This is a genomic window from Stenotrophomonas sp. YJH_SMC_33 (genome assembly GCF_059372295.1).
Map to the genome: position 1 here is coordinate 113,533 of NZ_JCAFVJ010000003.1, position 55,837 is coordinate 169,369.

At 65.5% G+C, this 55,837-nt stretch carries 57 protein-coding genes and 5 tRNA genes (2 of these 62 running past the window's edge); 52 read left to right on the forward strand and 10 right to left on the reverse strand.

What is annotated here, in order from left to right:
• A protein-coding gene (locus AC5P9W_RS07160) for a LysR family transcriptional regulator (protein ID WP_111102201.1) crosses the window boundary here: on the reverse strand, positions 1–88 show its 5' end (the start). It extends 800 nt beyond the left edge of the window; the window shows 88 of its 888 coding nt (coding positions 1–88); the start codon lies at positions 86–88; the stop codon falls past the left edge of the window.
• A 96-nt stretch (positions 89–184) separates the two neighbouring features.
• On the opposite strand from AC5P9W_RS07160, the gene trpB reads away from it, so the two are divergent.
• From trpB to glmM, 5 genes are all read left to right on the forward strand, one after another.
• Positions 185–1,402, forward strand: a complete 1,218-nt coding sequence (gene trpB / locus AC5P9W_RS07165; RefSeq protein ID WP_014647880.1) for a tryptophan synthase subunit beta — start codon at positions 185–187, stop codon at positions 1,400–1,402.
• On the forward strand, positions 1,399–2,088 hold the full coding sequence (locus tag AC5P9W_RS07170; protein ID WP_021203416.1) for a hypothetical protein: 690 nt from the start codon (positions 1,399–1,401) through the stop codon (positions 2,086–2,088). Before trpB ends, AC5P9W_RS07170 begins: the two co-directional genes overlap by 4 nt.
• Before the next feature lies 1 nt (position 2,089).
• Entirely contained in the window at positions 2,090–2,899 is an 810-nt protein-coding gene (gene trpA, locus AC5P9W_RS07175; RefSeq protein WP_019660594.1) for a tryptophan synthase subunit alpha, read from the forward strand.
• 214 nt (positions 2,900–3,113) lie between these two features.
• A complete protein-coding gene (accD, locus tag AC5P9W_RS07180; RefSeq protein ID WP_019660593.1) occupies positions 3,114–3,989 on the forward strand; it encodes an acetyl-CoA carboxylase, carboxyltransferase subunit beta in 876 nt (291 codons plus the stop codon).
• Complete coding sequence (gene glmM, locus AC5P9W_RS07185) at positions 3,989–5,350, forward strand: phosphoglucosamine mutase (protein WP_111102200.1); 1,362 nt, start codon at positions 3,989–3,991, stop codon at positions 5,348–5,350. Before accD ends, glmM begins: the two co-directional genes overlap by 1 nt.
• Before the next feature lie 79 nt (positions 5,351–5,429).
• On the opposite strand, the gene AC5P9W_RS07190 is transcribed toward glmM, so the two are convergent.
• From AC5P9W_RS07190 to AC5P9W_RS07200, 3 genes are read right to left on the reverse strand one after another with little or no spacing between them, the layout of a single operon-like run.
• Positions 5,430–6,287, reverse strand: a complete 858-nt coding sequence (locus AC5P9W_RS07190; protein ID WP_021203418.1) for a polysaccharide deacetylase family protein — start codon at positions 6,285–6,287, stop codon at positions 5,430–5,432.
• Complete coding sequence (locus tag AC5P9W_RS07195) at positions 6,280–7,425, reverse strand: glycosyltransferase family 4 protein (RefSeq protein WP_058981121.1); 1,146 nt, start codon at positions 7,423–7,425, stop codon at positions 6,280–6,282. The genes AC5P9W_RS07190 and AC5P9W_RS07195 overlap by 8 nt, the downstream gene beginning before the upstream one ends.
• 20 nt (positions 7,426–7,445) lie before the next feature.
• Complete coding sequence (locus AC5P9W_RS07200; RefSeq protein WP_495218995.1) at positions 7,446–9,329, reverse strand: DUF3413 domain-containing protein; 1,884 nt, start codon at positions 9,327–9,329, stop codon at positions 7,446–7,448.
• A 152-nt stretch (positions 9,330–9,481) separates the two neighbouring features.
• On the opposite strand from AC5P9W_RS07200, the gene AC5P9W_RS07205 reads away from it, so the two are divergent.
• The 28 genes from AC5P9W_RS07205 (at position 9,482) to AC5P9W_RS07340 (ending at position 38,882) form a co-directional block, all read left to right on the forward strand.
• Positions 9,482–10,459, forward strand: coding sequence for an isopenicillin N synthase family dioxygenase (locus AC5P9W_RS07205; protein ID WP_050563262.1), 978 nt, complete (start codon positions 9,482–9,484; stop codon positions 10,457–10,459).
• Between the two features lie 682 nt (positions 10,460–11,141).
• Positions 11,142–11,897, forward strand: coding sequence for a triose-phosphate isomerase (gene tpiA / locus AC5P9W_RS07210; RefSeq protein ID WP_021203422.1), 756 nt, complete (start codon positions 11,142–11,144; stop codon positions 11,895–11,897).
• 31 nt (positions 11,898–11,928) lie between these two features.
• Positions 11,929–12,366: a preprotein translocase subunit SecG gene (secG, locus tag AC5P9W_RS07215; protein ID WP_019660586.1), complete on the forward strand. Its 438-nt coding sequence runs from the start codon at positions 11,929–11,931 to the stop codon at positions 12,364–12,366.
• A gap of 51 nt (positions 12,367–12,417) precedes the next feature.
• A tRNA-Leu gene (locus AC5P9W_RS07220) sits at positions 12,418–12,502 on the forward strand.
• Positions 12,503–12,613: 111 nt separating this feature from the next.
• The gene (locus AC5P9W_RS07225) at positions 12,614–12,970 is read left to right on the forward strand and encodes an NADH-quinone oxidoreductase subunit A (RefSeq protein WP_010486426.1); all 357 of its coding nucleotides are present in this window, start codon (positions 12,614–12,616) and stop codon (positions 12,968–12,970) included.
• Complete coding sequence (locus AC5P9W_RS07230) at positions 12,961–13,515, forward strand: NuoB/complex I 20 kDa subunit family protein (RefSeq protein WP_005410463.1); 555 nt, start codon at positions 12,961–12,963, stop codon at positions 13,513–13,515. The genes AC5P9W_RS07225 and AC5P9W_RS07230 overlap by 10 nt, the downstream gene beginning before the upstream one ends.
• Positions 13,516–13,548: 33 nt before the next feature.
• Positions 13,549–14,298, forward strand: a complete 750-nt coding sequence (locus tag AC5P9W_RS07235; RefSeq protein ID WP_005410462.1) for an NADH-quinone oxidoreductase subunit C — start codon at positions 13,549–13,551, stop codon at positions 14,296–14,298.
• Entirely contained in the window at positions 14,295–15,602 is a 1,308-nt protein-coding gene (locus AC5P9W_RS07240) for an NADH-quinone oxidoreductase subunit D (protein ID WP_495218996.1), read from the forward strand. Before AC5P9W_RS07235 ends, AC5P9W_RS07240 begins: the two co-directional genes overlap by 4 nt.
• Before the next feature lie 97 nt (positions 15,603–15,699).
• A complete protein-coding gene (nuoE, locus tag AC5P9W_RS07245) occupies positions 15,700–16,227 on the forward strand; it encodes an NADH-quinone oxidoreductase subunit NuoE (protein WP_014647867.1) in 528 nt (175 codons plus the stop codon).
• Positions 16,228–16,231: 4 nt separating this feature from the next.
• The gene (gene nuoF / locus AC5P9W_RS07250) at positions 16,232–17,572 is read left to right on the forward strand and encodes an NADH-quinone oxidoreductase subunit NuoF (protein WP_005417934.1); all 1,341 of its coding nucleotides are present in this window, start codon (positions 16,232–16,234) and stop codon (positions 17,570–17,572) included.
• The gene (nuoG, locus tag AC5P9W_RS07255) at positions 17,569–19,803 is read left to right on the forward strand and encodes an NADH-quinone oxidoreductase subunit NuoG (RefSeq protein ID WP_206621215.1); all 2,235 of its coding nucleotides are present in this window, start codon (positions 17,569–17,571) and stop codon (positions 19,801–19,803) included. Before nuoF ends, nuoG begins: the two co-directional genes overlap by 4 nt.
• Complete coding sequence (gene nuoH / locus AC5P9W_RS07260) at positions 19,800–20,894, forward strand: NADH-quinone oxidoreductase subunit NuoH (protein WP_058982298.1); 1,095 nt, start codon at positions 19,800–19,802, stop codon at positions 20,892–20,894. Before nuoG ends, nuoH begins: the two co-directional genes overlap by 4 nt.
• A gap of 4 nt (positions 20,895–20,898) precedes the next feature.
• Positions 20,899–21,387, forward strand: coding sequence for an NADH-quinone oxidoreductase subunit NuoI (gene nuoI / locus AC5P9W_RS07265; protein ID WP_005410456.1), 489 nt, complete (start codon positions 20,899–20,901; stop codon positions 21,385–21,387).
• Between the two features lie 9 nt (positions 21,388–21,396).
• Positions 21,397–22,053 carry an NADH-quinone oxidoreductase subunit J gene (locus tag AC5P9W_RS07270; RefSeq protein WP_019660582.1) on the forward strand — a complete coding sequence of 219 codons (657 nt, stop codon included), beginning with the start codon at positions 21,397–21,399 and terminating at the stop codon, positions 22,051–22,053.
• The gene (gene nuoK, locus AC5P9W_RS07275; protein ID WP_005417921.1) at positions 22,050–22,355 is read left to right on the forward strand and encodes an NADH-quinone oxidoreductase subunit NuoK; all 306 of its coding nucleotides are present in this window, start codon (positions 22,050–22,052) and stop codon (positions 22,353–22,355) included. Before AC5P9W_RS07270 ends, nuoK begins: the two co-directional genes overlap by 4 nt.
• Before the next feature lie 7 nt (positions 22,356–22,362).
• Positions 22,363–24,531: an NADH-quinone oxidoreductase subunit L gene (gene nuoL, locus AC5P9W_RS07280; protein ID WP_019660581.1), complete on the forward strand. Its 2,169-nt coding sequence runs from the start codon at positions 22,363–22,365 to the stop codon at positions 24,529–24,531.
• Between the two features lie 23 nt (positions 24,532–24,554).
• Positions 24,555–26,063, forward strand: a complete 1,509-nt coding sequence (locus tag AC5P9W_RS07285) for an NADH-quinone oxidoreductase subunit M (RefSeq protein ID WP_019660580.1) — start codon at positions 24,555–24,557, stop codon at positions 26,061–26,063.
• Between the two features lie 15 nt (positions 26,064–26,078).
• Entirely contained in the window at positions 26,079–27,539 is a 1,461-nt protein-coding gene (gene nuoN, locus AC5P9W_RS07290; protein ID WP_019660579.1) for an NADH-quinone oxidoreductase subunit NuoN, read from the forward strand.
• A gap of 127 nt (positions 27,540–27,666) precedes the next feature.
• Positions 27,667–27,743: transfer RNA gene (locus AC5P9W_RS07295), tRNA-Met, on the forward strand.
• Between the two features lie 82 nt (positions 27,744–27,825).
• A tRNA-Met gene (locus AC5P9W_RS07300) sits at positions 27,826–27,902 on the forward strand.
• A gap of 365 nt (positions 27,903–28,267) precedes the next feature.
• Positions 28,268–28,858: a ribosome maturation factor RimP gene (rimP, locus tag AC5P9W_RS07305; RefSeq protein WP_019660578.1), complete on the forward strand. Its 591-nt coding sequence runs from the start codon at positions 28,268–28,270 to the stop codon at positions 28,856–28,858.
• Positions 28,859–28,862: 4 nt separating this feature from the next.
• A complete protein-coding gene (gene nusA, locus AC5P9W_RS07310; RefSeq protein WP_019660577.1) occupies positions 28,863–30,374 on the forward strand; it encodes a transcription termination factor NusA in 1,512 nt (503 codons plus the stop codon).
• A gap of 92 nt (positions 30,375–30,466) precedes the next feature.
• The gene (gene infB, locus AC5P9W_RS07315; protein ID WP_019660576.1) at positions 30,467–33,109 is read left to right on the forward strand and encodes a translation initiation factor IF-2; all 2,643 of its coding nucleotides are present in this window, start codon (positions 30,467–30,469) and stop codon (positions 33,107–33,109) included.
• 205 nt (positions 33,110–33,314) lie between these two features.
• Positions 33,315–33,698 carry a 30S ribosome-binding factor RbfA gene (gene rbfA / locus AC5P9W_RS07320; RefSeq protein WP_019660575.1) on the forward strand — a complete coding sequence of 128 codons (384 nt, stop codon included), beginning with the start codon at positions 33,315–33,317 and terminating at the stop codon, positions 33,696–33,698.
• 108 nt (positions 33,699–33,806) lie between these two features.
• Positions 33,807–34,715, forward strand: a complete 909-nt coding sequence (gene truB / locus AC5P9W_RS07325) for a tRNA pseudouridine(55) synthase TruB (protein ID WP_495218998.1) — start codon at positions 33,807–33,809, stop codon at positions 34,713–34,715.
• Between the two features lie 174 nt (positions 34,716–34,889).
• On the forward strand, positions 34,890–35,150 hold the full coding sequence (gene rpsO / locus AC5P9W_RS07330; protein ID WP_005417886.1) for a 30S ribosomal protein S15: 261 nt from the start codon (positions 34,890–34,892) through the stop codon (positions 35,148–35,150).
• Between the two features lie 151 nt (positions 35,151–35,301).
• A complete protein-coding gene (gene pnp, locus AC5P9W_RS07335) occupies positions 35,302–37,410 on the forward strand; it encodes a polyribonucleotide nucleotidyltransferase (RefSeq protein ID WP_005417884.1) in 2,109 nt (702 codons plus the stop codon).
• A 281-nt stretch (positions 37,411–37,691) separates the two neighbouring features.
• Complete coding sequence (locus AC5P9W_RS07340) at positions 37,692–38,882, forward strand: glycoside hydrolase family 18 protein (protein WP_495219000.1); 1,191 nt, start codon at positions 37,692–37,694, stop codon at positions 38,880–38,882.
• Positions 38,883–39,008: 126 nt separating this feature from the next.
• Here AC5P9W_RS07340 and AC5P9W_RS07345 read toward each other — a convergent pair whose 3' ends face one another.
• The 3 genes from AC5P9W_RS07345 to AC5P9W_RS07355 are packed head-to-tail and all read right to left on the reverse strand — an operon-like array spanning position 39,009 to position 41,138.
• Positions 39,009–40,568, reverse strand: coding sequence for a PepSY-associated TM helix domain-containing protein (locus tag AC5P9W_RS07345; protein WP_495219001.1), 1,560 nt, complete (start codon positions 40,566–40,568; stop codon positions 39,009–39,011).
• Positions 40,569–40,578: 10 nt separating this feature from the next.
• Positions 40,579–40,842, reverse strand: coding sequence for a hypothetical protein (locus tag AC5P9W_RS07350; protein WP_111097927.1), 264 nt, complete (start codon positions 40,840–40,842; stop codon positions 40,579–40,581).
• The gene (locus AC5P9W_RS07355; RefSeq protein WP_021202190.1) at positions 40,842–41,138 is read right to left on the reverse strand and encodes a hypothetical protein; all 297 of its coding nucleotides are present in this window, start codon (positions 41,136–41,138) and stop codon (positions 40,842–40,844) included. The genes AC5P9W_RS07350 and AC5P9W_RS07355 overlap by 1 nt, the downstream gene beginning before the upstream one ends.
• A gap of 430 nt (positions 41,139–41,568) precedes the next feature.
• On the opposite strand from AC5P9W_RS07355, the gene thrS reads away from it, so the two are divergent.
• From thrS to AC5P9W_RS07430, 15 genes are all read left to right on the forward strand, one after another.
• Positions 41,569–43,470: a threonine--tRNA ligase gene (thrS, locus tag AC5P9W_RS07360; RefSeq protein WP_058979607.1), complete on the forward strand. Its 1,902-nt coding sequence runs from the start codon at positions 41,569–41,571 to the stop codon at positions 43,468–43,470.
• A gap of 48 nt (positions 43,471–43,518) precedes the next feature.
• Complete coding sequence (gene infC / locus AC5P9W_RS07365; RefSeq protein WP_019660568.1) at positions 43,519–44,061, forward strand: translation initiation factor IF-3; 543 nt, start codon at positions 43,519–43,521, stop codon at positions 44,059–44,061.
• Between the two features lie 266 nt (positions 44,062–44,327).
• Positions 44,328–44,525: a 50S ribosomal protein L35 gene (gene rpmI, locus AC5P9W_RS07370; protein ID WP_005410436.1), complete on the forward strand. Its 198-nt coding sequence runs from the start codon at positions 44,328–44,330 to the stop codon at positions 44,523–44,525.
• A gap of 11 nt (positions 44,526–44,536) precedes the next feature.
• The gene (gene rplT / locus AC5P9W_RS07375) at positions 44,537–44,896 is read left to right on the forward strand and encodes a 50S ribosomal protein L20 (protein ID WP_005410435.1); all 360 of its coding nucleotides are present in this window, start codon (positions 44,537–44,539) and stop codon (positions 44,894–44,896) included.
• Positions 44,897–45,089: 193 nt separating this feature from the next.
• Positions 45,090–46,085: a phenylalanine--tRNA ligase subunit alpha gene (gene pheS, locus AC5P9W_RS07380; protein ID WP_021202188.1), complete on the forward strand. Its 996-nt coding sequence runs from the start codon at positions 45,090–45,092 to the stop codon at positions 46,083–46,085.
• Positions 46,086–46,206: 121 nt separating this feature from the next.
• Complete coding sequence (gene pheT / locus AC5P9W_RS07385) at positions 46,207–48,603, forward strand: phenylalanine--tRNA ligase subunit beta (RefSeq protein WP_206621218.1); 2,397 nt, start codon at positions 46,207–46,209, stop codon at positions 48,601–48,603.
• Positions 48,604–48,630: 27 nt separating this feature from the next.
• Positions 48,631–48,930 (forward strand): integration host factor subunit alpha, encoded by a 300-nt coding sequence (locus AC5P9W_RS07390; RefSeq protein ID WP_005410432.1) that lies wholly within the window; start codon positions 48,631–48,633, stop codon positions 48,928–48,930.
• Positions 48,911–49,267 carry a MerR family transcriptional regulator gene (locus AC5P9W_RS07395; protein WP_005410431.1) on the forward strand — a complete coding sequence of 119 codons (357 nt, stop codon included), beginning with the start codon at positions 48,911–48,913 and terminating at the stop codon, positions 49,265–49,267. Before AC5P9W_RS07390 ends, AC5P9W_RS07395 begins: the two co-directional genes overlap by 20 nt.
• A 68-nt stretch (positions 49,268–49,335) precedes the next feature.
• A tRNA-Pro gene (locus AC5P9W_RS07400) sits at positions 49,336–49,412 on the forward strand.
• 606 nt (positions 49,413–50,018) lie between these two features.
• Positions 50,019–50,660 (forward strand): hypothetical protein, encoded by a 642-nt coding sequence (locus AC5P9W_RS07405; protein ID WP_146256788.1) that lies wholly within the window; start codon positions 50,019–50,021, stop codon positions 50,658–50,660.
• A gap of 38 nt (positions 50,661–50,698) precedes the next feature.
• Positions 50,699–50,935 (forward strand): hypothetical protein, encoded by a 237-nt coding sequence (locus AC5P9W_RS07410; RefSeq protein WP_031269379.1) that lies wholly within the window; start codon positions 50,699–50,701, stop codon positions 50,933–50,935.
• 28 nt (positions 50,936–50,963) lie between these two features.
• Positions 50,964–51,263 (forward strand): M35 family metallo-endopeptidase, encoded by a 300-nt coding sequence (locus AC5P9W_RS07415; RefSeq protein ID WP_456115567.1) that lies wholly within the window; start codon positions 50,964–50,966, stop codon positions 51,261–51,263.
• Between the two features lie 229 nt (positions 51,264–51,492).
• Positions 51,493–51,562 (forward strand) — tRNA-OTHER (locus tag AC5P9W_RS07420).
• A 118-nt stretch (positions 51,563–51,680) separates the two neighbouring features.
• Positions 51,681–51,881: a hypothetical protein gene (locus AC5P9W_RS07425; RefSeq protein WP_021202185.1), complete on the forward strand. Its 201-nt coding sequence runs from the start codon at positions 51,681–51,683 to the stop codon at positions 51,879–51,881.
• Positions 51,878–52,219: a low molecular weight protein tyrosine phosphatase family protein gene (locus tag AC5P9W_RS07430; RefSeq protein ID WP_021202184.1), complete on the forward strand. Its 342-nt coding sequence runs from the start codon at positions 51,878–51,880 to the stop codon at positions 52,217–52,219. The genes AC5P9W_RS07425 and AC5P9W_RS07430 overlap by 4 nt, the downstream gene beginning before the upstream one ends.
• Here AC5P9W_RS07430 and AC5P9W_RS07435 read toward each other — a convergent pair.
• Both AC5P9W_RS07435 and AC5P9W_RS07440 read right to left on the reverse strand, forming a co-directional pair.
• Positions 52,198–52,647 (reverse strand): GNAT family N-acetyltransferase, encoded by a 450-nt coding sequence (locus AC5P9W_RS07435; RefSeq protein WP_021202183.1) that lies wholly within the window; start codon positions 52,645–52,647, stop codon positions 52,198–52,200. The two genes, AC5P9W_RS07430 and AC5P9W_RS07435, sit on opposite strands and share 22 nt — an antisense overlap.
• Positions 52,648–52,732: 85 nt before the next feature.
• Positions 52,733–53,242: a DUF3011 domain-containing protein gene (locus AC5P9W_RS07440; protein WP_021202182.1), complete on the reverse strand. Its 510-nt coding sequence runs from the start codon at positions 53,240–53,242 to the stop codon at positions 52,733–52,735.
• A 243-nt stretch (positions 53,243–53,485) separates the two neighbouring features.
• Between AC5P9W_RS07440 and AC5P9W_RS07445 the strand changes: the two genes are divergently transcribed.
• Positions 53,486–53,881, forward strand: coding sequence for a hypothetical protein (locus tag AC5P9W_RS07445; RefSeq protein WP_019660558.1), 396 nt, complete (start codon positions 53,486–53,488; stop codon positions 53,879–53,881).
• 24 nt (positions 53,882–53,905) lie between these two features.
• On the opposite strand, the gene AC5P9W_RS07450 is transcribed toward AC5P9W_RS07445, so the two are convergent.
• Positions 53,906–54,598 (reverse strand): aspartate/glutamate racemase family protein, encoded by a 693-nt coding sequence (locus AC5P9W_RS07450; RefSeq protein ID WP_026347077.1) that lies wholly within the window; start codon positions 54,596–54,598, stop codon positions 53,906–53,908.
• Between the two features lie 41 nt (positions 54,599–54,639).
• Between AC5P9W_RS07450 and AC5P9W_RS07455 the strand changes: the two genes are divergently transcribed.
• The 3 genes in view from AC5P9W_RS07455 to AC5P9W_RS07465 are tightly spaced (at most 37 nt apart) and all read left to right on the forward strand, a layout consistent with a single transcriptional unit that may run on beyond the window.
• Positions 54,640–54,996, forward strand: a complete 357-nt coding sequence (locus AC5P9W_RS07455) for an ArsR/SmtB family transcription factor (protein ID WP_227852699.1) — start codon at positions 54,640–54,642, stop codon at positions 54,994–54,996.
• Positions 54,996–55,346, forward strand: coding sequence for an SRPBCC family protein (locus AC5P9W_RS07460; protein ID WP_346483738.1), 351 nt, complete (start codon positions 54,996–54,998; stop codon positions 55,344–55,346). Before AC5P9W_RS07455 ends, AC5P9W_RS07460 begins: the two co-directional genes overlap by 1 nt.
• Positions 55,347–55,383: 37 nt before the next feature.
• A protein-coding gene (locus tag AC5P9W_RS07465) for an ATP-dependent Clp protease proteolytic subunit (RefSeq protein WP_021202179.1) crosses the window boundary here: on the forward strand, positions 55,384–55,837 show its 5' portion. It continues 155 nt past the right edge of the window; the window shows 454 of its 609 coding nt (coding positions 1–454); its start codon is at positions 55,384–55,386; its stop codon lies off the right edge, out of view.

Sequence of the window (55,837 nt, forward strand, 5' to 3'; positions counted from 1 at the left end):
CCTGTGCGGCGCGCCCGACGCCGCCAAGGCGGGCAGTGGCTTCGAACGCGCGCAGCGCATTGAGGGGAGGCAGCAGGGAGCGGCTCACGTGAGATTTCCTGACGATATGTGCCAGATAATATCCATTTTCCGGTCATGACCCGTGCGCTAGAGTATCCACCTGTCTGAACCACCGGTCGTATCCATGTCTGCCTCCCCCATTGCCGACTACCACGCCTTCCCGGATGCCCAGGGCCACTTCGGCCGCTACGGCGGCAGCTTCGTCGCCGAAACCCTGGTCGGCCCGCTGCAGGAACTGGCCCAGGCCTATGACCAGGCCCGCCAGGACCCCGCGTTCCAGGCGGCCTATGACCGCGACCTGGCGCACTACGTGGGCCGGCCGAGCCCGATCTATCACGCCCAGCGCCTGAGCGATCACGTCGGCGGCGCGCAGATCCTGCTCAAGCGCGAGGACCTGAACCACACCGGTGCGCACAAGATCAACAACACCATCGGCCAGGCACTGCTGGCCGCACGCATGGGCAAGAAGCGCATCATCGCTGAGACCGGTGCCGGCCAGCATGGCGTGGCCAGTGCCACCGTTGCCGCGCGTCTGGGCCTGGAATGCGTGGTCTACATGGGCGCCACCGACATCGAGCGGCAGAAGATCAACGTCTACCGCATGAAGCTGCTCGGTGCGACGGTGGTGCCGGTCACCTCCGGCTCGGCCACCCTGAAGGACGCGCTCAACGAAGCGATGCGCGACTGGGTGACCAACGTGCAGGACACCTTCTACATCATCGGCACCGTGGCTGGACCGGACCCGTACCCGCGCATGGTGCGCGACTTCAATGCCATCGTCGGCCGCGAAGCGCGTGAGCAGATGCTGGCCGAGTACGGCCGCCTGCCCGATGCGATCACCGCCTGCGTCGGCGGCGGCAGCAACGCCATCGGCCTGTTCCACGCCTTCCTCAACGATCGCCAGGTCGAGATCGTCGGCGCCGAAGCCGCCGGTGATGGCATCAGTACCGGTCGCCATGCCGCCTCCATCGCGGCAGGCCGCCCCGGCGTGCTGCACGGCAACCGCACGTACGTGCTGTGCGACGATGACGGCCAGATCATCGAGACCCATTCGGTGTCGGCCGGCCTGGACTATCCGGGCGTCGGCCCGGAGCACGCGTTCCTGGCCGATACCGGCCGCGCGCGCTACCTCGGCATCACCGACGAGGAAGCGCTGCAGGCCTTCCATCTGCTGGCGCATACCGAGGGCATCCTGCCCGCGCTGGAATCCAGCCATGCGCTGGCACAGGCAATCAAGCTGGCGCGTGAGCGTCCGCGTGACCAGATCGTGCTGTGCAACCTGTCCGGCCGCGGCGACAAGGACGTGCACACCATCGCCGCGCGCGAAGGGCTTGTGCTGTGAATCACGTGCTGCGCCACGGCGGGGCGCTGGTGCTGGTGATCGGCATGGGCGGCTGCACGCCGCCCGATCCACCGGTGCTTGCCCCGGCCCCGGCCGCCCCCGCGGCGATCGCCCCGGCACGCGAACCGGCCAGCAACGACGATGAGGCCGCACATCGCCCGATCGAGGGCCCGGCGATGTTCACGGCAGGCGATGGCGGCGAGGACCAGGCGGCCCGGGCGGTGGTGTCGGTGGCCCTGGACCATGCCGGTGAGGTGCTGATCGGCCAGCCCTTCAGCGAACTGCAGGGCGAGGCGCAGTGGCACTCGGCCGGGCTGGGCGAGTCGACCGCTGGGCGTTGCGAGTACTACGAGCGCGGCACGCTGCCCGAGGGCGTGGCGATGATGGTGCAGGACGGCGACGTGGTGCGCTTCGACCTGGCCCCCATCGACGATTCCGGCCAGGTGGTGCTGCAGCCTGGGCCGTTCGGCCTTCATCTGGGCATGCCACGCGCGCAGGCCTTCCAGCAGTTGCCCAAGGGCGTTTCCACGCAACCCTATGGTGATGATGCGGAGGCCGGCGAGAGCCTGCTCTGGCAGGACCCCGGTTCCGACCTGGCGATCCGTGTGGAGATCGTCGACGGCACCATCTCCCGAATGTACTGGGGCGCCAGCGGCGCCGTTGACCTGATCGAAGGATGTACCTGACATGTCCGTATCCCGACTCGATGCCTGCTTCCAGCGCCTGCGCGAACAGCAGCGCAAGGCGCTGATTCCCTTCATCACCGCAGGTGATCCCTCGCTGGAAGCCACCGTGCCGGTCATGCACGCGCTGGTCGATGCTGGTGCCGACGTGATTGAACTGGGCGTGCCGTTCTCCGATCCGATGGCCGATGGCCCGACCATCCAGCGTAGTTCCGAACGCGCGCTGGCGCGGGGAGCCGGCAGCCGCTATGTGCTGCAGGCGGTGGCGCAGTTCCGGGAGCGTGATGCGCACACCCCGGTGGTGCTGATGGGCTACCTGAACCCGGTGGAGATCCACGGCTACGCTGCCTTCGCCGGGGCGGCCGTGCAGGCTGGCGTGGACGGGGTGCTGCTGGTCGACCTTCCGCCGGAAGAAGCCGTTGAAGCGCAGCAGGCCTTCGATGCAGCGGGCCTGGCGCTGGTCCTGCTGGCGTCGCCGACCACCAGCCAGGCGCGTGCCGACAAGCTGCTGGCCCTGGCTCGTGGCTACCTTTATTACGTCAGCTTTGCCGGCGTGACCGGCGCCTCCGAGCGCCTGGACAGCGACGCCGCCAGCGCCCGCCTGCAGGCGTTGCGCGCGCGCGCCTCGGTGCCGGTGGTGGCGGGCTTCGGCATCAAGGACGCCGGCAGTGCCGCAGCCATGGCCCGCCAGGCGGATGGCGTGGTGGTCGGAAGTGCGCTGGTGGCGGCGCTGGCCGAAGCGGGCTCGGCTGAAGACGCGGCCCAGCGTGCGCGGGCGTTCCTCGCCCCGCTGCGGCAGGCGCTGGACGCGTAGCGGTAATGCTGGCCGCTGGCCGGCATCGTCCGTACCCACCCGCGTGCAGGGCCGCCGGCCAGCGGCCGGCACCGCGCAGCACCTAAACGTACGTCCCAGCATGGTTTTTCCGGCTGCCCCGTAGCTGGCAAGGGGGTGCACGGCCGGGGAAAGCGGAGCTAGACTGTCCGCCTTTGCGGCCCATGGGCCGCCCTGAACGGAAGTGTCCTCCCGCATGAGTTGGCTCAGCAAGTTGATGCCGTCCGGCATCCGCACCGACAACACCCCCAGCAAGAAGCGCAGTGTCCCCGAGGGCCTGTGGGAAAAGTGCAGCAACTGCGGCAGCGCGTTGTACCGTCCGGAACTGGAAGAGAACCTGGAGGTCTGCCCGAAGTGCGGCCACCACATGGCGATCCGCGCGCGTGCGCGCCTGGCGGCCCTGTTCGATGCCGACAGCACCACCGAGATCGGTGCGCGCCTGGGACCGACCGACCTGCTCAAGTTCAAGGATCAGAAGAAGTACAGCGAGCGCATCAAGATCGCGCAGAAGAACACCGGCGAATACGACGCGCTGATCGCCATGCGCGGCCTGCTCAAGGGCCGTGCGCTGGTCGCCTCGTCGTTCGACTTCGCCTTCATGGGGGGCTCGATGGGCTCGGTGGTGGGCGAGCGTTTCGCGCTCGCCGCAGAAACCGCGGTCGAGATCGGTGCGCCTTACGTGTGCTTCTCGCAGAGTGGCGGCGCGCGCATGCAGGAAGGCCTGTTCTCGCTGATGCAGATGGCCAAGACCTCCGCTGCGCTGGGCAAGCTGCGTGAAGCCGGGCTGCCGTACATCTCGGTGCTGACCCATCCGACCACCGGCGGCGTTTCGGCGTCGTTCGCGATGCTGGGCGACATCAACATCGCCGAACCGCAGGCACTGATCGGCTTCGCCGGCCCGCGCGTGATCGAGCAGACCGTGCGCGAGAAGCTGCCGGAAGGTTTCCAGCGTTCGGAGTTCCTGCTGGAGCACGGTGCCATCGACCAGATCTGCGATCGCCGCGAACTGCGCGACCGCCTGTCCGATCTGCTCGCCATGCTGGGTCGGCAGCCCGCGCCGCAGGTAGCCTGATGGGTGCCCGCAAGTACTTCGGCACGGACGGCATCCGTGGCCGGGTCGGGCAGGGCGTGATCTCGGCCGACTTCGTGCTGCGCCTGGGCAATGCGCTGGGCCGTGTCCTGCTCGCCCAGCGTGGCCAGGACGGACGCCGGCCGATCGTGGTGATCGGCAAGGACACCCGCATTTCCGGCTACATGTTCGAGGCGGCGCTGGAGGCCGGCCTGGTCGCCGCCGGTGCCGACGTGCAGCTGCTGGGTCCGATGCCGACCCCGGCGGTGGCGTTCCTGACCCGCACGCTGGGCGTGGACGCCGGCATCGTCATCAGCGCCTCGCACAACCCGCATTACGACAACGGCATCAAGTTCTTCTCGGCCCAGGGCGAGAAGCTCGACGATGCCACCGAGCTGGCCCTGGAGGCGGCGCTGGACGTTCCGTTCACCACCGCCGAATCGGAAAAGCTGGGCAAGGCATTCCGTGCACGCGAAGCGGTCGGCCGCTACATCGAATTCTGCAAGGCCAGCGTGCCGCGCACATTCGATCTGCGTGGCCTGCGCCTGGTGCTGGATTGCGCGCATGGTGCCACCTACCAGATCGCGCCGCTGCTGTTCCGCGAACTGGGTGCCGAGGTGATCGGCATCGGCGCCGAGCCCAATGGCATCAACATCAACGCCGGCGTGGGCTCCACCCATATCGACAACCTTGCGGCCAAGGTCCGCGAGACCGGCGCCGATCTCGGTATCGCCTTCGATGGTGATGGCGACCGCGTGCTGATGGCCGACGACCAGGGCAACCCGGTCGATGGCGATGACCTGCTGTACATCCTGGCCCGTGCCTGGAAGGCCGAAGGCCGCCTGCGCGGCCCGGTGGTCGGCACGCTGATGAGCAACTATGGCATCGAGAAGGCCCTCGCCGACCTGCAGATTCCATTCGTTCGCAGCAATGTCGGCGATCGCTACGTGCACCAGGCGCTGATCGAAGGCGGTGGTGTGCTCGGCGGTGAAGCCTCCGGCCACCTGCTGTGCCTGGACCGCGCCACCACGGGGGACGGCATCGTCAGCGCCCTGCAGGTGCTGGTCGCGCTGCGCAACAGTGGGCAGACCCTGCGCCAGGCGCTGAAGGGCCTTGTGCGGGTACCGCAGAAGACCGTGAACGTGCGTCTGGGCAATGTCCCGGCCAAGACTGCGGTGCAGTCTGAAAGCGTGCAGTCCGCGCTGGCTGTGGCGCAGCAGGCTGTCGCCGGCCGTGGCCGCGCGTTCCTGCGCCCGTCCGGTACCGAGCCGGTGGTGCGGGTCACGGTCGAGGCCGATGACGCCACGCTGATGCAGGACACGCTGGACCGCCTGTCCGCAGCGGTGCGTGAAGCCGCTGCCTGAAGCGCGTGCACATACGCACCAACGAAAAACGCCCCGCAAAGCCGGGGCGTTTTTCATTCAACCGGCAGGGGCGTGGTGCTTATGGCCCCGGCACCATCTTCTTCTGGCGCGCTTTGAAGCCATTGAACAGTGGCGCGATCAGCGGGTTGTAGCTCTGCGCGATGCGCTTGCGCAGCCAGCTGGCCGGGCGGTTGCGGATCGCGAAGCGGTAGATCCGCTCCGGATCACCGCCGACCACGTTGCGGCCGAACGGGTGGGTGGTGTGCAGGTAGCGGAAGCCCTGCTCGCGTGCCACCTCGATGTGGTCCTGGTCGAAATCGCCGTAGGGCCAGCACAGCGTATCGGACACCTCGCCGAGCTTGTCCTGCAGGACGTCGCGCGAGATCGCCAGATCCCGGCTGAGGCCCGCACGGCGCTGCGCACGGTCCAGATCGTCGCGGCGCAGCCAGCGGGTGTGGGTGTGGGTATGGCAATGCACTTCGAAGGTGCCGGCGGCAATGGCCGCGCGTGCTTCGCTCCAGCGCATCATCACGTCGTCGCTGCGGTCCTGCTCGTAGATCGCCGCTTCGCAGCCACGATGGTCCGGCGTCGACGGCAGTGCCGCGCCGGCAATGCCGGCGTGCGGACGTTCCGGGCCTTCGCCCATCCAGCCGGTGACCACGAACACCACCGCGTGCATGCCGTACTTCTGCAGGATCGGGTGCGCATACACCCAGTTGTCGAGATAGCCATCGTCGAAGGTGATGACGATCGACTTGCGCGGCACCGGCTTGCCGGCCAGGAAGCCGGCGTACTGCTCCAGCGTCAGTGAGGTCCAGCCATTGGCTGCCAGCCACGCAATCTGGCTTTCGAAGTTCTCCGGCGACACGGTGATCATGCCCGGCGAAGGGCTGACGTGGTGGTGCATCAGCACCGGAACGGTTCGTGCATCAGCCATGTCCCAGCTCCTTCAGCCACTGGTGGTAGTAGTGTTCGGTCGCTTCACCGTGGCCGTCCGGCGTGAAGCGATGTGCGCCGTGCATCCACTCCCAGCCAGCGCGCCCCATCTGCCGTCGCCGTTCCGGGTCGTCCACCAGCAGGCGCAATGCACCTGTCAGGGCGGCATTGTCACCCAAACGGGTGAGAATCGCATTGCTGCCATCGATCACCATTTCCGGCACGCCGCCCACCCGCGTGGCGACGATCGGTACGCCCACGTAGGCCGCTTCCAGGAATACGGTGCCGGCCGCTTCCTTGTGCGAAGCCAGTGCGAAGATGTCGAAGCCGGCCATCAGCCTGCAGGCTCCATCGCGGTAGCCGAGCAGGTGGACCTGGCGCTGCAGCCCGTGCTCGGCGCACATCGCCTGCAGTCGTTCCGTCACGGCCTGGCCATCACCGACAATCACCAGGTGAAGGTCCGGGTTGGCTTTGCACAGCGGCACCATCGCCTGCAGCAGGTCGGCATGGCCTTTGGGCTCACGCAGCACGGCCACGCAGCCGACCACGATGTCCTGCTCGCCGAAGCCAAGCTCGGCACGCACTTCCGCGCGTACGTCCTGCAGGCACTGCCAAGGATCGGCCTTGCGGATATCACTCCAGCGTGGAGGCACCGCGATCGGCGGCACGATACCAATGCGCTCGGCTGGAATGCCGCGGTCGACCAGCAGTTGCTTGACGAAGCTGCTGACGGTCAGCACCCGGTGTGGAAGCTTGGTATAGGTCAGCAACGAGTTGACCGGGCTCATCAGATGGCGCGAGCGCACCACCAGCGGCGTGCCGCCCAGGCGTGCACCGGCGGCGGCGATCAGCGCATCGCGGCGGCTGGTGGTATTGACCACGTCGAAGCGTTCGCGGCGCACCAGCCGCGATACCGACCACATGCCGCGCAGCAGGCGTGCCAGGCCACCCATGCGCAGCGTATGCACGGTGAATCCGTCCTCGCGTGCCAGTGTGGCCAGGCGTGCATCGGGCTGGCACAGCAATGACACCTCATGGCCACGCGCGCGCATCACCTGCATGTGCCGGAAGATGTAGATCTCCTGCCCGCCCATTCCCTTGGCGGCTTCGGTATGCAGGATGCGCAGAGGACGGTTCATGCAGGATCGGTCCTTGAAGATCAGCGGTTGCGGAAGCGGGTCAGCGCTTCCCATGCAGAGCGGATGGCTGCGGCGTCCGGAGCCTGCTGCGGCAGCGGGCGGTAGTGCCGGTCGAGCGCGGTGGCGTTGCCGAACTTGTCGAATACGTAGATGGCATCGCCATGGCGTACAGCGCGTTGCGACCAGCTCTCCACCACCAGTGCACGTTCGCTGGCGGCGGGCGTGGCCAGCAGGTCCTGGCCGGTACTGAAGTCCGTCAATGCGTTCTCGCAGCCCAGCGCATGGCGCATCAGCGTCGGTACCCAGTCTTCGTGCGAGCTGGTGCGGACGTCGCGGCCAGCGGCCCTGCCTGGCCAATGCAGCACGAACGGGACCTGCAGCTGGTAATCGGAGAAGTTGCCGTTGTGGCCCCAGTAGTTCAGCTTGAGGTCGTTGAACTCTTCGGCATGGTCACCGGTGACCAGCACGATGGTGTCCTCGGCCAGGCCCTGCGCGCGCAGGTCGTCCAGCAGCGAACCGATCAGGCTGTCGGCATAGTGCACGGCAGTGCGGTAGCGGTTGAGTTCCGGCGTCGGGTCGTGGTCCGGGCCGAAGGACAGGAAGTCGATCTCCTTGGCCATCGGCGTGGCTACCGGTGGGTAGCTGGCGGGCAGGTGGTAGCCGGCGTGGGTGGCGTCGAGGAACACGAAGCCGAACCATGGGTGCTGCGCCGCCTGGCTGCTGCGGATGTCATTCCGCAGCGCGGCGACGATGGCTGCGTCGCGCTTGTCGGGGGTCAGGGCGGAAGGGCCCTGGTGCAGCCGGTCGCGCACATCGGCAAATGCCGTGCGATCGAATTCCGGGCTGTACAACGGCGCGCTGCCGTACAGGTGCAGGTCGTAGCCCTGCTGGCCCAGCACCTGGAACAGCTGCGAGCCGCGCTGTTCGTCCAGCATGCTCTGCCAGTAGCCGCCGGGCAGGCCGTAGAGCAGGCCGAACAGGCCGTAGCGGGTGGCATTGCCGGTGCTGAAATGGCGATCGAACACGCGCGCGTCCTGCGCCAGCGCCGACGTGTTGGGCATCAGCTGCGGCGTCAGCACGTCCTGGCGCAGCGATTCCAGCACCACCATCAGCACATTGGGGCGGTGTGGGTTCTGGCAACGCAGGGGCTGGAGCGGATACAGCAGCTGCGCATGGCGCGGGTCGGGCAGGCCCGCCTGCTGTTCGCTTATGACCCCGAGCCTGCGCATGAAGCTCTTGGCGGTGATCGGCTGTGCCCAGGGCAGGTAGTTCCACTGCGCGATGACGGCACGGTCGCCGCGGGCATCGTAATAGGCCGTGGCGGCTTGGCCGCCGGCCATCAGCAGCGCAACGATGGCCCACCCCTGCAGGACCCGGCGGCGGCGCGGCCGGGCGGGCAGCAGCTTCCAGCATGCCCAGGCCAACAGTCCTTCAGCCGTGAAGATGGCGGCCACCAGCAGTCCGGCCTGCAGCCAGGTCTTCCACGACAACGCGACCTGGTCCTGCAGCGCACCGCCGAACACCATGTTCACCACCATGGCATTGAGGTGAAACCGATACAGAGTGAAAACCTTTGCATCAACCAGCAACAGGCACAGCCACAGGCCCTGCAGCAGCAGGGCGCTGAGGCTCAGGGGGCGTGCGCTGCGCGGCCAAAGGCCCATCAGCAGCGGCAGCAGGCCGGCGAGGGCGCCGAATGCCAGCAGGTGACCGGGCAGGGCAACGGCCAGATAGGCCAGGCCCACGCTGCCCCCCGGGTTGTCGGCCAGCGGTACGTTGCCGAGCGTGATCGCCATGGCCAGCAGCGCGTTGCCGGCCACGAACAGCGACCACCAGGCCAGGCGGCGCCAGTGGCGTGCGGGGCCGGAGGGCAGGGCGGTGTCGGCAGAGGGAGCAGGGCGCATGAGGGACTGGGGCGGCGGGTGATGCAGGCGGCGGGATCCCCGGGGTGACAGAATCGTGGGGCCGCGCGCGGGTCGCGCATTGTATCTGTTTGTTTCTTCGTATCGGGTGGCGTCCCCCGGGCGATCTGTCACAATGTTCAGGTGGGCCATGAATGCGCTGGCCCCCCAGACCCAATGACAAGCCAGGAACCGCTGTGAGCCAGATCCCCACCCTCGACATCACCCGTTTCGACAGCGACCGCGAGGCCTTCGTGGCCGAGCTGGGCGCGGCCTACCGCCAATGGGGATTCGCGGGCATCCGCAACCACGGCATTCCGCAGGCCGACATCGATGCGGCCTACGATGCCTTCAAGGCCTTCTTCGCCCTGCCCGAAGAGGTCAAGCGCAAGTACCACGTGGCCGGCAGCGGCGGCGCCCGCGGCTACACCCCGTTTGGGGTGGAGACGGCCAAGGGCTCCAAGCACTTCGACCTGAAGGAGTTCTGGCACATCGGCCGCGAGATCGCCGACGACTCCAAGTACCGCGATGTGATGGCGCCGAACCTGTGGCCGACCGAGGTCGAGGGCTTCCGTGAGCGCGGCTATGGCCTGTACCAGGCACTGGACAACCTGGGGTCGCGCGTCCTGTCGGCGCTGGCCCTGCATATCGGCCTGCCGGCAGACTTCTTCGCCGACAAGACCAACTTCGGCAACTCGATCCTGCGCCCGATCCACTACCCGCCGATCACCACCGACGACATCCCGAACGTGCGTGCTGGTGCCCATGGCGACATCAACTTCATCACCCTGCTGGTCGGTGCCAGTGCCGCAGGCCTGGAAGTGCAGTCGCATGATGGCGAGTGGGTGCCGTTCACGTCAGACGCGGACACCATTGTGGTCAACATCGGCGACATGCTGCAGCGCCTGACCAACCACGTGTATCCGTCGACCATCCACCGCGTGGTCAATCCCCCGGGCGAGCTGGCGCGCCAGCCGCGCTACTCGGTGCCGTTCTTCCTGCACCCGAACCCGGACTTCCTGATCGACGTGCTGCCCTCGTGCATCACCCCGGAGAACCCGAGCCGGTACCCGGAGCCGATCACCGCCCACGGCTTCCTCGAGGAGCGCCTGCGCGAGATCAAGCTGAAGTAAAGAGAAGTGAGGCCGCCGAAAGGCGGCCTTTTTCTTTGCAGGGCTGCACCCTGCACCCGCAGAGGCCAAAGCCAAAGTCAAAGCCAAAGCCAAAGCCAAAGCGGCTCTGGGGTGTTCCGTGGGGAGGCGGGGAGGTGTCGGATGGCGGGGACGCCGTGGACCCATCCCTGGGGGCTTGGCCGCGGCATCCTGCCGCGGACACCCCGCCATCCGACACCTCCCCGCCTTCGACAGTTTCCCGGTGACGGTGGGTAAATCGCGATTCCCGGTGGGTGTCGACCTTGGTCGACGCGGTAGATCCAGGCCTTGCGTGGATGAGATCTGTCGGATCGAAGTGGGGTAGGGGCTGGTCCAACCCGGCAGCCACCCGCAATGCCGCTTTTGCATTTGCTCTTCTTTTTTCTTTCCGTGGCGGGCGGAACCGCTGGAATGTGTCAGAGGCCGGGCGGGTGGGGATGCCGCGGCCAAGCCCCCAGGGACGAGTTTACGGCGTCCCCCGCCATCCCCACCCGCCCGGCCAAGCCCGCCAATCCAACCGGGCTTTCCGCGACCAACCCAACCAAACTCCCGCCACGAGGCGCTGCGCCGTTGGCTGAAAATCCATGTAACCGCTTACACGGAAACGGATTTTTGCCGTAACGGGTATCATGACCGGCTGACTTCACACAGGAGCCACCCGCTCATGCGCCGCAAGATCGTCGCCGGAAACTGGAAGCTGCATGGCAGCCGTCAATTCGCCAATGAACTGCTGGGGCAGGTGGCCGCCGGGCTTCCGCTGGAGGGGGTGGACGTGGTGATCCTGCCGCCGCTGCCCTACCTGGGGGAGCTGGTCGAGGACTTCGGCGAGACCGGCCTGGCCTTCGGCGCGCAGGACGTGAGCAGCAACGAGAAGGGCGCCTACACCGGCGAGGTCTGCGCGGCCATGCTGGTCGAGGTTGGGGCCCGCTACGGCTTGGTCGGCCATTCCGAGCGCCGCCAGTACCACCATGAGAGCAGCGAGCTGGTCGCGCGCAAGTTCGCCGCCGCCCAGCACGCCGGCCTGGTGCCGGTGCTGTGCGTGGGCGAGACCCTGGAACAGCGCGAGGCCGGGCAGACCGAAGCGGTCATCGCCAGCCAGCTGGCGCCGGTGCTGGAGCTGGTCGGCGCGGCAGGTTTCGCCAATGCTGTGGTCGCCTACGAGCCGGTCTGGGCCATCGGTACCGGCCGTACCGCCAGCAAGGAACAGGCACAGCAGGTGCACGCGTTCATCCGTGGCGAAGTCGCGCGCATCGATGCTAGAATCGCTGATTCACTGCCCATTGTTTACGGCGGTAGCGTGAAGCCCGACAATGCCGGGGAACTGTTCGCGCAGCCGGATGTCGATGGTGGGCTGGTCGGCGGCGCCTCCCTGGTGGCCGCGGACTTCCTGGCCATCGCACGGGCGGCGGCCGCGAACTAATCCTAGAAGTATTGTCCGAGGGCGGTTTCCAATGCTGATGTTGATCCTCAATGTCGTCTACGTGCTGGTCGCTGTGGCCATGATCGCGCTGATCCTGATGCAGCGTGGCTCGGGTGCGGCGGCAGGTTCGGGCTTTGGTGCTGGTGCCTCGGGCACGGTGTTCGGTGCGCGCGGCGCCTCGAACTTCCTGTCCAAGTCGACCAAGTGGCTGGCCGTGGTGTTCTTCGGCATCAGTCTCTTCATGGCCTGGTATGCCGGTCACGGCAGCCGCCCGGCGGCCGACCAGGATCTGGGCCTGATGTCCGCCCCGGCGGCCAGCGCGCCGGCGGCTCCGGCGGGCGAACTGCCGGCCGTTCCGAAGGCCGATGCGGTCCCGGCCGCCCCGGTTCCGGCGGCGAATGTGCCGGCTCAGGCGGAATCTTCGGTTTCTGGTGAAGAAAAGCCTTCGGAAGGCTCCCAGAAACACTGAAGCCGGTTACAATACGCGGCGCATCGGGAAGATAGTCTGATGTGATCGTTTGCCCAGGTGGCGGAATTGGTAGACGCACTACCTTGAGGTGGTAGCGACGCAAGTCGTAGGGGTTCGAGTCCCCTCTTGGGCACCATTTGTAAGTAAAGCGGGTTCGTCTGGCGCGCAAGGCGCCAGGCAGATTCCCGTCCACTCCCCCATGCCAAAGCGCCTGCAGGCGCGGCGGCAGAGGCAAGAGAGAATCGCTGTGCTGGCCGAATATTTGCCGTCTCTGCTGTTTCTGATCGTTGCCACCGGTATCGGCGTTACGCTGATGCTGGTTGGTCGATTCCTCGGTCCCCGCCGCCCCGATCTGGAAAAGCTCTCGCCGTACGAGTGCGGCTTCGAGGCCTTCGAAGACGCGCGCATGAAGTTCGATGTGCGCTACTACCTGATCGCGATCCAGTTCATCGTCTTCGACCTGGAAATCATCTTCATCGTGCCGTGGACCCAGGTCTTCATGGAACTGGGCGCCCGCTCGCTCATCACCATGGGCCTGTTCGTCGGCATGCTGTTCCTCGGTTTCATTTACGTCTGGAAGAAGGGAGCGCTGGAATGGGAGTGATTCAGACTCTCGATGGCCTCATGAACAACCCCACGCCGGAAGGCCGGGTTGATGACATCCTGCGGCCGGAAGGCGACAACCCGCTGCTGGAGAAGGGCTTCGTCACTACCAGCGTCGATGCACTGCTGAACTGGGCGCGCACCGGCTCGATGTGGCCGATGACCTTCGGCCTGGCCTGCTGCGCCGTCGAGATGATGCACGCCGGTGCCGCGCGCCTGGACCTCGACCGCTACGGCGTGGTGTTCCGCCCGTCGCCGCGTCAGTCCGACGTGATGATCGTGGCCGGCACCCTGGTCAACAAGATGGCCCCGGCGCTGCGCAAGGTCTACGACCAGATGCCGGACCCGAAGTGGGTCATCTCGATGGGTAGCTGCGCCAACGGTGGCGGCTACTACCACTACTCCTATTCTGTGGTGCGCGGCTGTGATCGCGTGGTGCCGGTGGACGTCTACGTCCCGGGCTGCCCGCCGACCGCCGAGGCGCTGGTGTACGGGATCCTGCAGCTGCAGAAGAAGATCTGGCGTACACAGACCATCGCCCGCTGACCCCTTCACCTGACAAGAGCGCGCCAAGCCCCCATGGCAGAGCAAGCATCCTTCATCGACCGACTGTCCGCACGTTTCGCTGGTGCGAAGGTCATCGTGGTCGAACCCCGCGGCGAAGTGACGCTGGAAGTGCCTGCCGCCGAGTGGCACGCCACCGCCCTGGCGCTGCGTGACGAGTTTGGTTTCGAGCAGGCCGTGGATCTGTGCGGCGTCGACTACCTTGGCTACGGCTCCGACGAGTGGGACACCGCCGATGTGTCCTCGCAGGGCTTCAGCCGTGGCGTCGAAGGCAAGGCCCAGGGCCGCTTCGCGTGGGGCGAGTTCCCCACCGAGGAAAACGGTGCCGACGGTGCCCGCCCGCAGCACATGCCGACCCAGCGCTTCGCCGTGGTCGCCCAGCTGCGTTCGTACCAGCACAACCTGATGATGCACCTGCGCTGCTTCGCCCCTGACGAAGCGCTGCCGGTGGTGTCCTCGCTGACCGGCATCTGGCCGGGCCTGAACTGGTTCGAGCGCGAAGCGTTCGATCTGTACGGCGTGATCTTCGAAGGCCACCCGGACCTGCGCCGGATCCTGACCGACTACGGTTTCGTCGGCCATCCGTTCCGCAAGGATTTCCCGCTGATCGGCAATGTCGAAGTCCGCTACGACGAAGAAAAGAAGCGCGTGATCTACGAACCGGTCACCTCGGTGGAGCCGCGTGTCGGCGTGCCGCGCGTGATCCGCGACGACGCCCGTCTGCAGACCGCAGAAGGTGAGCGCGCGCAGGAGGCAGTGAAGTGAGCCACGTACACCAGGCTGGCGAAGCGTTCGCCAGCAACGCCGCCGAAAGCCGGCAGGAAATCCGCAACTACACCATGAACTTCGGCCCGCAGCATCCGGCCGCTCACGGTGTGCTGCGCCTGATCCTGGAAATGGACGGTGAAACCATCATGCGCGCCGACCCGCACGTGGGTCTGCTGCACCGTGGTACCGAAAAGCTGGCCGAGTCCAAGCCGTTCAACCAGTCGATCGGCTACATGGATCGCCTGGATTACGTGTCGATGATGTGCAACGAGCACGCCTACGTGCGCGCGATCGAGACCCTGATGGGCATCGAGGCGCCGGAGCGTGCCCAGTACATCCGCACCATGTACGATGAAATCACCCGCATCCTCAACCACCTGATGTGGCTGGGCTCCAACGCGCTCGACCTGGGCGCGATGGCGGTGATGCTGTACGCCTTCCGCGAACGCGAAGAGCTGATGGACTGCTACGAAGCGGTTTCCGGCGCGCGCATGCACGCGGCGTACTACCGTCCGGGCGGTGTCTACCGCGACCTGCCGGACCACATGCCGAAGTACAAGGAATCGCGCTGGCACAAGGGCAAGGTGCTGAAGCAGCTCAATGCTTCGCGCGAAGGCTCGCTGCTGGACTTCCTGGAGAACTTCACCGTCGAGTTCCCCAAGCGCATCGACGAATACGAAACCCTGCTGACCGACAACCGTATCTGGAAGCAGCGTACCGTCGGCATCGGCGTGGTCACTCCCGAGCTGGCCCATCAGTGGGGCATGACCGGCGTGATGCTGCGCGGCTCGGGCATTGCCTGGGACCTGCGCAAGAAGCGTCCGTACGCCAAGTACGATGCCGTCGATTTCGACATCCCGCTGGGCAAGGAAGGTGACTGCTACGACCGCTACCTGGTCCGCGTTGCCGAAATGCGCGAATCCAACCGCATCATCAAGCAGTGCGTGGCGTGGCTGAAGGCCAACCCGGGCCCGGTGATGGTGAAGAACTTCAAGGTCGCTCCGCCCAGGCGCGAGGACATGAAGGACGACATGGAAGCGCTGATCCACCACTTCAAGCTGTTCAGCGAAGGCTACTGCGTACCGGCCGGCGAGACCTACTCGGCGGTGGAGGCCCCGAAGGGCGAGTTCGGCTGCTACCTGGTCTCCGATGGCGCCAACAAGCCGTTCCGCGTGCACCTGCGCGCGCCGGGCTTCGCCCACCTGTCCTCGATCGATTCGGTCGTGCGCGGCCACATGCTGGCCGACGTGGTGGCGATGATCGGTACCTACGACCTGGTGTTCGGCGAGGTTGACCGGTAATGCCGTCCGCTACGCCAACGCCCGCTGCAGGCAGCCGGCGCAAGCCGGCGCCGCAGTTTCTGGAATTTCACGTTATGCATTTCGCTGAGGTCGGCCGATGAAGGCGACAGGTAATTTCGAGGCGGCGCGCGACGTCGACCCGATGGTGGTGCTGAGCGACAAGACCCGCGCTCACATCGATCACTGGCTGTCCAAGTTCCCGCCGGATCGCAAGCGCTCTGCCGTGCTGCAGGGCCTGCATGCGGCCCAGGAGCAGAACCAGGGCTGGCTGACCGACGAGCTGATCGCCGCCGTGGCCAAGTACCTGGACCTGCCGCCGGTCTGGGCCTACGAGGTCGCCAGCTTCTACTCGATGTTCGAGACCGAGAAGGTGGGCCGCAACAACGTGGCCATCTGCACCAACATCAGCTGCTGGCTCAATGGCGCCGAAGACATCGTGCGCCACTGCGAGAAGAAGCTGGGCATCAAGCACGGTGAATCGACCCCGGATGGCCGCGTCTACCTCAAGCGCGAGGAAGAGTGCCTGGCCGGCTGCGGCGGCGCACCGATGATGGTCATCAACGGTCACTACCATGAGCGTCTGACCCTGGAAAAGGTCGACGAGCTGCTGGACGGGCTGGAGTAAGGGCATGGCACATCACCACGAATCCAAGGGTCCGGTCGGCCCCGCGCCGCTGCCGCACCAGGTGGTCTACACCACCCTGCATTACGACACCCCGTGGTCGTACGAAAGCTACCTGAAGACCGGTGGTTACGCCGCCCTGCGCAAGATCCTCGAAGAGAAGATCCCGCCGGAGCAGGTCATCGAGATGGTCAAGGCCTCGGGCCTGCGCGGCCGCGGTGGCGCAGGCTTCCCGACCGGCCTGAAGTGGTCCTTCATGCCCAAGGGCAACATGCAGAAGTACATCCTCTGCAACTCGGACGAATCCGAGCCGGGCACCTGCAAGGACCGCGACATCCTGCGCTACAACCCGCACTCGGTGGTGGAGGGCATGGCGATCGCCTGCTACGCCACCGGTTCGACCGTGGGCTACAACTACCTGCGCGGTGAGTTCCACCACGAGCCGTTCGAGCACTTCGAGCAGGCCCTGGCCGACGCCTATGCGAACGGCTGGCTGGGCAAGAACATCCTCGGCAGCGGCGTGGACATCGACATCTACGGTGCGCTGGGCGCCGGCGCCTACATCTGCGGTGAAGAAACCGCGCTGATGGAATCGCTGGAAGGCAAGAAGGGCCAGCCGCGCTACAAGCCGCCGTTCCCGGCAAACTTCGGCCTCTACGGCAAGCCGTCGACGATCAACAACACCGAAACCTACGGTTCGGTGCCGGCGATCATCCGCAACGGCCCGGAGTGGTTCAAGGGCCTGAGCCTGACCGCCAACGGCGGCCCGAAGTGCTTCTCGGTGTCCGGCTGCGTGCAGAACGGCGGCAACTTTGAAGTACCGCTGGGCACCACCTTCGACGACCTGCTGGAAATGGCCGGTGGCCTGCGTCCGGGCCGCAAGCTCAAGGGCGCGATTCCGGGCGGCGTGTCGATGCCGGTGCTGACCGCGGCCGAGCTGAAGGGCCTGCCGATGGACTACGACACCATCCGTGCGCTGGGCTCCGGCCTGGGTTCGGGGGCCATCGTGGTGCTCGACGACAGCGTCTGCTGCGTCAAGTTCGCCTGCCGCATCAGCCAGTTCTTCCACAAGGAATCGTGCGGCCAGTGCACGCCGTGCCGTGAAGGTACCGGCTGGATGCACCGCGTGCTGGAGCGCATCGTCGCCGGCAAGGCCACGATGGAAGACCTGCACCAGCTGAAGGCGGTGGCCGGCCAGATCGAAGGCCACACCATCTGTGCGTTCGGTGAAGCGGCTGCATGGCCCATCCAGGGCTTCCTGCGCCAGTTCTGGGACGAATTCGAGTACTACATCGTCAACGGTCATTCGATGGTTGACGGCAAGAAGGTGGAGGCAGCCGCCGCATGAGCGCGCAACCCGTAAACCCGAACGTGCCACCAGACCACGTGACCATCGAGATCGATGGCAAGTCGCTGGTCGTGCCCAAGGGTTCGATGATCATCCAGGCGGCCGACAAGGCCGGCATTCCGATTCCGCGCTTCTGCTACCACGAGAAGCTGCCGATCGCCGCCAACTGCCGCATGTGCCTGGTGGACGTGGAGAAGTCGCCGAAGCCGGCGCCGGCCTGCGCTACCCCGGTGATGGACGGCATGAAGGTCGCCACCCGCAGTGAGAAGGCACTGAAGTTCCAGCGCTCGGTGATGGAGTTCCTGCTCATCAACCATCCGCTGGACTGCCCGATCTGCGATCAGGGCGGCGAGTGCGAGCTGCAGGACGTATCGCTGGGCTATGGCCGTTCGGTCAGCCGTTTCAACGAGCGCAAGCGCGTGGTGCCGGACGAGGACATGGGGCCGCTGGTGGCCACCGAGATGACCCGTTGCATCCAGTGCACCCGCTGCGTCCGCTTCACCGCCGACGTTGCCGGTACTTACGAACTGGGTGGCATGTACCGCGGTGAGAACCTGCAGATCGGCACCTTCGACGGCAAGCCGCTGACCACCGAGCTGTCGGGCAACGTCGTCGACGTCTGCCCGGTCGGCGCGCTTACCAACAAGGTGTTCCAGTTCCGCGCCCGCCCGTGGGAGCTGACCGCGCGCGAGTCGCTGGGCTACCACGACGCGATGGGTTCGAACCTGTTCCTGCACGTGCGTCGCGGCGAAGTGCTGCGCACCGTGCCGCGCGACAACGAAGCGGTGAACGAGTGCTGGCTGTCCGACCGCGACCGCTACTCGCACCAGGGCCTGTACAGCGAAGACCGCGCGGTCAAGCCGCTGCGCAAGGTCAATGGCGAGTGGAAGGAAGTGAGCTGGGCCGAAGGCCTGGCCGCAGCCGCCGGGATCCTCAAGGCGAACCAGGGCGACAACCTGGGCGTGCTGGTGCATCCGTCGACCTCGAACGAGGAGGGTGCGCTGCTGGCCCGCCTGGCCAAGGGCCTGGGCTCGGGCAACATCGACCACCGCATCAACAACCGCGATTTCTCCGACGCCGCAACCGCCGAAGTGTTCGGCCTGCCGCTGGCCGAGATCGAAGGCGCCGACCGCATCGTCGTCCTGGGCAGCAACATCCGCCACGAACTGCCGCTGCTGCACGCCCGCCTGCGCAAGGCGCAGACCACCAAGGGCGCGAAGATCCACGTCATCAATCCGGTGGACTTCGACTTTGCCTTCAGCATTGCCGGCAAGCAGATCGTCGCACCGTCGAAGTTCGTCGATGCGCTGGCCAGCAGCGAGCTGCGTTCGGCAGTGCAGGGCGGCAACAACACCGTGCTGATCGTCGGTGGCATCGCCGAGAATCACCCGCAGGCTGCCGCGATCCGCGCCGCGGCGCGTGACTTCGCCGCAGCGACCGGTGCCAAGCTGTGCCGCATCCCGCAGGGCGCCAACGCCGTGGGCCTGACCCGCGCCGGCGTGCTGCCGGCCGGCAGGGACGTCGCCGCGATGCTGGCGCAGCCGCGCCAGGCCTACGTGGTGTACGGGCTGGAGCCGGGCCTGGACTTCGCCGATGCACCGGCCGCGCGCAAGGCGCTGGTGGGTGCCCAGGTGGTGGCGTTCAGCCACTTCGCCTGCGCCTCGACCCGCGACGTTGCAGACGTGATCCTGCCGATCGGTGCGCTGCCGGAAATCGATGCCACCCTTACCAACCTCGACGGTCGCGAGCAGTCGGCCCGTGCCGGCGGCAAGCTGCCGGGCGAGGCCCGTGAAGGCTGGCGCGTGCTGCGCGCCCTGGGCGGCGACATGGCGCTGGCCGGTTTCGACTTCACCGACCTGGCCGGACTGCGTGCCAGCCTGGCCCCTGTGTCGGTCAGTATTGCCGCTTCGGCACAGCCGGCGGTTGCCGGTGAAGGCCTGGAAGTGGCTTCGACCGCCGCGATCTACCGCACCGATGCGGTGGTCCGTCGCGCGCCGGCGCTGCAGTCGCATCCGCTCAGCAACGCCCCGCGCATCGTGCTGAACGCTGAAGATGCCGCTCGCCTGCAGCTGCAGGAAGGGCAGATGGCCAAGGTCGGCACCGATGCCGGCAAGGCCACCCTGCCGGTGGTGGTCGACGCCCGCGTCGCAGCGGGTTCGGTCTGGATTGAATCGGGCCACGGCGCGACCGCGCCGCTGGGTGCCGCTCGCGTATCGGTGGTGGCTGCATGAACGAATTGCTGTTGAACGCGGTCGACCCGCTGCACCAGTGGCTGCTGGGCCTCGGTGACATCGGCGCGCTGATCTGGATCATCCTGAAGATCCTGGTGATCGCCGTTCCGGTGATCATCTCGGTGGCCTTCTACGTGGTCTGGGAACGCAAGCTGATCGGCTGGATGCACGTCCGCCACGGCCCGATGTATGTGGGCATGGGCATCTTCCAGGCCTTCGCCGACGTCTTCAAGCTGCTGTTCAAGGAAGTGGTCCAGCCGAGCAGCGCCAACAAGGCGATCTACCTGCTGGCCCCGCTGATCACCCTGGCCCCGGCCTTCGCGGCCTGGTCGGTGGTCCCCTTCGATTCGCAGATCGTGCTGTCCAACGCCAACGCCGGCCTGCTGTACCTGCTGGCGATGACCTCGCTGGGCATCTACGGCATCATCCTGGCCGGCTGGGCGTCCAACTCGAAGTACGCGTTCCTGGGTGCGATGCGCGCCTCGGCACAGATGATCAGCTACGAAATCGCCATGGGCTTTGCCCTGGTCGGCGTGATGATCGCCTCGGGCAGCCTGAACCTGAGCAACATCGTGATGGCGCAGGCCGGCAGTTCCGGCTTCTTCGACTGGTTCCTGCTGCCTTTGTTCCCGCTGTTCGTCATCTACTGGGTGTCGGGCGTGGCTGAAACCAACCGCGCGCCGTTCGACGTGGTGGAAGGCGAATCGGAAATCGTCGCCGGCCACATGGTCGAGTACTCCGGCGGCGCGTTCGCCCTGTTCTTCCTGGCCGAATACGCGAACATGATCCTGATCAGCTTCCTGATCTCGATCTTCTTCCTCGGCGGCTGGCTGAGCCCGGTCCAGGGCTGGGTCAACTTCGGCGATGTCTCGCCGCTGGTCGACTGGGTCTGGAAGGGCGGCGCGCCGTGGCTGTTCGTCAAGGTGTTCTTCTTCGCCAGTGCCTACATCTGGTTCCGTGCCAGCTTCCCGCGCTTCCGCTACGACCAGATCATGCGCCTGGGCTGGAAGGTCTTCATCCCGCTGGCCATTCTGTGGATCGCGGTTACCGCCGTCATGGTGTTCTTCGGCGTGATTCAAAAGGGCGTCTAAAGTGATGAACAGGATTACCCATTACTTCAAGAGCCTGCTGCTGCTCGAACTGCTGGCGGGCCTCTGGCTGACGCTGAAGTACAGCTTCAAGCCGAAGTACACGATGATGTACCCGATGGAGAAGTTCCCGCAGTCGCCGCGCTTCCGTGGCCTGCACGCGCTGCGCCGTTACCCCAACGGCGAAGAGCGCTGCATTGCCTGCAAGCTGTGCGAAGCGGTGTGCCCGGCGCTGGCCATCACCATCGACTCGGCCAAGCGCGAGGACGGCACCCGCCGCACCACGCGCTATGACATCGACCTGTTCAAGTGCATCTTCTGCGGCTTCTGCGAGGAAAGCTGCCCGGTGGACTCGATCGTCGAAACCCACATCCTCGAGTACCACTTCGAGAATCGTGGCGAAAACATCGTTACCAAGCCGCAGCTGCTGGCCCTGGGCGACCGTCTCGAAAACGAGATCGCCGAGCGTCGTGCCGCCGATGCCGCTTACCGCTGAGGTCGAGAGATGGATTGGGTAAATATCGCTTTCTGGGTGTTCGCCATCGCGGCAACGGTTTCGGCCGGTGCGGTGATCAGCGTGCGCAACCCGGTTCACGCCGTGCTCTGCCTGGTGCTGACCTTCTTCTCCATTGCCTGCGTGTGGCTGCTGGTGGGCGCCGAGTTCCTCGGTGTGGCGCTGGTGCTGGTCTACGTCGGCGCGGTGATGGTGCTGTTCCTGTTCGTGGTGATGATGCTGGACATCGACCCCACCAAGCTGCGTGAGGGCTGGGTGCGCTACCTGCCGGTCGGCCTCATCGTCGCCGTCGCGATGCTGGTGCAGATGCTGATCCTGATCGGCGTCAAGGCGCGTTCGGCCACGCCGTTCCCGGCCGACAACGCCGCTGCGGTCGCCGCCGACACGTCCAACATCACCTGGCTGGCGCGCACGTTGTTCACCGAGTACCTGCTTCCGTTCGAGTTCGCCGCCGTCATCCTGACCGTGGCCGTGGTTGCTGCCGTGATGCTGACCCTGCGTCGCCGCACCGGCGTCAAGAGCCAGAACCCGGGTGAGCAGACCATGGTCAAGGCCGGCCAGCGTCTGCGCATGGTCAAGATGGGTGCCGAGGCCCCGGTCGTGCACAGCAACAGCAAGCCGGCCACCGGCGAGGAGACCCAGCCGTGATTACCCTTGGCCACATCCTTGCGCTTGGCGCGGTGCTGTTCGCCATTAGCCTGGCCGGCATCTTCCTCAACCGGAAGAACGTCATCGTCCTGCTGATGTCGATCGAACTGATGCTGCTGTCGGTGAACATCAACTTCGTCGGCTTCTCGCGCCAGCTGGGCGATCCGTCCGGCCAGCTGTTCGTGTTCTTCATCCTGACCGTCGCCGCCGCGGAAGCCGCCATCGGCCTGGCGATCCTGGTGACCCTGTTCCGTACCCGCCGCACGATCAATGTCGGCGAAGTCGATTCGTTGAAGGGCTGATCCACAGATGGAAATCACTCTCTCCAAGAGTCTGTTGATCGCAGTGGTGCTCGCACCGCTGTTCGGCAGCATCATCGCCGGCCTGTTCGGTCGCCAGGTCAAGCGCTTCGGCGCGCAGACCATCACCATCCTCGGCGTCGCGGTGGCCTGCGGCCTGTCGATGTACACGTTCTACCAGTTGATGTGGGGCGGCGCGCAGCCGTTCAACCAGAACATCTACACGTTCTTTGAAGTCGGCCAGTATTCGGCGCACGTCGGCTTCATGGTCGACAAGCTGACCGCGATGATGATGGTGGTGGTGACCTTCGTGTCGCTGCTGGTCCACATCTACACGATCGGCTACATGCAGGACGACCCGGGCTACCAGCGGTTCTTCAGCTACATCTCGCTGTTCACCTTCTCGATGCTCACCCTGGTGATGAGCAACAATTTCCTGCAGCTGTTCTTCGGCTGGGAAGCGGTGGGCCTGGTGTCGTACCTGCTGATCGGCTTCTGGTTCAAGCGCCCGACCGCGATCTTCGCCAACATGAAGGCGTTCCTGGTCAACCGCGTCGGTGACTTCGGCTTCCTGCTGGGCATCGCCGGCGTGCTGTGGGTGTTCGGCACCCTGGACTACTCGCAGGTGTTCTCGCAGGCCGGCATGCTGGCTGACCCGCGCGCCCAGCTGCAGATCTGGGACGGCACCATCCTGGGCATGCAGCTGCTGAACGAGCCGGTGATCTGGTCGATCGCCACCGTCATCTGCATCTGCCTGTTCATTGGTGCCATGGGCAAGTCGGCCCAGGTCCCGCTGCATGTGTGGCTGCCGGACTCGATGGAAGGCCCGACCCCGATCTCGGCACTGATCCACGCCGCGACGATGGTGACAGCCGGTATCTTCATGGTCACCCGCATGTCACCGCTGTTCGAGCTGTCGCAGACCGCGCTGAACTTCGTGCTGTTCATCGGTGCCACCACCGCGTTCTTCACCGGCCTGATCGGCATCGTGCAGAACGACATCAAGCGCGTCGTCGCGTATTCCACGCTGTCCCAGCTGGGCTACATGACGGTTGCACTGGGCGTGTCGGCCTATTCGGCCGCCGTGTTCCACCTGATGACCCACGCCTTCTTCAAGGCCCTGCTGTTCCTGGGCGCCGGCTCGGTCATCATCGCGATGCACCACGAGCAGGACATGCGCAAGATGGGCGGCCTGCGCAAGTACATGCCGATCACCTTCATCACCATGTGGATCGGTACCCTGGCGCTGGTGGGTACGCCGTTCTTCTCCGGCTTCTACTCGAAGGACACCATCATCGAGGCGGCCGAGCTGCACGCGCACCTGTCCAACAACTGGGTGGCCACCTACGGCTACTGGGCCGTACTGGGCGGCGTGATCGTCACCAGCTTCTACAGCTTCCGCCTGCTGTTCCTGACCTTCCATGGCAAGGAACGATTCCGCGACACGCATGATGACCACGCGCATGGCCATGGCCATGACGAGCACCATGCCGCCGACGCCCACCACGGCGATGCGCATCACGACGACCACGGCCATGGCCACGGTCCTCATGAGCCGCACGAAACCCCGTGGGTGGTGACCCTGCCGCTGATCCTGCTGGCCATCCCTTCGATCGCCATCGGCTTCTTCAGCATCGGTCCGATGCTGTATGGCACCGACTGGGCCGGCCACCACGCGCACGACGCCATCAAGGGACAGGCGCATACGTTCTTCACCGGCATCGTCGACTTCTACGATCCGGCCAAGAACACCATCGGCTTCCTGGGCGAGGAGTTCCATGGCCCGGTCGCGTTCGCGCTGCACGGCATGATGGCGCCGGCGTTCGTGCTGACCGTTGCGGGCTTCCTGCTGGCCGCACTGTTCTACCTGTGGAAGCCGGACCTGTCGGGCAAGGCCCGCAAGACCTTCGCTCCGCTGGTTTCGGTGCTGGAAAACAAGTACGGCTTCGACAAGCTGTGGATCGATGGCTTTGCCGGTGGCAGCGTCAAGCTGGGCAAGGTCTCGCGCTGGATCGACAGCAACATCGTCGACGGCGTGGTCAATCTCTCGGCACGTGTTGTGGACGTCGCAGCCGGCGTGCTGCGTCGTACCCAATCCGGTTTCCTCTATCACTACGCCTTCGCGATGATCATCGGCCTGATTGCCCTGCTGGGCGTGCTGATGCATTACCTGCGTTGATGACCTGTACGGAATAAGAAGACGTGTCGAACTGGCCTCTACTCAGTGTCCTCATCTGGCTGCCGATCATCGGTGGCGCCCTGATCCTTGCGATCCGTGATGCGCAGACCGCCCGCTGGGCGTCGCTGGGCGTAGCGGTGCTGACGTTCGTGGCGAGCCTCTCGCTGCTGAGCGGCTACAACGCGGGCGTCGACGGTCTGCAGTTCGTCGAGACCCACGCCTGGATCCCGGCGTACAAGATCGGCTACAACCTGGGCGTGGACGGCATTGCCGTGGCGCTGATCCTGCTGACCACCCTGGTCAGCGTGCTTGCCCTGATCGGCGCCTGGAGCGCCATCGACAAGCGCGTGAACCAGTACGTGGCGGCCTTCCTTATCCTGGAAGGCGTCACCGTGGGCATCTTTGCTGCGACGGACGCGATGCTGTTCTACGTGTTCTTCGAAGCGATGCTGATTCCGATGTTCCTGATCATCGGTGTCTGGGGCGGCCCGCGCCGCATCTACGCCGCGCTGAAGTTCTTCCTGTACACCTTCCTCGGCTCGGTGCTGATGCTGGTGGCGCTGATCTACCTGTACATGAAGGGCGGCAGCTTCCAGCTGGCCGACCTGTACGCACTGCCGCTGTCGGCCAAGGAACAGACCTGGATCTTCTTCGCCTTCCTGATCGCCTTCGCGGTCAAGGTGCCGATGTTCCCGGTCCACACCTGGCTGCCGGACGCCCACGTGGAAGCGCCGACCGCCGGTTCGGTGATCCTGGCCGCGATCGCCCTGAAGATCGGTGGCTACGGCTTCCTGCGCTTCAACCTGCCGATCGTTCCGGACGCGTCGCAGGAATGGGCCTGGCTGGTGATCGCGTTGTCGCTGATCGCAGTGATCTATGTCGGCCTGGTCGCCCTGGTGCAGGACGACATGAAGAAGCTGATCGCCTACTCGTCGATCGCGCACATGGGCTTTGTCACCCTCGGCACCTTCATCGCCCTGTGGCTGGTGCGTGAAGCCGGCAACGCCGATGCCGCCCGCCTGGGCCTGCAGGGCGCCATGGTGCAGATGATCTCGCACGGCTTCGTGTCCGGCGCCATGTTCTCCTGCGTCGGCGTGCTGTACGACCGCATGCACAGCCGCCGCATCGCCGATTACGGCGGCGTGGTCAACGTGATGCCGTGGTTCGCCACCTTCGCCATGCTGTTCTTCATGGCCAATGCTGGCCTGCCGGGTACCAGCGGCTTCGTCGGCGAGTTCATGGTCATCCTCTCGGCCTTCCAGCGTAATCCGTGGATCGCCCTGGGCGCGGCCACCACCCTGATCATCGGCGCCGCCTACACCCTGTGGCTGTACAAGCGCATCTTCTTCGGCGAAGTGGCCAACAGCCATGTGGCCGAACTGAAGGACATCAACGGCCGCGAATGGCTGGTGCTGGGCGTGTTCGCCATCGGCGTGCTGGCCCTGGGCATCTACCCCAAGCCGCTGACCGACCTGATGGAGCCCTCGATCGCGAAGCTGGCGATGCAGATCGCATCCAGCAAGCTGCTGTAATTCCAGGATTTGATGATGACCACCTCGCCGCTGCTGCCATTGACCGCCGCTGACCTGCCACCGCTCGCTCCCGAGCTGGTGCTGATCGGCAGCGCCTTCGCCCTGATGATCCTCGACCTGTTCGTCAGCAACCGGAACAAGATCGTCACCCACCTGTTCGCGCTCGCTGCGCTGGCCGTGGTGCTGTTCATGCTGGCCACCGGCGTGGGCGGGCAGGGGGAGGTCTTCCATGGCATGTTCGTGCGCGATACCGCCGCGGACGTGATGAAGACCGGGATCGTGCTGCTCAGCGGCCTGACCCTGATCTACGGCTGGCGCTACCTGCGTGACCGCAACCTGTTCCAGGGCGAGATCCCGGTGCTGATCCTGTTCGGTACCGCCGGCATGATGATCCTGGTCTCGGCCGGCAGCCTGCTGATGGTCTACCTGGGCCTGGAGCTGCTGGCGCTGTGCTCCTACGCCCTGGTCGCCAGCAACCGTGAAAACGGCCTGGCCTCGGAAGCGGCGATGAAGTACATCGTGCTGGGCTCGCTGGCCTCGGGCCTGCTGCTGTACGGCATGTCGCTGATCTACGGCGCCACCGGCAGCCTGCACCTGGACGTCATCCGCGATGCCATCCCGCACTCGGAAGAGCGCGTGCTGCTGATCACCGGTGCGGTGTTCATGATCGCCGGCGTCGCCTTCAAGCTGGGCGCCGCGCCGTTCCACATGTGGCTGCCGGACGTCTACCAGGGTGCCCCGGCACCGATCGCGCTGTTCATCAGCTCGGCGCCGAAGCTGGCGGCCTTCGGCATGGCCTACCGCCTGCTGGAAATGGGCGTGGGGCCGCTGTCGACCGAGCTGCAGCTGCTCATTGCCGGCCTGGCCGCAGTCTCGCTGGTCATCGGCAACCTGATGGCCATCGCGCAGAGCAACCTCAAGCGAATGCTGGCGTTCTCCACCGTCTCGCACATCGGCTTCCTGCTGATGGGCATCGCCGGTGGCGGCGCGCAGGGCTATGCCGCCGCGCTGTTCTACGCACTGGCCTACGCCATCATGTCGACCGCTGCCTTCGGTGCGATCATCGCCCTGTCGCGCGCCGGTTTCGAAGCCGAGAACATCGAGGACTTCAAGGGGCTCAACGCCCGCAATCCGTGGATGGCCGGCCTGGTGCTGTGCATCATGGCGTCGCTGGCCGGCATCCCGCCGTTCCTGGGGTTCTGGACCAAGCTGGCGGTGCTGGGCGCGGCCGTCAACGGCGGCCTGCTGTGGCTGGCCATCCTTGGCGTGCTGTGCGCCGTGGTGGGCTGCTTCTACTACCTGCGCGTCATCAAGGTCATGTACTTCGATGAGCCGGTGGGCGAGGCCATGCCGCGCAGCAACGACCGCGTGCTGGGCCTGGTGCTGGGCGTGAACGCGCTGGCACTGCTGGCGCTGGGCCTTGCCTGGAACCCGATCATGGTCTGGTGCCAGCAGGCATTTGCGCATCTTGCATAAAAATTGACACAAAGCTGCGCAATTCGTGTAATATGCGCAGCCTGAGTTGTCACTGCAGCGGTTCAGCCAGAACATCGTTGCGGTAGCCGTCCTCGAAAGAGCACGGCAGCAGTTCAAACACTTCCGGTGCGGGGTGGAGCAGTCTGGCAGCTCGTCGGGCTCATAACCCGAAGGTCGCAGGTTCAAATCCTGCCCCCGCTACCAACGTCGGATCGGCGCCAACCGATTTGATGGATGAGGGAAAGCTTGCATGTTTCGAAGCGATCGCTCATAATTCCGCTCCTGATGCGGGGTGGAGCAGTCTGGCAGCTCGTCGGGCTCATAACCCGAAGGTCGCAGGTTCAAATCCTGCCCCCGCTACCAAGTAAAGAGATCGCCTTCGAAGTCCTCCTTCGAAGGCGTTTTTCTTTGGGCTGGCCCGTTTCTGTAGAGTCGAGCCATGCCCGAACTGCCGGTGCGGAAAAGGGGCTGCCCCCAGGCCCGCACCTTGCACCAGCGCGGTGCGGCCGCTATCATCAGCGGCCTAGCAGTACCCCTGAAGGCGGCCTCCCAGCGGGAGTCCGGATCCGGAAGGAGGGCCGCGACCGGCAGGCAATGCAGGTCGCAACCGGAATCCAGTCACCGGAGTCTTTCCGGAAAAGGGGCCCAGCGGGCCCTTTGTCGTTTCCGGGGCGTCATGTTTTCACGCTGGCCAAGGCCGGCACCCAACCAAGAGATCAAGGCAGGCTGTGAGCGACAAGGCAACCGACATCGCGAATCTGCTCGCCCCGACCGTTGTGTCGCTGGGCCTGGAGCTGCTGGGCGTTGAGTATCTGCCGGCCCCCGGCGGTGCGACCCTGCGCCTTTACATCGACGTGCCACTGGCTGAACAGCCCGAGCGCATCATCAATGTCGACGACTGTGAGCGGGTCAGCCGCGAAGTGTCGGCGCAGCTGGACGTCGAAGACCCGATCAGCGGCAATTACACGCTGGAAGTGTCCTCGCCGGGCGTGGATCGCCCGTTGTTCAACCTGGAGCAGTTCGCTCGCCACCAGGGTGAATCGGCCAAGGTCACGCTGAAGCTGCCGCAGGACAACCGTCGTCGCCTGCAGGGGCGTATCGAGGCGACCGACGAGGCTGCGGGCACCATCACCTTCATCGTCGACAAGGCCGAAGTGGTGGTGTCGGCCGACAACATCGACAAGGCACGGATCATGCCCGACTGGGTGGCGCTGGGGCTGGCCCCGAGCAAGCCGACCGGTCCGGCACCGAAGCGTCCGAAGCCGAACACGAATTCTTCTTCCAACGAGCCGGCGGCAAAGAAGCCGCGCGCGGAGTGAGCCAATGAGCAAGGAACTGTTGCTGGTAGTCGACGCAGTCGCCAACGAGAAGGGCGTGCCGCGTGAAGTGATCTTCGATGCCATCGAGGCCGCTCTGGCCTCGGCAGCGAAGAAGCGCTATCCCGACGAGGAAGTGCTGACCCGCGTGGTCATCGACCACAAGGATGGCAGCTACGAAACCTTCCGCCGCTGGGAAGTGGTGGCCGATGATGTGGTCATGGAGTCGCCCGACCGCCAGATCCGCCTGATGGATGCCGTCGACGAAGCCGAAGGCGTCGAGGTCGGCGACTACATCGAAGAACAGATCGAGAACCCGGACTTCGGCCGCATTGCTGCCCAGGCCGCCAAGCAGGTCATCGTCCAGCGCGTGCGCGAAGCCGAGCGCCAGCAGGTCGTGGACGCGTGGAAGGATCGTGTCGGTGAGTTGATCACCGGCGTGGTCAAGCGCGCCGAGCGTGGCAACATCTATGTCGACCTCGGCGGCAACGCCGAAGGCTTCATTCCGAAGGACAAGGGCATCCCGCGCGACGTGCTGCGCGCCGGTGACCGCGTGCGCGGCTACCTGGCCGAGGTCCGTTCGGAACCGCGTGGTCCGCAGCTGTTCATCAGCCGCGCCGCCCCGGAATTCATGATCGAGCTGTTCAAGCTGGAAGTGCCGGAAGTCGGCCAGGGCCTGGTGGAAATCAAGGCCTGTGCGCGCGATCCGGGCGATCGCGCCAAGATCGCCGTGCTGGCCCACGACCAGCGCACCGATCCGATCGGTGCCTGCATCGGCATGCGCGGTTCGCGCGTGCAGGCCGTGTCCAACGAGCTCAACGGCGAGCGCGTGGACATCGTGCTGTGGAACGACAATCCGGCCAACTTCGTCATCAATGCGATGGCGCCGGCCGAAGTCCAGTCGATCATCGTCGATGAAGACAAGCACTCGATGGACTTGGCCGTTGCCGAAGACCGTCTCGCCCAGGCGATCGGCAAGGGCGGCCAGAACGTGCGCCTGGCCAGCCGCCTGACCGGCTGGCAGCTCAACGTGATGACCCAGGACCAGGTCACCGCCAAGTCGGAGGCCGAGCAGGCCGCCGCACGCCAGCTGTTCATGGACAAGCTGGAAGTGGACGAAGAGATCGCCGGCATCCTGGTCAGTGAAGGCTTCGGCACCGTCGAGGAAATCGCATATGTCCCGGTCGGCGAACTGCTGGCCGTGGAAGGTTTCGACGAAGACATCGTCGAAGAGCTGCGCGCTCGTGCCCGCGATGCGCTGCTCAATGAGGCCCTGGCAGTCGAGGAAGGCCTTGAAGACGGCCAGCCGGCGCAGGACCTGCTGTCCCTGAAGGGCATGGACGAAGCCACCGCGTATGCGCTGGCCGGCCACGGCGTGCGTACCAGCGAGGACCTGTCCGACCTGGCCGCCGACGAGGTCATGGACTTCGGCATTGAAGGGCTGGACCAGGAGCGCGCTGCGGCGCTGATCCTGGCCGCGCGTGCCGAGGAGATCGCCCGACTGGAACGCGGCGAATGAGCCGGCAATGAACAGGGCCCTGAGCCGCTCAGGGCGTAGAATCCGCGCCACCTCCAGATGCGGGGGGGCGCCCACAAGATCATAGGATCCGAATGTCGCAGCAAACCACCATCCGCAAGCTTGCCGAACTGGTCAACACGCCGGTCGAAAAACTGCTGGAACAGCTGGCCGGTGCCGGCATGAAGTTCAGCGGTCCCGACCAGGTCGTGACCAGTACCGAGAAGGTGAAGCTCCTGGGCTTCCTTCGTCGTTCGCACGGCAAGCCCGAGCAGGCCCCGGAAGAGACGGATCAGTCTGCAAAGAAGATCACGCTCAACCGCCGGAAACAGCAGGAAGTGACGGTCAGTTCCGGTCGCAGCAAGACGACCGTGAATGTCGAGGTGCGCCAGAAGCGTACCTACGTCAAGGATGGTGCTCGCGCCATGACGCCGGACGAAGAGCGCGCCGACATCCTGCGCAAGCTGGAAGAGTCGCGTGCGCGCAACCTCGCCGAACAGCAGGCGCTGGCCGAAAAGGATCGTCTGCGCGACGAAGCCATCGTCCGTGCCCGCGAGGAAGAGGCCGCCGCCAAGGAACGCGCCGAGGCCGAGAAGAAGGCCGCCGAGGAAGCTGCGGCTGCCGCCAAGGCGGCCGAGACGCTGGCTGCCAGCAAGCCCAAGCGTGCTCCGATCGACGAAACCGCGCCGCGCCCGCCGCGCGCCCCGGCGACAGCCCCGGCTGCGCCGCGCAGTGCGCCGCCGCCGCGCAACGACGACCGCAACAACCGCAGCGCGCCGCGCAACGAGCGTGGCCCGGGTGATCGTTTCGCCGGCCAGATGCACCTGTCCGCGGCCGATCGTGCGCGTCGTGGCAACAGCAACAACAGCAACACCCGTGGTCGTCCGGGCGGCCGCAACCAGGCCGGTGGCCGTCGCGACATGTCGCGTGGTGGCAACAACGCCGGCCCGCACGCGTTCGAACGTCCGACCGCACCGGTGGTGCGTGAAGTGGCGATCGGCGACACCATTACCGTGGCCGACCTGGCGCAGAAGCTTGCGCTGAAGGGTGGCGAGGTGGTGAAGGCGCTGTTCAAGATGGGCGTGATGGCCACCATCACCCAGTCCATCGACCATGACACCGCCGCGCTGGTGACCGAAGAACTCGGCCACAAGGCGATCCGTGCCAACGACAACGACGCCGAAGACGCGCTGCTGGCCTCGGCCGGTGAAAACCAGGGCGAAGCCACCCAGCGTCCGCCGGTGGTCACCATCATGGGCCACGTCGACCACGGCAAGACCTCGCTGCTGGATTACATCCGCCGCACCAAGGTTGCCACCGGCGAAGCCGGCGGCATCACCCAGCACATCGGTGCCTACCACGTGGATACGCCCAAGGGCGTGATCAGCTTCCTGGATACCCCGGGCCACGCGGCGTTCACCTCGATGCGTGCGCGCGGCGCCAAGCTGACCGACATCGTGGTGCTGGTCGTTGCTGCCGATGACGGCGTCATGCCGCAGACCAAGGAAGCGATCCAGCACGCCCGTTCGGCGGGTGTGCCGCTGATCGTGGCGATCAACAAGATCGACAAGTCCGACGCCGACCCGATGCGGGTCAAGAACGAACTGCTGTCCGAGCAGGTCGTGGCCGAGGACTTCGGTGGTGACACCCAGATGGTGGAGATCTCGGCCAAGACCGGCCTGGGCATCGACGACCTGCTGGACGCCATCTCGATCCAGGCCGAACTGCTGGAACTGAAGGCGGTCGACGAAGGCCGGGCCTCGGGCGTGGTGATCGAATCGTCGCTGGACAAGGGCCGTGGCCCGGTCGCCACCGTGCTGGTGCAGCAGGGTCGCCTGAAGAAGGGCGATTACCTGGTGTGCGGCATCCAGTACGGCCGCGTGCGTGCGCTGTTCGACGAAACCGGCAAGCAGCCGGAGTTCGCCGGCCCGTCCATCCCGGTGCAGGTCCTGGGCCTGTCCGGCGTGCCGGAAGCCGGTGACGACTTCGTGGTCGTCGAGGACGAGCGCCTGGCCAAGGACGTTGCCCAGCAGCGTGAGACCAAGCGCCGTGAATCGCGCCTGGTCGCCACCGCGGGCAGCCGCATGGAAGACATCATGGCGACCCTGGGCAAGGGCGAGGGCCAGCAGGTCCTCAACCTGGTCATCAAGGCCGACGTGCAGGGTTCGGTGCAGGCCCTGAGCCAGGCACTGGTCGCGCTGTCCAACGACGACATCCGCATCAACGTGATCCACTCCGGCGTGGGCGGCATCACCGAGTCGGACGCCAACTCGGCGGCCGCTTCGAAGGCCACCGTCATCGGCTTCAACGTGCGTGCGGATGCTTCGGCCCGTCGCATCATCGAATCCAACGGCGTGGACCTGCGTTACTTCTCGATCATCTATGACGTGATCGATCAGGTGAAGCAGGTGGCCTCCGGCCTGCTGGGCGTGGAGATCCGCGAAGAGATCATCGGTATCGCCGAGGTCCGCGACGTCTTCCGCAGCTCCAAGCTGGGCGCTGTTGCCGGCTCGATGGTCATCGAGGGCGTGGTCAAGCGCAACAAGCCGATCCGCGTGCTGCGCGACAGCGTGGTGATCTTCGAGGGCGAGCTGGAATCGCTGCGTCGCTTCAAGGAGAACGTCGAGGAAGTCCGCAACGGTACCGAATGCGGTATCGCGGTGAAGGCCTACAACGACGTCAAGCCGGGTGACCAGATCGAGTGCTTCGAGCGTATCGAAGTGCCGCGCACCCTGTAATGCTGCAAGGCGGCCCGACCAACGGTCGGGCCCTACCGTGATGTAGAACCCGACCAACGGTCGGGTACCATGGTAGATGTAGCGCCCGACCGTTGGCCGGGCGACAATCGAATCAAAGATGGCGCCCGACCGTTGGCCGGGCGACAATCGAATCTAAGGTAGCGCCCGACCGTTGGTCGGGCGACAACTGAACCAAGAGCTCCTCGTGCCCAAGACTTTCCATCGAACCGACCGTGTCTCTGCCCAGCTGCGCCGCGAACTCGGCACCCTGGTGCACAACGCCGTGCGCGAGCACGGGTTGCCCTCGGTGAGCGTGTCCGACGTGGAAATCACCCGCGACATGGCTCATGCCAAGGTCTTCGTCACCGCGCTGATGCCGGAGCGTTCGGCGGAAGCGGTGGCCGGCCTGAAGGAACTGGGCTACCGCCTGCGCATGGACCTGGCCCGGGCGATGAAGCTGCGCCATGTGCCGGAGCTGCATTTCCACTACGACGACTCGGTCGATCGTGGCGAGCATATCGACAACCTCCTGCGCGACCTGCCCGATACGCTGGCCGCGGAGAAGCGTCGCGAGAGCGACGAAGAATAAGCCAGCGCCGGGCCCATGCCCGGCGTCTTTTCATTCTGACCGTGCGAGGCCGGACGCTGGCCGCGCTTCGCGCTCGCCGGGCATGGCCCGGCGCTACCCGTATCTGTCATGACCCGAATTCAGTTCCGCCGCCTGGATGGCATCCTGCTGCTCGACAAGTCGACCGGCATGAGCTCCAACGCCGCCCTGCAGGTGGCCCGTCGCCTGTTCCGTGCCGAGAAGGGCGGCCACACCGGCAGCCTCGACCCGCTGGCCACCGGTCTGCTGCCGCTGTGCTTCGGCGAGGCGACCAAGATCGCTGGGCTGCTGCTGGGGTCGGCCAAGGCCTACGATGCCGAGATCGTGCTCGGCCAGACGACCGATACCGACGATTCCGAGGGCCAGGTGCTGCTGCAGCGCCCGGTACCGGCGATCGGTGCCGAGGCCCTGCAGGCCGCGTTGGCGCCGCTGACCGGCAACATCCGCCAGCGTGCCCCGGTCTATTCGGCACTGAAGCAGGGTGGTGAGCCGCTGTATGTGAAGGCCCGCCGCGGTGACGTCATCGAGGCGCCGGAACGCGAGGTGCAGGTGCACGCCATCGACGTGCTGGAGCAGCAGCCTGAGCGCTTGCGGCTGCGCGTGACCTGCGGTTCGGGCACCTACATCCGCAGCCTGGCCCGCGACATGGGCGAGGCGCTGGGATGTGGCGCACACATCAGTGCGCTGCGCCGGCTCTGGGTGGAGCCGTTCCGCGAACCGGCGATGGTCACCCTGGACCAGCTGCGGGCGATGGCCGAGGCCGGCGACGAGGCGGCCATGGATGCGCTGCTGCTGCCGCTGGCGGCCGGCCTGGCTGAATACCCGCGGGTCGATCTCGATGCCGACCAGACCCATCGCTTCTGCGTCGGCCAGCGCCAGCGCGACCCGTCCTGGCCCCACGGCCTGGTGGCGGTGTTCGGTCCGGGCGATGCTGTCCAGGGGCTGGGCCAGGTCGATGACAGTGGCCTGCTGGCTCCGCAGCGTCGTTTCAACCTCTGACCGGGGCCAGGGCGGTTCAGACCCGGTCCTTGTCCCGGAAGCCCCTGGCCGTTACAATTTCGCGGCCGTTTTCCGGCAGCCTGCCTCGTGCAGGTTTCATCCTCGTAGTCCACGGCGAGCCTGGCGGTGCGCGAAGCGCGTTCCTGCCGGCCACGCATCACAGAGAAAAAAGAAATGTCGATCGACACCCAGAAGGTCATTGAAGACAACAAGCGCAGCGCCGCTGACACCGGCTCCCCGGAAGTCCAGGTGGCCCTGCTGACCGCCCGCATCGAACTGCTGACCGGCCACTTCAAGACCCACAAGAAGGACCACCACAGCCGCCGCGGCCTGCTGCAGATGGTCAACCGCCGTCGCAGCCTGCTCGACTACCTGAAGAAGAAGGACGTCGAGCGTTACAAGGCCCTGATCGAGAAGCTTGGCCTGCGTCGCTAAGCAACGAATTCCCCGCGGCGCAGCGATGCGCCGCGGTTTTGTTTTGTAGTACCGCAATCCCCGATTCAGGCCGGAACGATCCGGTCACCCGCTGGCGGCAAGGGTCGCCGACGGTCCAAATTCGCAGACAGCATCCCCAAGGACACCCTCCGTGGCAAAAATCACCAAAACCTTCCAGTACGGCAAGCACACCGTCACGCTTGAGACCGGCGAAGTCGCCCGCCAGGCCAGCGGTGCCGTCATCGTCAAGATGGACGACACCGTACTGCTGGTCACCGCCGTCGCCGCCAAGAGCGCGCGCGAAGGCCAGGACTTCTTCCCGCTGACCGTCGATTATCAGGAAAAGTTCTACGCCGGCGGCCGTATCCCGGGTGGTTTCTTCAAGCGTGAAGGCCGTGCGACCGAGAAGGAAACGCTGATCTCGCGCCTGATCGACCGTCCGATCCGCCCGCTGTTCCCGGAGGACTACAAGAACGAAGTGCAGATCATCGCCACGGTGATGTCGCTGAACCCGGACGTGGACGGTGACATCCCGGCCCTGATCGGTGCCTCGGCTGCCCTGGCCCTGGCCGGTACCCCGTTCATGGGTCCGATCGGCGCTGCCAAGGTCGGTTACAAGAACGGCGAGTACATCCTGAACCCGACCGTCAGCGAACTGGCTGACTCGCAGCTGGAACTGGTCGTCGCCGGTACCTCCAACGCCGTGCTGATGGTCGAATCCGAAGCCGCGCTGCTGTCCGAAGAAGTGATGCTGGGCGCCGTGACCTTCGGTCACCGCGAAATGCAGAAGGTCATCAACGCGATCAACGAGCTGACCGTCGAAGCCGGCACCAAGCCGTCGACCTGGGAAGCCCCGGCCAAGAACGACGCGCTGATCTCCGCCCTGAAGGAAGCCATCGGCCCGCGCCTGGGCGAAGCTTTCCAGGTGCGTGACAAGCTGCAGCGCCGCGACGCCATCTCGGCGATCAAGAAGGACGTATTCGAAGCCCTGGCGGGCCGCGTGGCCGCCGAAGGCTGGAACCCGGCCGAGCTGTCGAAGGAATTCGGCGAGCTGGAATACCGCACCATGCGTGACTCGGTGCTGGACACCAAGGTCCGCATCGACGGCCGTGCGCTGGACACCGTCCGCCCGATCACCGTGAAGACCGGCGTGCTGCCGCGTACCCACGGTTCCTCGCTGTTCACCCGCGGCGAAACCCAGGCCATCGTGACCATCACCCTGGGCACCGCCCGTGATGGCCAGGTCATCGACGCCGTTGCCGGTGAGTACAAGGAAAACTTCCTGTTCCACTACAACTTCCCTCCGTTCTCGGTGGGCGAGTGCGGCCGCATGATGGGCCCGAAGCGCCGCGAAATCGGCCACGGTCGTCTGGCCAAGCGCGGCGTGCTGGCTGTCATGCCGTCGCTGGAAGCCTTCCCGTACACCATCCGCGTCGTTTCGGAAATCACCGAGTCGAACGGTTCCTCGTCGATGGCCTCGGTCTGCGGCTCGTCGCTGGCCCTGATGGACGCCGGCGTGCCGGTGAAGGCCCCGGTGGCCGGTATCGCCATGGGTCTGGTCAAGGAAGGCGATCGTTTCGTGGTCCTGTCCGACATCCTGGGTGACGAAGATCACCTGGGCGACATGGACTTCAAGGTCGCCGGTACCGCTGAGGGCATCTCCGCCCTGCAGATGGACATCAAGATCGAAGGCATCACCGAAGAAATCATGAAGCAGGCCCTGCAGCAGGCCAAGGCTGGCCGCCTGCACATCCTGGGCGAGATGGCCCACGGCCTGACCGCTCCGCGTGAAGAGCTGTCGGACTACGCGCCGCGCCTGCTGACCATCAAGATCCACCCGGACAAGATCCGCGAAGTGATCGGCAAGGGCGGCTCGACCATCCAGGCCATCACCAAGGAAACCGGCACCCAGATCGACATCCAAGACGACGGCACCATCGTCATCGCGTCGGTCAACGCCATCGCTGCCCAGGCTGCCAAGGCCCGCATCGAGCAGATCACCTCGGACGTCGAGCCGGGCCGCATCTACGAAGGCAAGGTCGCCAAGATCATGGACTTCGGTGCGTTCGTCACCATCCTGCCGGGCAAGGATGGCCTGGTCCACGTCTCGCAGATCTCCAGCGAGCGCGTCGAGAAGGTCGGCGACAAGCTGAAGGAAGGCGATGTGGTCAAGGTCAAGGTGCTGGAAGTCGACAAGCAGGGCCGTATCCGCCTGTCGATGAAGGCAGTCGAAGAAGGCGAAGGCGCCAGCGCCGAATAATCGGTACTGCTGATCGTGCGGTGGGTGAGGACCGTTGGTCCTCACGCTTTCGCAAATGAAAAAGCGGGCTTCGGCCCGCTTTTTCTTTGCCTCGATGTTGCGAAAAGAAGCTCATCCAGGTCGCTGCATGTCCTGCTGCAGTGCATGATCGCCGCCACGCGGCCATCGTTCTGTCTCGGTTGTACGGATCGCGCCTGTCCATGGGACGACATGCCGCGACACCCGTACCGCAGCCCCATCGGTTTGCTAACGTGGCGGCGCCTTCGAACCGGGAGATCTCCATGTTCCGCCAGACCGTGGCCGTCCTTGCCGTGCTGATTGCCGGTGTCTTGCCCATCGCCGCGCACGCGGCGCCCGCGCAGCCGCCGATCTTCGGCGCCTACTACCCGGGCGGCTCGGCCGAACGCTATCCGGTCTCGAGCATTCCAGCCGAGCGCCTGACGCATCTGTTCTATGCGTTCTCCACCATCGAGGACGGGCGCTGCACGATCGGTGCGGAAGCGCCGAAGAATTTCGCCGCACTGGCCGAACTCAAGAAGGCGCATCCGCACCTGCGCACGCTGATTTCGATCGGTGGCTGGGGTGCGGGTGGGTTCTCCGATGCAGCGCTGACCGAGGCCAGCCGCAAGCGCTTGGTCGATTCGTGCATGGCGCTGTTCTTCGATCGCCATGCCGGCAGCTTCGACGGCGTGGACATCGATTGGGAGTTCCCGGTCAGTGGCGGACCGAAGGAGCTGGCGCATCGCCCGCAGGATCGCGTCAATCTGACCCGGCTTGCCCAGGCCTTCCGCGCGGCACTCGATGCGCGCGGCCGCAGGACGGGGCAGTCGATGCTGCTGACTGCCGCGCTGGCCGCCGGTCGCCTGCAGACCGATGGCCCCTACGATCCAGCAGCGAGCTATGACCTGCCGGCGCTGGCCAAGGTGTTCGATTTCATCAACCTGATGAGCTACGACATGGGCACCGGCTTCTCCTCGGTGTCGACCTTCAATGCGCCTCTGCATGAAGTGCCGGCCGATCCGCTGGCGCCGGAGCTGCGGCGCTGGAACAACGTGGCCGGCGCGGTGCAGTTCTACCGCGAGCACGGCGTGCCGGCCGGGAAGCTGGTGCTGGGCGTACCGTTCTACGGGCGCGGCTTCAAGGTCACCGGCGACGCCCCGGATGGGCTGTACCAGCCCTACAGCGCACCGGCCGATGCGGGCGACTGGCGGGTGATCAAGGCGCGCTATTTCGACCAGCCGGGCTGGACCAGGCACTGGCAGCCGCAGGCGCAGAGCCCGTGGCTGTACAACGCCGCGCAGAAGATCTTCATCAGCTATGAAGACCCGCGCTCGATCGGGCTGCGTGCGCAGTTCGCCCGTGAGCAGGGCCTGGCCGGGGTGTTCATGTGGGAACTGACCGGCGATGACGAACAGGCCAGCCTGCTCAATGCCATGCTGGGCCCCTGGCAGAAGGCGCGCATCGGCGATTGAGTATCGGGTGGCGCGTCGTGCTGGGCCCATGCCGCAACGTCACCGATCTGATACACACACTGCGGTGTACGTCGTTGCCCATGCCAAGCCGACTTCCAGTAGCACCGGGCCATGCCCGGCGAAGGCTCAATCGGCCCAGACGCTGTTGGGATCGCCGTTGCGGGCGCGGCGTTGGCTGGCCACGGCCAGACGCGCGAAGCCGAAGGCCATCGCCAGCGCGATGGCATCGACCCAGAACAGCGGCCAGTGCCCCCCTGCGGCGGCGCGCCACAGCCAGTCACCATTGAGTGCGCCGTGCAGCACCGGCACCAGCGCGGTACTGACCGCCGCCGCCCACAGCAGTTCGCGTGCCGCCTGCGCCGGGCGGCGCAGCGCGGCCCATAGCGCGCAGGCCGCCCAACTGCCGAAGCAGGCCCAGCGGATGCCGTGGTCGACCGCCGACGGTGCCAGCCGCTCCAGCACCAGTGCGGTGCCGAACGCGATCGAGATCGCCACGCACAGGCCGATGCACACGCCGACCGTGGCCCGCGCCATGTTCACACCGGCACGTGGCTGTTGCGGCTGGCGACGCTTGCGCCGCGACTCGATCCACAGCAGGTTGCCGGAGTAGAACAGGAACGCACCGCCGAGTCCGAGCAGGAAGTACAGCCAGACCACCACGCCATTGCCGAATTCGCCGAAGTGCAACGCGTAGGCGGCGCTGAGCGTGGCGTGGTTGGCGTCGCGCTGGCCCGGCAGCTGCGACGCGAGCAGATTGCCGGTGGCGACGTCCAATGCCACGGCACCAAGCGGGCCGAGGGTGCCACTGGCCTCGCCGGTGATCTCGATCGTCGCGTTGGCATCGCCGCCATTGGCCAGCTTCAGATAGGCCGGTTCGAAGTTGGCCACGCCCTGTGCGCGGGCCACTTCAAGTGCGCGCGCATGCAGCACGCGCAGGCTGCCCGGCGGTGCCGGGATGCCACTGGCATTGCGCACCGGCGCGGTGTCCATCGCAGTCGGTACTGCCTGCAGCGCTTTGCCGTCGTAGATCAGCGGATTGAGCAGGGCCATCTGCACGAACACCAGGCAGAGCAGGGCGCCGGTGACCGCGAACATCAGGTGGAAGGGCAGGCTGAGCACACCGACCACGTTGTGCGCGTCCTGCCACAGCTGCTTCAGGTTGCGCCCCGGACGCAGCGCGAACAGGTCGCCGAGCAGCTTCGGCAGATGGATCACCAGGCCGCTGAGCAGTGCCATCCCGTACAGCAGGCTGACAATGCCCATCACGTAGATCCCGGCCACGGGCAGGCCGAGACTGTAGTGCAGTTCGTTGACCAGTTCGGCCAGTCCGGACTGCGGCGGCGCGGGGCTGCCGGCGATCTGCCCCGGCCACGCATAGCGCCAGCTGCCGTCATCGGCCTGCCAGTACGCCAGAGGCTGCGGGTGTTCGGTGCCGGGGAAGGTCATGCCGACGTGGCGGCGCGCTTCCGGATGCGCCGCCAGCACGTCTTCCAGGAGGTACTGGGCGTCATCCAGGCTGGCCGGGAGTGCCGTGGCGGCGCCCGGTGTCTGCCACCGCGGCAGGTCATGGTGGAACAGGGTCAGCGAGCCTGCGTAGAAAGCCACGAACAGGCCGAAGCCGGCCACCAGGCCGACCCAGGTGTGCAGGGTGGTGAACGTGCGCAGGGTCTGCGAACTGAACTTCATGGCGTGGATCTCATTGCACCGCGCCGGTCAGGCGCAGCAGCCCGAGCACGACGAAGCCGGTGGCGGCGCTGCCGCCCAGCACCAGCCAGGCGCGCAGCGCGCTGCGGAAGCTGAACGCCCACAGGGCGGCCAGCATCCACAGCGGGATGAAGGCGATCAGGGTAGGTACCAGCGCTCGCTGCCAAGGGCCCGGCGGAAGCCAGGCCAGCAGGCCGGTAACGGCGGCTGCAAGCAGGAAGCCGACGATGATGCCGGCGAAGGCGCGCGCCCACATCAGGGCAACTCCGTGCCCGGTCGGTGCCAGGCGGCCAGCGCCGGCAGCAGCATCGCCGCGAGCATCCAGGTGCACAACATCGCCACCAGGCCGGCGGCAAAGCCGAGCTCGGCCATCCACAGCCACAGCGCGGCGGCAGCGGCGACCAGGCCGATCTGGCGGCCCAGGCGGCCGGCGCGGCGCAGGCGCGGCCAGCGGCAGTGGGGCGAGGCCGCATAGAAGGCCAGTGCCGAGAACATCGCCGCCAGCATGCCCAGGCTGCAGAAACCCAGCGTGGAGAGGCCGACGGTGATCATCGCGGGCAGCCTGCGCGGCGGCGGGTCGGCGAACGCGGGGCACGGGCGGGGCCGGCGGCAGCCGGTCGAAGCGGGTGGCGCATCACGAGGTCCTGGGGGAAAGCGGGCAGGCTGGCACGGGGCGGGCTGCGCGCACATGGTAATCATTGCGTTTTCACGCCGCCAGCGCGGCTCATTCAGCGGGCCGTACGGTGGCCCTTGGGCTTTCCGGTGCGCTGGTTTAAGATCATCGCAGAACCCCTGACTGGAACAAGGTGGCCCGCGCCCAGCGCCGGCCGAGCGTGCGACATGAGCACTACCACCGCCCACTGTTGACCTGCCCCCGAAGGCCCTGCGTTCCAGGCGCCCTCGCGGCGCTTTTTTATTGCCCGGGCAACGGCCCGGGAACGCTTTCCAGCCCGCCCGGCGGGCCCCGCACGAAGCCACTGCGATGATCAACATTACCCTTCCCGACGGCAGCCGCCGCGAATTCGAAAACCCTGTGAGCGTCATGGAGGTTGCCCAGTCGATCGGCGCCGGCCTGGCCAAGGCCACCATCGCCGGTGCCGTGGATGGCGTGCTGGTCGATGCCAGCGACGTCATCGACCACGACGCCAGCCTGCGCATCATCACCGCCAAGGACGAGGAGGGCGTGGAGATCATCCGCCACTCCTGCGCCCACCTGGTCGGCCACGCCGTCAAGCAGCTGTACCCGGATGTGAAGATGGTGATCGGTCCGGTGATCGCCGAAGGCTTCTACTACGACATCTATTCCGAGCGCCCGTTCACCCCGGACGACATGGCCGCGATCGAGAAGCGCATGGGTGAACTGATCGCCCAGGACTACGACGTCATCAAGAAGATGACGCCGCGCGCCGAAGTGGTCGAGATCTTCAAGGCCCGAGGCGAGGACTACAAGCTGCGCCTGATCGAGGACATGGCCGACGACATCCAGGCGATGGGCATGTACTACCACCAGGAATACGTGGACATGTGCCGCGGCCCGCACGTGCCGAACACGCGCTTCCTGAAGGCCTTCAAGCTGACCCGCATCTCCGGCGCCTACTGGCGCGGTGACGCGCAGAACGAGCAGCTGCAGCGCATCTACGGCACCGCCTGGGCCGACAAGAAGCAGCTGGAGGCGTACATCAAGCGCATCGAAGAAGCCGAAATGCGCGACCACCGCCGCATCGGCAAGCAGCAGGACCTGTTCCACCTGCAGGAAGAAGCCCCGGGCCTGGTGTTCTGGCACCCGAAGGGCTGGGCGCTGTGGCAGGTGGTGGAGCAGTACATGCGCAAGGTCTACCGCAACAGCGGCTATGGCGAAGTGCGTTGCCCGCAGATTCTGGACGTGAGCCTGTGGAAGAAGTCCGGCCACTGGGACAACTACCAGGACAACATGTTCTTCACCGAATCGGAGAAACGCACTTACGCGGTCAAGCCGATGAACTGCCCGGGCCACATCCAGGTGTTCAACCAGGGCCTGCACAGCTACCGCGACCTGCCGATCCGCTACGGCGAGTTCGGGTCGTGCCACCGCAACGAGCCGTCCGGCGCGCTGCACGGCATCCTGCGCGTGCGTGGCTTCACCCAGGACGACGGCCACGTGTTCTGCACGGAAAACCAGATCGAGTCGGAAGTGACTGCCTTCCACCAGCAGGCGCTGGCGGTCTACCAGCACTTCGGCTTCGACGAGATCCAGATCAAGATCGCGCTGCGCCCGGAATCGCGCCTGGGTGACGACGCCACCTGGGACAAGGCCGAAGGCGCGCTGCGCTCGGCACTGACCGCCTGTGGCGTGGAATGGCAGGAGCTGCCGGGCGAGGGCGCCTTCTACGGCCCGAAGATCGAGTACCACCTGAAGGATGCCATCGGCCGTACCTGGCAGCTGGGCACGATGCAGGTCGACTTCATGATGCCCGGCCGCCTGGGCGCCGAGTACGTGGACGAGAACAGCCAGAAGAAGCACCCGGTGATGCTGCACCGGGCCATCGTCGGCTCGATGGAGCGTTTCCTGGGCATCCTGATCGAACACCATGCCGGCCAGTTCCCGGCCTGGCTGGCGCCGACCCAGGTGGTGGTGGCCAACATCACCGACGCCCAGGCCGACTATGTCTCGGGCGTGACCAAAACCCTTGCGGAGCAAGGCTTCCGCGTCAGCTCGGATTTGCGTAACGAGAAGATCGGCTATAAAATCCGCGAGCATACGTTGCAGCGCGTGCCCTACCTGCTGGTCATCGGTGACCGCGAGAAGGAAAATGGGGCTGTGGCGGTGCGTACGCGTTCTGGCGAAGACCTGGGCAGCATGAGCCTGCAGGCCTTCATCGAGCGGCTCCACGCCGAGGGCGCGTAAGCAAAGGTCCGGTCCGGGGGCACAGGCACCCGGGCCGGTTCGATACCCTTGGGAGAACGTAATATCAGCACCCCTGACAACAAACAGAACCGCAAGAATCAGGAAATCCGTGTGCCGCGCGTCCGCGTGATCGGCAGTGACGGAGAAATGATCGGCGTGTTGTCGCGCGACGAAGCGCTGTCCATGGCCGAAGATGAAGGCCTGGACCTGGTCGAAATCCAGCCGCAGGCCGATCCGCCGGTCTGCAAGATCATGGACTTCGGCAAGTTCAAGTTCGAAGCGCAGAAGAAGGCCAGCGAGGCCAAGAAGAAGACCAAGCAGGTCGAGATCAAGGAAGTGAAGTTCCGTCCGGTCACGGACGAGGGCGACTACCAGATCAAGCTGCGCAAGATGCGCGGGTTCCTCGAAGATGGTGACAAGATCAAGGTCAACATCCGCTTCCGTGGCCGTGAAATGAGCCACCAGGAGCTGGGCCGCGAAATGGCCAACCGGATCGAGGCCGATCTGGGCGAGGACATCGTCATTGAATCCCGTCCGCGCCTGGAAGGGCGTCAGATGGTCATGATGATCGCGCCGAAGAAGAAGACCTGAGGCCTGACGGCCTGCCTTTCGGGGCGCCTGGCTGAATGGTTCAGGGTAAGGGGGCGCCGCTGGCGTCCCTTTGCTTTTGTGGCGGGCCGGCGGGTTGCGGATGAAAGGCGAGCAGGGGCTGGTGGCAGGGCCGTTTTGCCTGTATCATGCCCGGCTCGACCCACCCAGGACGGGTCGTACGCCGATCATGGCAGGACGGAAAGAGCGGCCCAAGCCGCCGCCAGATCAGTCAGAAACCAGGGTCAAATCCCATCAAGGACATTGCAATGCCCAAGATCAAGACCAACCGGGCAGCGGCCAAGCGTTTCCGCAAGACCGCCTCGGGCAAGTACAAGTGCGGCCACGCCAACCGTAGCCACATCCTCACGAAGAAAGCGACCAAGCGTAAGCGTAATCTGCGTCAGACGGGCCATGTCCGTGCAGAAGACGCAGGCCGTCTGGACCGCATGCTCCCTTACCTCTGAGGAACTGAAAAATGGCACGAGTTAAGCGTGGCGTACAGGCGCGTCGCCGCCACAAGAAGATTCTGGATCTCGCCAAGGGCTACTACAACGCCCGTCGCAAGGTCTTCCGCGTTGCCAAGCAGGCGGTCATCAAGGCACAGCAGTACGCCTACATCGGCCGTAAGCAGAAGAAGCGCAACTTCCGTTCGCTGTGGATCACCCGCATCAATGCGGCTGCCCGCATCAACGGCCTGAGCTACAGCCGCTTCATGAACGGCCTGCTGAAGGCCGGCATCACCCTGGATCGCAAGGTCCTGGCTGACATCGCCGTGCACGACGCAGCCGGTTTTGCCGCGCTGGCCGAAAAGGCCAAGGGCGCGCTGGCGGCATAAGTCCTTCCCGATGCCGTAACCGTTCACTCGGAACGGTGTCAGGTCAAGGCAATGCATGGGGAAGGGCGCAAGTCCTTCCCCATTCTTTTTTGGGTCCCGGTGCGGCCACAGCGGCAGCGCGGGGACGGCGGTGGCGACAGGGGTCGGCCCTTCGCGCATCGCGATGGCAGATCGACTGGAGTTCCGGCCCCCCATGAGCGACATCCAATCCCTCACCACCCAGGCGCTGGCCGATGTGGCCGCCGCACAGAGCCCTGACGTGCTGGAACAGCTGCGCGTGGCCCTGCTTGGCAAGAGCGGCAGCATCACCTCGCAGCTCAAGCAGCTCGGTACCCTGCCGGCCGAGGAGCGCAAGGCCGCCGGTGAAGCGATCAACCAGGCCCGCGACACACTGACCCGTGCGCTGGCCGAGCGCAAGGCGCTGCTGGAAGACGCCGCACTGGACGCGCGGCTGGCTGCCGAAGCCATCGACATCACCCTGCCGGGCCGCAATGGCGACCGCGCTGGCCTGCATCCGATCACCCGTACCCTGGAACGCATCACCGGTATTTTCGGCCGGCTGGGCTACGAGCTGTCGGAAGGGCCGGAGATCGAGGATGACTGGCACAATTTCGAGGCGCTGAATTTCCCGCCGCACCACCCGGCGCGCGCCATGCACGACACCTTCTACTTCGGCGACGGCCGCCTGCTGCGCACGCATACCTCCGGTGTGCAGGTGCGCTACATGGGCGACCACGCGCCGCCGCTGCGCATGATCGCTGCCGGCAAGGTGTACCGCAGCGACAGCGACCAGACCCATTCGCCGATGTTCCATCAGGTCGAAGGCCTGCTGGTGGACGAGCACTCGACCTTCGCCGACCTGAAGGGCACGCTGGCAGAATTCGTGCGCGCGTTCTTCGAGCGCGATTTCGAGATGCGCTTCCGTCCCAGCTACTTCCCGTTCGTCGAACCGGGTGCGGAAGTGGACATCGCCTGGCAGCAGCCCGATGGCAGCACCCGCTGGCTGGAAGTGCTCGGCTGCGGCATGGTGCATCCGAACGTGCTGCGCAATGTCGGCATCGATCCGGAGCGTTACACCGGCTTTGCCTTCGGCATGGGCGTGGAGCGTTTCGCGATGCTGCGCTACGGCGTCAACGACCTGCGCGCGTTCTTCGAGAACGATGTGCGGTTCCTGAAGCAGTTCGCGTAAGCCGCAACCGTGTAGAGCCGGGCCATGCTCGGCTGCCTTTCTGGATGGACGCCTCCTTGCGCATGCGCTGGGCGACCACAAAAACCGCAACGGGAGGCACGCCTCCCACCAGGGTGACACCATGAAATTCTCCGAAAACTGGCTGCGCAGCCACGTCCCGACCTCCGCCTCGCGCGATGAGCTGAGCGCGGTGCTGACCGCCATCGGCCTGGAAGTGGAAGAAGTATCCGCGCTGGGCGAAGGCCTCGATCACGTGGTCGTGGCACGCATCGTCGAGGCCGCGCGCCACCCGGAAGCCGATCGCCTGCAGGTGTGCAAGGTCGATGCCGGGCAGGGCGAGCTGCTGCAGATCGTCTGCGGTGCGCCGAACGCCCGCGCGGGCCTGGTCGCGCCACTGGCGATGGTCGGTGCGCAGATCGGCGAGCTGAAGATCAAGCCGGCCAAGCTGCGTGGCGTCGAGTCCAACGGCATGCTGTGCTCGGCCAAGGAGCTGGGCCTGGACAACGATGCCTCCGGACTGCTGGAACTGCCCGATGACGCCCCGGTCGGCCAGACGTTGGTCGAGTACCTGGGCCTGCCGGACGCCAGTATCGAAATCAAGCTGACCCCGAACCGCGCCGATTGCTTCAGCCTGCGCGGCATCGCCTACGACGTCGCCGCCGCTACCCGCAGTGAAGTGCTGGATTTCGCCGCCGACGCCATTCCGGCTGCCGGCAGCCGTGAGCTGGCCATCCAGCTCGACGCTGGCGCCGAAGCGCCGCGTTATCTGGGCCGTGTGATCGAGGGCGTCAACGCTGCCGCCAAGACCCCACTGTGGATGGCCGAGCGCCTGCGCCGCAGTGGCGTGCGCCCGGTCTCGCTGCTGGTCGACATCACCCAGTACGTGATGCTGGAACTGGGCCAGCCAATGCATGCCTACGACCTGGCCACCCTGCAGGGCAGCATTGCCGTGCGCCGTTCGCGCGCGGGCGAGACGCTGAAGCTGCTGGACGGCCGCGATGCCGCGCTGGACGACAGCTTCCTGGTGGTCACCGACGCCGATCGTGCGGTCGGCCTGGCCGGCCTGATGGGCGGCTTCGACACCCGTGTCACCGACGCGACCACCGCCGTGTTCCTGGAGGCCGCGCACTTCGCGCCGGCCGCGATCATGGGCCGTGGCCGCAAGCTGGGCCTGCACACCGATGCCGGCCACCGCTTCGAGCGCGGTGTCGATCCGGCACTGCCGCGTACCGCGATCGAGTACGCCACCCGCCTGGTGCTGGACCTGGCCGGCGGTACCCCGGCGCCGGTCACCGAAGCTGTGCGCGAGGCCGATCTGCCGCAGCCGGCCACGATCGTGCTGCGCCGCACGCGCATCACCCGCGTGCTTGGCATCACCATTGACGATGCCGAAGTCGAGCGCATCCTGCGTGCGCTGGGCATGGACGTGGCCGCCACCGCCGACGGCTGGCAGGTCACCGCGCCGAGCCGCCGCTTCGATATCGCCATCGAAGAGGACCTGATCGAAGAACTGGCCCGCATCCACGGTTACGAGCAGATCCCGACCACGCTGCCGGGCGGTGCCTCGCGCGTGGCGATGCCGAGCGAGACCCAGCTGGACGCGCTGAGCGTGCGCCGCCAGCTGATCGCTCGCGACCTGCAGGAAACCGTCAATTTCGCCTTCGTCGACGACGCACTGCTGGCCCAGTGGCAGCTGCGCGACGCCCTGGTGCCGCTGGCCAACCCGCTGTCGGCCGAACTGGCGGTGATGCGCCCGTCGCTGCTGCCGGGCCTGGTTGCCACCCTGGGCCGCAATGCCGCTCGCCAGCTCGGCCGCGTGCGCCTGTTCGAGCTGGGTCGGGTGTTCGCCCAGCAGGCCGGAGATGCGTCGCTTGGCGAAAGCCAGCCGGCACCGCTGGAAACCCCGCGCGTGGCCGCTGCGGTCTGCGGTGATGCGCAGGCGGTGCAGTGGGGCCTGCCGACCCGCAAGGTCGATTTCCATGACCTGAAGGGTGACGTCGAATCGCTGGCGGCCGCCAGTGGCGCGCAGCTGGAGTTCCGTGCGTCCACCCGCGCCTACGGCCACCCGGCGCGTTCGGCCGAGGTGTTGCGCGATGGCGTGGCGATCGGCTGGATCGGCCAGGTTCACCCGCGCCTGGCCAGGGCGATGGACATCGAAGCCGACGTCTACGCCTTCGAACTGGACCTGGAACCGCTGACCGCCCGCCGCCTGCCGCGTGCCGGCGAACTGTCGCGCTTCCCGGCGGTGCGCCGCGATCTGGCATTCCTGGTGCCTGAACAGGTGGCCTGGGCCGATCTGGCGGCGACCGTCCGCCAGGCCGCCGGCCCGTTGCTGCGCGACCTGAACCTGTTCGACCGCTATGTCGGCCAGGGCGTCGAGCCGGGATTCAAGAGTCTCGCTATGGGCTTGATTTTGCAGGACAAGTCGCGCACTCTGACGGACCGCGACGTGGAAGCGGTGGTGGCCGAGGCGGTCACTGCCATCGAGCGTGAACACCACGCCCGGATCCGCGGCTGAGCGGGCAGCACTCGGGGGTAGCAGGCAATGGCATTGACCAAGGCGGAGATGGCGGAAAAGCTGTTCGACGAAGTCGGTCTGAACAAGCGGGAAGCCAAGGAATTCGTCGACGCGTTTTTCGATGTGCTGCGTGAAGCATTGGAACAGGGACGTCAGGTGAAGCTGTCGGGCTTCGGTAATTTCGATCTGCGGCGCAAGAACCAGCGCCCGGGTCGCAACCCCAAGACCGGCGAGGAAATTCCGATTTCCGCCCGTACGGTGGTCACCTTCCGTCCGGGCCAGAAGCTCAAGGAGAGGGTGGAAGCTTATGCTGGATCCGGGCAGTAACCGCGAACTACCGCCGATTCCGGCCAAGCGCTACTTCACCATCGGTGAAGTCAGCGAGCTGTGCGACGTCAAGCCGCACGTCCTGCGCTACTGGGAAACCGAGTTTCCCAGCCTTGAGCCGGCCAAGCGCCGAGGCAACCGCCGCTACTACCAGCGCCACGACGTGCTGATGGTCCGGCAGATCCGCAGCCTGCTGTACGAACAGGGCTACACCATCGGTGGTGCACGCCTGCGTCTGGACGGCCCCGATGCCCGCGAGGAATCGGCGCTGAGCAACCAGATCATCAAGCAGGTGCGCATGGAACTGGAAGAAGTGCTGCAGTTGTTGCGCCGCTGATCCCATTTCCATCGTAATCCGCTATACTTCACGGCCCGCCGCACTGGCGGGCACATCGCAGCATCAGTCGGGGCGTAGCGCAGCCTGGTAGCGCATCTGCCTGGGGGGCAGAGGGTCGTCGGTTCGAATCCGGCCGTCCCGACCAAAAGCAGCGATAGAAAAAGGGCTTGCGCCATACGGTGCAGGCCCTTCTTCGTTGTGCACCCTATCGCCATCCTATCGAATGGCGAGGATGCCCGTGTTGATCTCGGTCCACGGCCTTTCGTGGCCTTCCAGATACACCTCGGTCATCGCCGGCGAGCTGTGTGTGAGAAGGTGCTGCACTTGTTCTTCCGACCAACCTCGACGGTTGTGTGGAAGAGCACCGCCAAGCCTGCGGATCTCCTGGAGTGACACCTGATGCATGCCGATCCAAGCTGATTGACTCGCGGACGTCCTGGAACTCGCGGCTCTCCGCTGATGCGCTCGATTGCCAGGCGAAAGGCGTAGTTCTTCGACGCTTCACTGAAGTCCAACGGTCTCGCCGGCGATGGCCTTTGCGATGATGGCCGAGCTCGGCACAGTGGCGTAGGCGCGGTAGCAAAAGATCCTGGAGGTCAGCGCCTGCAAAAACGTGATTCTTATGGCGGTTCGAAAATTTAATCTGCGGTTCGGGGAAGTCCTACAGATCGATGGCTGAGGTTCGGGTTGGAAAATGCTGATCTGTATGTTAATAACGCATCTTGAATCATGGAAGAAGGCGGGTGGCGGAATGAAATCACCCATTAAAGTGGCAATGCTGTTCATCGCGCTTTGTAGCAGCAATGTTGCGATGGCCGACGCTCGGCTACAAGTCGAAATAGTTCCGCTGAAGGGCGACCTGGGAGAAACTTCAATCGCGTTGAAGCTCTCGAATGTCGGTGACCAGGTTGCGGTAGTCGCTGAGTCTTCTCTGCCGACGCTCAATGCTCGCAAAATGTTGTTGGATGATCCCTTCATAGTGAAACAGCAGGATGGGCGCGAAGTCCAGTTCTTCGGGATAATGAGGGATACGCTCTCCGAAACTCCGAGTTCTTTGTCCATACCTCCTGGCGGCAGTTTCAGCCTAGATATAAATCTTGCAAGTGGCTATAGTCTGTCGCCAGGGCTGGGTTACACCATTGGCTTGCGAGCCCCGATTTCCTATCGCACCGCCGACGGCAGGAATGCGGAAGCTGGGCCCATAAAGCGGCAATCAGGCAAGTGGCAAAGTGCGTATCCCGCACCCCGCACGGTTGTTGTACCCGTTACTGGAAGAACAATGAAGCAAGCCCGGGCGGGGGAGTTTCTTGAACCTGTGGCATGTGTCGATCCGGCCGGCACCCCGCCTTCGGCCAAAAAAGTGCAATTTTCCAGAGTGTATTGGCTGGGGTAACGATTGGTGCAGGAAATGCGCTGAGCCAGCTCCAGCAGATGACTGAGGTCGATACAACATCTGAAACTGAGTTGTGGCTGAGGTTCAGCCCCTCAGTTCACTATACGCGCTATTTCGGGGAGCATGGCCCGGACGTCAACGTCGTTGCCGGTGAAGATGTCAACGAAGATGATGCGCTGGTTGATAGCACTTTGATGGCGATCATCTGGAGAATTTCGGGAGACGGAGTGACCCCCGAAGCCGCCGGTGTCCCTCTCCTGCCGGTGCAATGCTGACGAAGTGCCGGCAGACACCATTGCTTATGTGCAGTCAGGTGCTCCATACGTAATTCACGCATGCCCTGTATTTTGGTCCCTATCTATGCTGCCCGCCAATCACATTGGTGAACCCTCAAAGGTTGGCACGATGGTCCACGAGTTCACTCATTTTACTGACGACAAGGGCATGGCGCTGCGGCATCCGCCGGTCCCCGGCAAGAATGTCTCATCTCTTTCGTACGCACTAGAGTTGGCGGCCAGCTCACATCCAGGCGCTGTTCGATTCCCGAACGCGTACAAGTTTTTCGTTTTGGGTCAAGCACACGGTTTTTCTCCGCCGGAATAGTCCGAGGCAGGAGGGTGCGGTCATTGGAGCCCGCCAAGCCGCCGCCGGTGACCAAGCTCCGTCCGAGCGACGCCCGTAGGGCGTAGATGAGGGCAGGGCCGCAGCAGATGCGGAGCCATGTTTAGTCCCGGTGGCTGCAACCCTATCAGCGCGGAAGTAATTGATTGAATTGGGCCTCAATCGGCACTTCTGGGAGGCCCGGTGCAGGCCTGAAACCCTTATAGATCAACGGGATGGGGCAACCAGTGATGATGCCTGGGGACAGAGGGTCGTCGGTTCGAATCCGGCCGTCCCGACCACTGTGATGAATCAAGAAGCCCGCGCAGCGATGCGTGGGTTTTTTTTGTGCGTGCGGTGTATGCTGCGCGCCACTCGTACTACCGCGGCTGCTGAACCCGGTACTCACGAGAACACATCATGGAATCTGCAAGAAACCGTGCCTGGCGTCGCAGCCAGGCCCGCAACCATGGTGGCGACCGCGCCACGACCGCCTACAGCTACAAGCCCGAGAAGAACTGGAAGCTGCTGTATACGCGCGATGCCAAGCTCGCGCGCGCACGCCAGCTGGGCTTCACCTATCCGGTCCTCAGCGCCCGCCAACTGCAGGAACAGGAATGATCAACCTGCTGTTCGTCTGCAGCCGCAACCAGCTGCGCAGCCCGACCGCCGAAGCCATGTGGCGACGGCGGCCCGGCTTCAACGCGCTGTCGGCCGGTACCAGCCCGCACGCACGACGCCCCATCGGCCCGGCGGATATCCGCTGGGCCGATGTCATCTTCGCGATGGAGGCCAAGCACCAGCATCGCCTGCAGGCCACGTACGCGCGACTGCTGGAACACAAGCGCCTGCATTGCCTGGACATCCCCGACGACTATCGCTGCATGGATCCGCTGTTGATGGACCTGCTGGACGCCAAGGTGGCCGTGTATCTCGATCAGCTGCCGGCAAAGCAGTAGATCAGTTCCGGATCGCCTTCGTCCAATCCATGCACGATGCCACTTTCGATGAAACCCGAGGCGGCGAGCAGGCATTGCATGCTGGTGTTGGATGCATTCGTCGAAGTAAACAGCTTGCCTTGCCCCTGCAGCGCGATGGCATGGCGCAGCAGGGCGGCGCCGGCGTCCTGTCTGCGTTGTTCGCGCGCCACCATGAGCATCTCGGCGAAGGCTTCGCCGAAGAAGTGACGATGGATGACCAGGTAACCGGCCAGCTGGCCGGACCGTTCGGCCACGTGCATGCCACCGCTGGCCTGCCAGTCGCTGATCTGCCGTGCGCGCCGCGGATCGTGGGCCGCAACGCTGTCGAGCGCGATCAACGCGGGAACGTCGGCGGGCGTTGCCTCGCGGATATGCAGCGTCGTCGAGGAAGGATCGGGCGGCACCATCGAAGCTCCTGGGCTGGTTGCGCCCAGTCTATCGATCACGTCGGCCGTGTCCGCGCATGCGCCACAGCCAGCGCGTGGCAGGCAGTCAATACACCCGGAACTCGGCACGACAGCCGTCGCTGACCCACACGCCGCGACGGTCCCATCCCCAGTTGCGGTCCTCGATGCAGGTCGTCACCGATTTCTGCTTGACCAGCCGCACCTCGTGGCGGACGCGGATGCGGCACTCCTTGCCCTTGTTCTCGTAGGACTCGCAGACCAGGCGTTCACCCTCGTTGTCGCGATCACGGCCACGGCCACGTCCCGGCCAGCGCCCGTATCCGTCGGCGACGAACTCGGCGCGGCAGCCGTCGGTCACCCATAACGTGCGGCGGCTCTGGCCCCAGTTCTGGTTCTCCACGCAGCGGGTGACCGACAGTTGCCTGGCCAGGCGCATCGGGCCCTCAATGGGGCATTGCTCGGTCTTGTTGAACTGGGATTCGCAGCGCAGCGCTGGAATGTGATCAGTGTCGTGGTCCTGGGCGGCCACGGCGGTGGCGGCCAGCAGCAGGGCAAGGACGGCACCGGTGATCGGCAGCAGCGGGCGAAGGGTCATGGGGAGCCTCGAGCGGGGGATTCGGGCGGCAAGAATGACCCAGCACGGGGCCGTCGGAACGCATCGTTCCGGAAGTGGCTCAGTAAGGATTTAGTAGTGCGCACGGGCCCATGCAGAGGCTTACATCCCGTATCATCGCTGCACATCCGATCGCATCGGTTTACACCTTCTTACATGTCTTCCACGCCTGTCGGCGCAGCCTGTGGCTGCCGTCACTGGTGTGCGGGCGGCCTGTGCGGGAGGATGCGCGGACCACGACGACCACAGGGGGTTGCGTTGATCAGCAGTACCGTCATTCATCGCTCGGCCGACGCAGGCGGCGCCGAGGTGCGGGTCCTGGACACCACGTTCAAGGGCAAGCACGTGTTCACTGCCTGGGGCCTGCGCGGGCCGGAACTGACCCGCAGCGCGGACCCGGTTGCGACCGTGGCCGCACGCAAGGCGCTGCACGCGGTTGCCGGCCACAGCGAAGGGCCGCGCAGCCCGGAAGTGTTCATCGCCAACCAGTCGGCGGTGGCGATCACGGTCTATCGCCTGCTTACCGAAGCGCGCTCCGGCGATGCCATCTTCTTCCTGTGCGATTCCCAGGCGGTGGTCGAATGGCTGATCACCGCGCTGGAAGTGCAGGGCGCGGACTGATTCCGCGTTCCGGCGCGCATTGATTCACGCCAGCGCCGCGTCCACGGCGGCCCGCGCATGCAGTGCAGTGGTATCGAACAGCGGCACTGTGCTGTCCTCCGGCCGTACCAGCAGCATGATCTCGGTACAGCCGAGGATGATGGCCTCGGCGCCGCGCGCGACCAGTCTCTCGATCACGCCGGCGTAGACCTGTCGTGAGTGTTCGCTGACCACGCCGGCGATCAGTTCCTGGTAGATGATGTCGTGCACGCTGCGACGATCATCGGCTTCGGGAACCAGGACCTCCAATCCGAAGCGATCCTGCAGCCGGCCGCGGTAGAAGTCCTGCTCCATGGTGAAGGCGGTGCCGAGCAGGCCCACCTTTCGCGCCCCTGCCTGCACGATGGCCTGGGCGGTGGGGTCGGCGATATGCAGCAGTGGCAGTGGGCAGGCCGCCTCGATGCGGTCGGCCAGTTGGTGCATGGTGTTGGTGCAGACCAGCAGCAGTTCGGCACCACCGGCCTGCAGGCGCCGTGCGGCCTCAACCATGTGGTCGCCCAGTGCATCCCAGTCGCCGTCGTGCTGCAGCTGCTTGATCGGGGCGAAGTCCACCGACCACAGCAGCAGCTGCGCCGAATGTGCGCCACCGAGGCGCTGCCGCACGTCCTCGTTGATGAGCCGGTAATACTGCGCCGAGCTTTCCCAGCTCATGCCGCCGATCAGGCCAAGGGTCTTCATGCACAGCTCCATGCCGGGGAGCCGTCATTGCAGCACAGCCGATGCGGGAGTTGCACTACACATTAGTGATTGCTAATGTATTGGTCATGATCGAGAACGCCCTCTTCAAAGCGCTGGCCGACCCCACCCGCCGCCACATCTTCGAAAAGCTGGCCGAGGGCGGGCAGCATGCCAGCGCGCTGCGCGAGGGCATGGCGATCAGCCAGTCTGCGATGTCCCAGCACCTGGCGGTGCTGCGCGATGCCGGGCTGGTGAGCGAACAGCGCCAAGGCCGCTTCGTCTACTACGAGGTCGATCCGCGCGGACTGGCCCACATCGGCAACTGGCTGCAGCGATACCGGGCCTACTGGCCCGCGCGTATGGATGCCTTGCAGGATCTGCTGAAGGAGATGGATTGATGGACGACGTTCTGAACGAAGCGGCTCCTGCGTTGGTGATGGAGCAGTGGCTGCCAGCGCCACCGGAACGGGTCTGGCGCGCACTGTTGGACCCGGCGCTGCGTGAGCGCTGGTTGCCCGCAGCCGATCTTGCCGACCCGCAGCCCTGCCTCTGCGAGGAGGGACGGGAGCTGGGCTTCCGCTTGCGCGATGCGCAGCCCCCACATCTGCACAGTCTGGTGTGTTTCCGGCTGCGCGCGGATGAGGGTGGAGGGACGGTGCTGACCATCGTGCATCGGCTCACTGACGGGCGTTCTCTGATCCGGCCGGCTTCCAACGATGAGCATCGCACGGTGATGCGCGCGGCTTGAACCAGCGCTTGGATCGAACGCTATAGGGAGCAGGCACATGCGGGACAGGATGCAGCTGGTACCGATGGTGGTGGAACGCAGCGAGCGCGGCGAGCGTTCCTATGACATCTACTCGCGGCTGCTGCGCGAGCGCATCATCTTTCTCAACGGCGAAGTCGATGACACCGTATCGGCGCTGGTCTGCGCGCAACTGCTGTTCCTGGAATCGGAAAACCCGGAGAAGCCGATCCATCTGTACATCAACTCGCCAGGCGGAGTCATTTCCAGCGGCTTGGCGATGTACGACACGATGCAATACATCTCTGCTCCGGTGCATACGCTGTGCATGGGCACCGCGCGGTCGATGGGGTCGTTCCTGCTGATGGCCGGCGAGCCGGGTCACCGCGCGGCGTTGGCCAATGCCAGCCTGCACGTGCACCAGCCGCTGGGCGGGGTACAGGGCCAGGCTTCGGACATCTTCATCCACGCCGAGGAAATGCAGCGCACCAAGC

Coding starts and splice junctions, on each gene's coding strand:
- trpB (WP_014647880.1), top strand. CDS start 185: ATGTCTGCCTCCCCCATTGCCGACTACCACGCCTTCCCGGATGCCCAG.
- trpA (WP_019660594.1), top strand. CDS start 2,090: ATGTCCGTATCCCGACTCGATGCCTGCTTCCAGCGCCTGCGCGAACAG.
- accD (WP_019660593.1), top strand. CDS start 3,114: ATGAGTTGGCTCAGCAAGTTGATGCCGTCCGGCATCCGCACCGACAAC.
- glmM (WP_111102200.1), top strand. CDS start 3,989: ATGGGTGCCCGCAAGTACTTCGGCACGGACGGCATCCGTGGCCGGGTC.
- AC5P9W_RS07190 (WP_021203418.1), bottom strand. CDS start 6,287: ATGGCTGATGCACGAACCGTTCCGGTGCTGATGCACCACCACGTCAGC.
- AC5P9W_RS07195 (WP_058981121.1), bottom strand. CDS start 7,425: ATGAACCGTCCTCTGCGCATCCTGCATACCGAAGCCGCCAAGGGAATG.
- AC5P9W_RS07200 (WP_495218995.1), bottom strand. CDS start 9,329: ATGCGCCCTGCTCCCTCTGCCGACACCGCCCTGCCCTCCGGCCCCGCA.
- AC5P9W_RS07205 (WP_050563262.1), top strand. CDS start 9,482: ATGCGCTGGCCCCCCAGACCCAATGACAAGCCAGGAACCGCTGTGAGC.
- tpiA (WP_021203422.1), top strand. CDS start 11,142: ATGCGCCGCAAGATCGTCGCCGGAAACTGGAAGCTGCATGGCAGCCGT.
- secG (WP_019660586.1), top strand. CDS start 11,929: ATGCTGATGTTGATCCTCAATGTCGTCTACGTGCTGGTCGCTGTGGCC.
- AC5P9W_RS07230 (WP_005410463.1), top strand. CDS start 12,961: ATGGGAGTGATTCAGACTCTCGATGGCCTCATGAACAACCCCACGCCG.
- AC5P9W_RS07235 (WP_005410462.1), top strand. CDS start 13,549: ATGGCAGAGCAAGCATCCTTCATCGACCGACTGTCCGCACGTTTCGCT.
- nuoE (WP_014647867.1), top strand. CDS start 15,700: ATGAAGGCGACAGGTAATTTCGAGGCGGCGCGCGACGTCGACCCGATG.
- nuoF (WP_005417934.1), top strand. CDS start 16,232: ATGGCACATCACCACGAATCCAAGGGTCCGGTCGGCCCCGCGCCGCTG.
- nuoG (WP_206621215.1), top strand. CDS start 17,569: ATGAGCGCGCAACCCGTAAACCCGAACGTGCCACCAGACCACGTGACC.
- nuoH (WP_058982298.1), top strand. CDS start 19,800: ATGAACGAATTGCTGTTGAACGCGGTCGACCCGCTGCACCAGTGGCTG.
- nuoI (WP_005410456.1), top strand. CDS start 20,899: ATGAACAGGATTACCCATTACTTCAAGAGCCTGCTGCTGCTCGAACTG.
- AC5P9W_RS07270 (WP_019660582.1), top strand. CDS start 21,397: ATGGATTGGGTAAATATCGCTTTCTGGGTGTTCGCCATCGCGGCAACG.
- nuoL (WP_019660581.1), top strand. CDS start 22,363: ATGGAAATCACTCTCTCCAAGAGTCTGTTGATCGCAGTGGTGCTCGCA.
- nuoN (WP_019660579.1), top strand. CDS start 26,079: ATGACCACCTCGCCGCTGCTGCCATTGACCGCCGCTGACCTGCCACCG.
- nusA (WP_019660577.1), top strand. CDS start 28,863: ATGAGCAAGGAACTGTTGCTGGTAGTCGACGCAGTCGCCAACGAGAAG.
- infB (WP_019660576.1), top strand. CDS start 30,467: ATGTCGCAGCAAACCACCATCCGCAAGCTTGCCGAACTGGTCAACACG.
- truB (WP_495218998.1), top strand. CDS start 33,807: ATGACCCGAATTCAGTTCCGCCGCCTGGATGGCATCCTGCTGCTCGAC.
- rpsO (WP_005417886.1), top strand. CDS start 34,890: ATGTCGATCGACACCCAGAAGGTCATTGAAGACAACAAGCGCAGCGCC.
- AC5P9W_RS07340 (WP_495219000.1), top strand. CDS start 37,692: ATGTTCCGCCAGACCGTGGCCGTCCTTGCCGTGCTGATTGCCGGTGTC.
- AC5P9W_RS07345 (WP_495219001.1), bottom strand. CDS start 40,568: ATGAAGTTCAGTTCGCAGACCCTGCGCACGTTCACCACCCTGCACACC.
- AC5P9W_RS07350 (WP_111097927.1), bottom strand. CDS start 40,842: ATGTGGGCGCGCGCCTTCGCCGGCATCATCGTCGGCTTCCTGCTTGCA.
- AC5P9W_RS07355 (WP_021202190.1), bottom strand. CDS start 41,138: ATGATCACCGTCGGCCTCTCCACGCTGGGTTTCTGCAGCCTGGGCATG.
- thrS (WP_058979607.1), top strand. CDS start 41,569: ATGATCAACATTACCCTTCCCGACGGCAGCCGCCGCGAATTCGAAAAC.
- rpmI (WP_005410436.1), top strand. CDS start 44,328: ATGCCCAAGATCAAGACCAACCGGGCAGCGGCCAAGCGTTTCCGCAAG.
- rplT (WP_005410435.1), top strand. CDS start 44,537: ATGGCACGAGTTAAGCGTGGCGTACAGGCGCGTCGCCGCCACAAGAAG.
- pheS (WP_021202188.1), top strand. CDS start 45,090: ATGAGCGACATCCAATCCCTCACCACCCAGGCGCTGGCCGATGTGGCC.
- pheT (WP_206621218.1), top strand. CDS start 46,207: ATGAAATTCTCCGAAAACTGGCTGCGCAGCCACGTCCCGACCTCCGCC.
- AC5P9W_RS07390 (WP_005410432.1), top strand. CDS start 48,631: ATGGCATTGACCAAGGCGGAGATGGCGGAAAAGCTGTTCGACGAAGTC.
- AC5P9W_RS07395 (WP_005410431.1), top strand. CDS start 48,911: ATGCTGGATCCGGGCAGTAACCGCGAACTACCGCCGATTCCGGCCAAG.
- AC5P9W_RS07405 (WP_146256788.1), top strand. CDS start 50,019: ATGAAATCACCCATTAAAGTGGCAATGCTGTTCATCGCGCTTTGTAGC.
- AC5P9W_RS07410 (WP_031269379.1), top strand. CDS start 50,699: ATGACTGAGGTCGATACAACATCTGAAACTGAGTTGTGGCTGAGGTTC.
- AC5P9W_RS07425 (WP_021202185.1), top strand. CDS start 51,681: ATGGAATCTGCAAGAAACCGTGCCTGGCGTCGCAGCCAGGCCCGCAAC.
- AC5P9W_RS07430 (WP_021202184.1), top strand. CDS start 51,878: ATGATCAACCTGCTGTTCGTCTGCAGCCGCAACCAGCTGCGCAGCCCG.
- AC5P9W_RS07435 (WP_021202183.1), bottom strand. CDS start 52,647: ATGGTGCCGCCCGATCCTTCCTCGACGACGCTGCATATCCGCGAGGCA.
- AC5P9W_RS07440 (WP_021202182.1), bottom strand. CDS start 53,242: ATGACCCTTCGCCCGCTGCTGCCGATCACCGGTGCCGTCCTTGCCCTG.
- AC5P9W_RS07445 (WP_019660558.1), top strand. CDS start 53,486: ATGCGCGGACCACGACGACCACAGGGGGTTGCGTTGATCAGCAGTACC.
- AC5P9W_RS07450 (WP_026347077.1), bottom strand. CDS start 54,598: ATGAAGACCCTTGGCCTGATCGGCGGCATGAGCTGGGAAAGCTCGGCG.
- AC5P9W_RS07455 (WP_227852699.1), top strand. CDS start 54,640: ATGCGGGAGTTGCACTACACATTAGTGATTGCTAATGTATTGGTCATG.
- AC5P9W_RS07460 (WP_346483738.1), top strand. CDS start 54,996: ATGGACGACGTTCTGAACGAAGCGGCTCCTGCGTTGGTGATGGAGCAG.